Source organism: Smaragdicoccus niigatensis DSM 44881 = NBRC 103563 (genome assembly GCF_000380645.1).
GTDB classification, from domain to species: Bacteria; Actinomycetota; Actinomycetes; order Mycobacteriales; family Mycobacteriaceae; genus Smaragdicoccus; species Smaragdicoccus niigatensis.
The window spans coordinates 173,015-228,943 of sequence record NZ_AQXZ01000013.1; the positions used below are offsets into that span (position 1 = coordinate 173,015).

General features: G+C 65.2%; 61 protein-coding genes (1 of these 61 running past the window's edge). 19 read left to right on the plus strand and 42 right to left on the minus strand.

Annotation, left to right across the window (positions count from 1 at the left end; all coding sequences use genetic code 11):
* Nucleotides 1–68: 68 nt before the first annotated feature.
* Nucleotides 69–1,238, plus strand: coding sequence for a glycogen synthase (gene glgA, locus F600_RS0106355; RefSeq protein ID WP_026306230.1), 1,170 nt, complete (start codon nt 69–71; stop codon nt 1,236–1,238).
* On the opposite strand, the gene F600_RS0106360 is transcribed toward glgA, so the two are convergent.
* The 12 genes from F600_RS0106360 to dapE all read right to left on the minus strand — a co-directional run bounded on the left by F600_RS0106360 (nt 1,235) and on the right by dapE (nt 10,745).
* Nucleotides 1,235–2,527, minus strand: coding sequence for a serine hydrolase domain-containing protein (locus F600_RS0106360; protein ID WP_018159758.1), 1,293 nt, complete (start codon nt 2,525–2,527; stop codon nt 1,235–1,237). The genes glgA and F600_RS0106360 overlap by 4 nt on opposite strands.
* A 118-nt stretch (nt 2,528–2,645) precedes the next feature.
* On the minus strand, nt 2,646–3,464 hold the full coding sequence (locus F600_RS0106365) for a putative RNA methyltransferase (RefSeq protein WP_018159759.1): 819 nt from the start codon (nt 3,462–3,464) through the stop codon (nt 2,646–2,648).
* An 81-nt stretch (nt 3,465–3,545) separates the two neighbouring features.
* Nucleotides 3,546–3,713 carry a DUF3117 domain-containing protein gene (locus tag F600_RS31080; RefSeq protein ID WP_018159760.1) on the minus strand — a complete coding sequence of 56 codons (168 nt, stop codon included), beginning with the start codon at nt 3,711–3,713 and terminating at the stop codon, nt 3,546–3,548.
* 174 nt (nt 3,714–3,887) lie between these two features.
* Nucleotides 3,888–4,460 carry a DNA-3-methyladenine glycosylase I gene (locus F600_RS0106375; protein ID WP_018159761.1) on the minus strand — a complete coding sequence of 191 codons (573 nt, stop codon included), beginning with the start codon at nt 4,458–4,460 and terminating at the stop codon, nt 3,888–3,890.
* Nucleotides 4,457–4,771 (minus strand): DivIVA domain-containing protein, encoded by a 315-nt coding sequence (locus tag F600_RS0106380; protein WP_018159762.1) that lies wholly within the window; start codon nt 4,769–4,771, stop codon nt 4,457–4,459. Before F600_RS0106380 ends, F600_RS0106375 begins: the two co-directional genes overlap by 4 nt.
* A gap of 4 nt (nt 4,772–4,775) precedes the next feature.
* A complete protein-coding gene (locus F600_RS0106385; protein WP_040630712.1) occupies nt 4,776–5,951 on the minus strand; it encodes a low temperature requirement protein A in 1,176 nt (391 codons plus the stop codon).
* A gap of 27 nt (nt 5,952–5,978) precedes the next feature.
* The gene (locus F600_RS0106390) at nt 5,979–6,881 is read right to left on the minus strand and encodes a glucosyl-3-phosphoglycerate synthase (protein ID WP_018159764.1); all 903 of its coding nucleotides are present in this window, start codon (nt 6,879–6,881) and stop codon (nt 5,979–5,981) included.
* A gap of 35 nt (nt 6,882–6,916) precedes the next feature.
* Entirely contained in the window at nt 6,917–7,729 is an 813-nt protein-coding gene (gene folP, locus F600_RS0106395; RefSeq protein ID WP_081628748.1) for a dihydropteroate synthase, read from the minus strand.
* Nucleotides 7,730–7,773: 44 nt separating this feature from the next.
* Entirely contained in the window at nt 7,774–8,355 is a 582-nt protein-coding gene (locus F600_RS0106400) for an LOG family protein (RefSeq protein ID WP_018159766.1), read from the minus strand.
* Nucleotides 8,349–9,140 (minus strand): LOG family protein, encoded by a 792-nt coding sequence (locus F600_RS0106405; RefSeq protein WP_018159767.1) that lies wholly within the window; start codon nt 9,138–9,140, stop codon nt 8,349–8,351. Before F600_RS0106405 ends, F600_RS0106400 begins: the two co-directional genes overlap by 7 nt.
* Before the next feature lie 28 nt (nt 9,141–9,168).
* A complete protein-coding gene (locus F600_RS0106410; RefSeq protein ID WP_026306233.1) occupies nt 9,169–9,675 on the minus strand; it encodes an OsmC family protein in 507 nt (168 codons plus the stop codon).
* On the minus strand, nt 9,675–10,745 hold the full coding sequence (dapE, locus tag F600_RS0106415) for a succinyl-diaminopimelate desuccinylase (RefSeq protein WP_018159769.1): 1,071 nt from the start codon (nt 10,743–10,745) through the stop codon (nt 9,675–9,677). Before dapE ends, F600_RS0106410 begins: the two co-directional genes overlap by 1 nt.
* 114 nt (nt 10,746–10,859) lie before the next feature.
* On the opposite strand from dapE, the gene F600_RS0106420 reads away from it, so the two are divergent.
* The 3 genes from F600_RS0106420 (at nt 10,860) to F600_RS32100 (ending at nt 12,551) form a co-directional block, all read left to right on the plus strand.
* Nucleotides 10,860–11,078: a DUF4332 domain-containing protein gene (locus F600_RS0106420; protein WP_018159770.1), complete on the plus strand. Its 219-nt coding sequence runs from the start codon at nt 10,860–10,862 to the stop codon at nt 11,076–11,078.
* Nucleotides 11,079–11,138: 60 nt separating this feature from the next.
* Nucleotides 11,139–12,092, plus strand: coding sequence for a 2,3,4,5-tetrahydropyridine-2,6-dicarboxylate N-succinyltransferase (gene dapD, locus F600_RS0106425; RefSeq protein WP_018159771.1), 954 nt, complete (start codon nt 11,139–11,141; stop codon nt 12,090–12,092).
* Between the two features lie 78 nt (nt 12,093–12,170).
* Nucleotides 12,171–12,551: a hypothetical protein gene (locus F600_RS32100; RefSeq protein ID WP_018159772.1), complete on the plus strand. Its 381-nt coding sequence runs from the start codon at nt 12,171–12,173 to the stop codon at nt 12,549–12,551.
* An 18-nt stretch (nt 12,552–12,569) separates the two neighbouring features.
* Here the strand turns inward: F600_RS32100 and F600_RS0106435 are convergent, their stop codons facing one another.
* On the minus strand, nt 12,570–13,466 hold the full coding sequence (locus tag F600_RS0106435) for an NADP-dependent oxidoreductase (RefSeq protein ID WP_018159773.1): 897 nt from the start codon (nt 13,464–13,466) through the stop codon (nt 12,570–12,572).
* A gap of 164 nt (nt 13,467–13,630) precedes the next feature.
* Here F600_RS0106435 and F600_RS27190 point away from each other — a divergent pair, with 164 nt between their 5' ends.
* The 3 genes from F600_RS27190 to F600_RS0106450 all read left to right on the plus strand — a co-directional run bounded on the left by F600_RS27190 (nt 13,631) and on the right by F600_RS0106450 (nt 16,489).
* A complete protein-coding gene (locus tag F600_RS27190; protein WP_081628737.1) occupies nt 13,631–14,275 on the plus strand; it encodes a TetR/AcrR family transcriptional regulator in 645 nt (214 codons plus the stop codon).
* A 50-nt stretch (nt 14,276–14,325) separates the two neighbouring features.
* Nucleotides 14,326–15,924 (plus strand): flavin-containing monooxygenase, encoded by a 1,599-nt coding sequence (locus F600_RS0106445; RefSeq protein WP_018159775.1) that lies wholly within the window; start codon nt 14,326–14,328, stop codon nt 15,922–15,924.
* Nucleotides 15,925–16,030: 106 nt separating this feature from the next.
* Nucleotides 16,031–16,489, plus strand: a complete 459-nt coding sequence (locus F600_RS0106450; protein ID WP_018159776.1) for a peroxiredoxin — start codon at nt 16,031–16,033, stop codon at nt 16,487–16,489.
* On the opposite strand, the gene F600_RS0106455 is transcribed toward F600_RS0106450, so the two are convergent.
* The 4 genes from F600_RS0106455 to F600_RS0106470 form a co-directional block, all read right to left on the minus strand.
* A complete protein-coding gene (locus tag F600_RS0106455; RefSeq protein WP_018159777.1) occupies nt 16,490–17,410 on the minus strand; it encodes a proline dehydrogenase family protein in 921 nt (306 codons plus the stop codon). It abuts the gene before it with no gap.
* On the minus strand, nt 17,410–19,035 hold the full coding sequence (gene pruA / locus F600_RS0106460) for an L-glutamate gamma-semialdehyde dehydrogenase (RefSeq protein ID WP_018159778.1): 1,626 nt from the start codon (nt 19,033–19,035) through the stop codon (nt 17,410–17,412). Before pruA ends, F600_RS0106455 begins: the two co-directional genes overlap by 1 nt.
* A 68-nt stretch (nt 19,036–19,103) precedes the next feature.
* Nucleotides 19,104–19,727: a cysteine hydrolase family protein gene (locus tag F600_RS0106465; RefSeq protein ID WP_018159779.1), complete on the minus strand. Its 624-nt coding sequence runs from the start codon at nt 19,725–19,727 to the stop codon at nt 19,104–19,106.
* An 18-nt stretch (nt 19,728–19,745) separates the two neighbouring features.
* Entirely contained in the window at nt 19,746–21,521 is a 1,776-nt protein-coding gene (locus tag F600_RS0106470) for a GNAT family N-acetyltransferase (RefSeq protein ID WP_018159780.1), read from the minus strand.
* Between the two features lie 88 nt (nt 21,522–21,609).
* Here F600_RS0106470 and F600_RS0106475 point away from each other — a divergent pair, with 88 nt between their 5' ends.
* Complete coding sequence (locus tag F600_RS0106475; protein ID WP_018159781.1) at nt 21,610–22,389, plus strand: alpha/beta fold hydrolase; 780 nt, start codon at nt 21,610–21,612, stop codon at nt 22,387–22,389.
* On the opposite strand, the gene F600_RS0106480 is transcribed toward F600_RS0106475, so the two are convergent.
* A complete protein-coding gene (locus F600_RS0106480) occupies nt 22,386–22,946 on the minus strand; it encodes a winged helix-turn-helix transcriptional regulator (RefSeq protein WP_040630653.1) in 561 nt (186 codons plus the stop codon). The two genes, F600_RS0106475 and F600_RS0106480, sit on opposite strands and share 4 nt — an antisense overlap.
* Nucleotides 22,947–23,052: 106 nt before the next feature.
* Here F600_RS0106480 and F600_RS0106485 point away from each other — a divergent pair, with 106 nt between their 5' ends.
* Nucleotides 23,053–24,264, plus strand: coding sequence for a pyridoxal phosphate-dependent aminotransferase (locus tag F600_RS0106485; protein WP_026306234.1), 1,212 nt, complete (start codon nt 23,053–23,055; stop codon nt 24,262–24,264).
* Nucleotides 24,265–24,273: 9 nt separating this feature from the next.
* Here the strand turns inward: F600_RS0106485 and F600_RS31535 are convergent, their stop codons facing one another.
* Both F600_RS31535 and F600_RS30150 read right to left on the minus strand, forming a co-directional pair.
* Nucleotides 24,274–24,420, minus strand: a complete 147-nt coding sequence (locus F600_RS31535) for a hypothetical protein (protein WP_156024443.1) — start codon at nt 24,418–24,420, stop codon at nt 24,274–24,276.
* A gap of 131 nt (nt 24,421–24,551) precedes the next feature.
* Nucleotides 24,552–25,172: a TetR/AcrR family transcriptional regulator gene (locus F600_RS30150; protein ID WP_018159784.1), complete on the minus strand. Its 621-nt coding sequence runs from the start codon at nt 25,170–25,172 to the stop codon at nt 24,552–24,554.
* A 58-nt stretch (nt 25,173–25,230) separates the two neighbouring features.
* On the opposite strand from F600_RS30150, the gene F600_RS0106495 reads away from it, so the two are divergent.
* Both F600_RS0106495 and F600_RS27200 read left to right on the plus strand, forming a co-directional pair.
* Nucleotides 25,231–25,815: a hypothetical protein gene (locus F600_RS0106495; RefSeq protein ID WP_156024444.1), complete on the plus strand. Its 585-nt coding sequence runs from the start codon at nt 25,231–25,233 to the stop codon at nt 25,813–25,815.
* The gene (locus tag F600_RS27200; protein WP_018159786.1) at nt 25,805–27,718 is read left to right on the plus strand and encodes a linalool dehydratase/isomerase domain-containing protein; all 1,914 of its coding nucleotides are present in this window, start codon (nt 25,805–25,807) and stop codon (nt 27,716–27,718) included. Before F600_RS0106495 ends, F600_RS27200 begins: the two co-directional genes overlap by 11 nt.
* A 653-nt stretch (nt 27,719–28,371) precedes the next feature.
* On the opposite strand, the gene F600_RS0106505 is transcribed toward F600_RS27200, so the two are convergent.
* On the minus strand, nt 28,372–29,034 hold the full coding sequence (locus tag F600_RS0106505; RefSeq protein WP_040630654.1) for a pyridoxamine 5'-phosphate oxidase family protein: 663 nt from the start codon (nt 29,032–29,034) through the stop codon (nt 28,372–28,374).
* 69 nt (nt 29,035–29,103) lie between these two features.
* On the opposite strand from F600_RS0106505, the gene pdxR reads away from it, so the two are divergent.
* Entirely contained in the window at nt 29,104–30,441 is a 1,338-nt protein-coding gene (gene pdxR / locus F600_RS0106510) for a MocR-like pyridoxine biosynthesis transcription factor PdxR (RefSeq protein ID WP_018159788.1), read from the plus strand.
* Here pdxR and F600_RS27205 read toward each other — a convergent pair.
* The 9 genes from F600_RS27205 to F600_RS0106560 all read right to left on the minus strand — a co-directional run bounded on the left by F600_RS27205 (nt 30,404) and on the right by F600_RS0106560 (nt 38,523).
* Nucleotides 30,404–30,913 (minus strand): DUF1648 domain-containing protein, encoded by a 510-nt coding sequence (locus F600_RS27205; RefSeq protein ID WP_018159789.1) that lies wholly within the window; start codon nt 30,911–30,913, stop codon nt 30,404–30,406. The genes pdxR and F600_RS27205 overlap by 38 nt on opposite strands.
* Nucleotides 30,913–31,578 (minus strand): GOLPH3/VPS74 family protein, encoded by a 666-nt coding sequence (locus F600_RS0106520; protein ID WP_018159790.1) that lies wholly within the window; start codon nt 31,576–31,578, stop codon nt 30,913–30,915. Before F600_RS0106520 ends, F600_RS27205 begins: the two co-directional genes overlap by 1 nt.
* 64 nt (nt 31,579–31,642) lie before the next feature.
* Nucleotides 31,643–32,737, minus strand: coding sequence for a succinyldiaminopimelate transaminase (gene dapC / locus F600_RS0106525; protein ID WP_018159791.1), 1,095 nt, complete (start codon nt 32,735–32,737; stop codon nt 31,643–31,645).
* Nucleotides 32,738–32,742: 5 nt separating this feature from the next.
* The gene (gene fdxA / locus F600_RS0106530; RefSeq protein WP_018159792.1) at nt 32,743–33,066 is read right to left on the minus strand and encodes a ferredoxin; all 324 of its coding nucleotides are present in this window, start codon (nt 33,064–33,066) and stop codon (nt 32,743–32,745) included.
* A gap of 105 nt (nt 33,067–33,171) precedes the next feature.
* On the minus strand, nt 33,172–33,639 hold the full coding sequence (locus tag F600_RS32655) for a transglycosylase family protein (protein ID WP_018159793.1): 468 nt from the start codon (nt 33,637–33,639) through the stop codon (nt 33,172–33,174).
* A gap of 134 nt (nt 33,640–33,773) precedes the next feature.
* A complete protein-coding gene (locus F600_RS0106540; protein ID WP_026306235.1) occupies nt 33,774–36,296 on the minus strand; it encodes a bifunctional FO biosynthesis protein CofGH in 2,523 nt (840 codons plus the stop codon).
* Between the two features lie 269 nt (nt 36,297–36,565).
* Nucleotides 36,566–37,054 (minus strand): DUF4112 domain-containing protein, encoded by a 489-nt coding sequence (locus tag F600_RS0106550; RefSeq protein ID WP_018159796.1) that lies wholly within the window; start codon nt 37,052–37,054, stop codon nt 36,566–36,568.
* Between the two features lie 20 nt (nt 37,055–37,074).
* Entirely contained in the window at nt 37,075–37,530 is a 456-nt protein-coding gene (locus F600_RS0106555; RefSeq protein ID WP_018159797.1) for an SRPBCC family protein, read from the minus strand.
* Nucleotides 37,531–37,542: 12 nt separating this feature from the next.
* On the minus strand, nt 37,543–38,523 hold the full coding sequence (locus F600_RS0106560) for an MOSC domain-containing protein (RefSeq protein ID WP_018159798.1): 981 nt from the start codon (nt 38,521–38,523) through the stop codon (nt 37,543–37,545).
* A gap of 114 nt (nt 38,524–38,637) precedes the next feature.
* Between F600_RS0106560 and F600_RS0106565 the strand changes: the two genes are divergently transcribed.
* Genes F600_RS0106565 through F600_RS0106575 form a run of 3 tightly spaced genes read left to right on the plus strand, consistent with a single transcriptional unit; the run spans nt 38,638 to nt 40,282 of the window.
* Nucleotides 38,638–39,261, plus strand: coding sequence for a hypothetical protein (locus F600_RS0106565; protein WP_018159799.1), 624 nt, complete (start codon nt 38,638–38,640; stop codon nt 39,259–39,261).
* A 14-nt stretch (nt 39,262–39,275) separates the two neighbouring features.
* The gene (locus tag F600_RS0106570; RefSeq protein ID WP_018159800.1) at nt 39,276–39,575 is read left to right on the plus strand and encodes a hypothetical protein; all 300 of its coding nucleotides are present in this window, start codon (nt 39,276–39,278) and stop codon (nt 39,573–39,575) included.
* On the plus strand, nt 39,572–40,282 hold the full coding sequence (locus F600_RS0106575; protein WP_018159801.1) for a uracil-DNA glycosylase: 711 nt from the start codon (nt 39,572–39,574) through the stop codon (nt 40,280–40,282). Before F600_RS0106570 ends, F600_RS0106575 begins: the two co-directional genes overlap by 4 nt.
* Here the strand turns inward: F600_RS0106575 and F600_RS31540 are convergent.
* Genes F600_RS31540 through typA form a run of 4 tightly spaced genes read right to left on the minus strand, consistent with a single transcriptional unit; the run spans nt 40,194 to nt 45,055 of the window.
* Nucleotides 40,194–40,607: a hypothetical protein gene (locus F600_RS31540; protein ID WP_060934591.1), complete on the minus strand. Its 414-nt coding sequence runs from the start codon at nt 40,605–40,607 to the stop codon at nt 40,194–40,196. The two genes, F600_RS0106575 and F600_RS31540, sit on opposite strands and share 89 nt — an antisense overlap.
* Nucleotides 40,607–41,407 carry an N-acetyl-1-D-myo-inositol-2-amino-2-deoxy-alpha-D-glucopyranoside deacetylase gene (mshB, locus tag F600_RS0106585; RefSeq protein ID WP_018159803.1) on the minus strand — a complete coding sequence of 267 codons (801 nt, stop codon included), beginning with the start codon at nt 41,405–41,407 and terminating at the stop codon, nt 40,607–40,609. Before mshB ends, F600_RS31540 begins: the two co-directional genes overlap by 1 nt.
* A gap of 19 nt (nt 41,408–41,426) precedes the next feature.
* Nucleotides 41,427–43,145 carry an ABC transporter family substrate-binding protein gene (locus F600_RS0106590; protein WP_156024445.1) on the minus strand — a complete coding sequence of 573 codons (1,719 nt, stop codon included), beginning with the start codon at nt 43,143–43,145 and terminating at the stop codon, nt 41,427–41,429.
* A 29-nt stretch (nt 43,146–43,174) separates the two neighbouring features.
* Entirely contained in the window at nt 43,175–45,055 is a 1,881-nt protein-coding gene (gene typA / locus F600_RS0106595) for a translational GTPase TypA (RefSeq protein ID WP_018159805.1), read from the minus strand.
* A gap of 67 nt (nt 45,056–45,122) precedes the next feature.
* Here typA and F600_RS31980 point away from each other — a divergent pair, with 67 nt between their 5' ends.
* Nucleotides 45,123–45,293 (plus strand): hypothetical protein, encoded by a 171-nt coding sequence (locus tag F600_RS31980; protein ID WP_018159806.1) that lies wholly within the window; start codon nt 45,123–45,125, stop codon nt 45,291–45,293.
* On the opposite strand, the gene F600_RS0106605 is transcribed toward F600_RS31980, so the two are convergent.
* Nucleotides 45,271–45,678: a (deoxy)nucleoside triphosphate pyrophosphohydrolase gene (locus F600_RS0106605; RefSeq protein ID WP_018159807.1), complete on the minus strand. Its 408-nt coding sequence runs from the start codon at nt 45,676–45,678 to the stop codon at nt 45,271–45,273. The two genes, F600_RS31980 and F600_RS0106605, sit on opposite strands and share 23 nt — an antisense overlap.
* Before the next feature lie 8 nt (nt 45,679–45,686).
* Between F600_RS0106605 and F600_RS0106610 the strand changes: the two genes are divergently transcribed.
* Both F600_RS0106610 and F600_RS0106615 read left to right on the plus strand, forming a co-directional pair.
* Entirely contained in the window at nt 45,687–45,977 is a 291-nt protein-coding gene (locus F600_RS0106610) for a 4a-hydroxytetrahydrobiopterin dehydratase (RefSeq protein WP_018159808.1), read from the plus strand.
* A gap of 146 nt (nt 45,978–46,123) precedes the next feature.
* Nucleotides 46,124–46,897, plus strand: a complete 774-nt coding sequence (locus tag F600_RS0106615) for an Rv1157c family protein (RefSeq protein WP_026306239.1) — start codon at nt 46,124–46,126, stop codon at nt 46,895–46,897.
* 5 nt (nt 46,898–46,902) lie between these two features.
* Here the strand turns inward: F600_RS0106615 and F600_RS0106620 are convergent, their stop codons facing one another.
* The 7 genes from F600_RS0106620 to F600_RS0106650 all read right to left on the minus strand — a co-directional run bounded on the left by F600_RS0106620 (nt 46,903) and on the right by F600_RS0106650 (nt 55,037).
* A complete protein-coding gene (locus tag F600_RS0106620; protein ID WP_018159810.1) occupies nt 46,903–47,370 on the minus strand; it encodes a nitroreductase/quinone reductase family protein in 468 nt (155 codons plus the stop codon).
* Nucleotides 47,367–48,965 carry an amino acid ABC transporter ATP-binding/permease protein gene (locus F600_RS27215; RefSeq protein WP_018159811.1) on the minus strand — a complete coding sequence of 533 codons (1,599 nt, stop codon included), beginning with the start codon at nt 48,963–48,965 and terminating at the stop codon, nt 47,367–47,369. The genes F600_RS0106620 and F600_RS27215 overlap by 4 nt, the downstream gene beginning before the upstream one ends.
* Nucleotides 48,952–50,496, minus strand: coding sequence for an ABC transporter ATP-binding protein/permease (locus tag F600_RS0106630; RefSeq protein WP_018159812.1), 1,545 nt, complete (start codon nt 50,494–50,496; stop codon nt 48,952–48,954). The genes F600_RS27215 and F600_RS0106630 overlap by 14 nt, the downstream gene beginning before the upstream one ends.
* Nucleotides 50,493–51,512 carry a cytochrome d ubiquinol oxidase subunit II gene (gene cydB, locus F600_RS0106635; protein ID WP_026306240.1) on the minus strand — a complete coding sequence of 340 codons (1,020 nt, stop codon included), beginning with the start codon at nt 51,510–51,512 and terminating at the stop codon, nt 50,493–50,495. Before cydB ends, F600_RS0106630 begins: the two co-directional genes overlap by 4 nt.
* A gap of 9 nt (nt 51,513–51,521) precedes the next feature.
* Nucleotides 51,522–52,955 carry a cytochrome ubiquinol oxidase subunit I gene (locus F600_RS0106640; RefSeq protein WP_018159814.1) on the minus strand — a complete coding sequence of 478 codons (1,434 nt, stop codon included), beginning with the start codon at nt 52,953–52,955 and terminating at the stop codon, nt 51,522–51,524.
* A gap of 103 nt (nt 52,956–53,058) precedes the next feature.
* A complete protein-coding gene (locus F600_RS0106645; protein ID WP_018159815.1) occupies nt 53,059–54,486 on the minus strand; it encodes a WS/DGAT/MGAT family O-acyltransferase in 1,428 nt (475 codons plus the stop codon).
* Entirely contained in the window at nt 54,486–55,037 is a 552-nt protein-coding gene (locus F600_RS0106650; RefSeq protein WP_018159816.1) for a 2,4'-dihydroxyacetophenone dioxygenase family protein, read from the minus strand. The genes F600_RS0106645 and F600_RS0106650 overlap by 1 nt, the downstream gene beginning before the upstream one ends.
* Nucleotides 55,038–55,138: 101 nt before the next feature.
* Here F600_RS0106650 and F600_RS0106655 point away from each other — a divergent pair, with 101 nt between their 5' ends.
* Nucleotides 55,139–55,929: the 5' portion of an AraC family transcriptional regulator gene (locus F600_RS0106655; protein WP_018159817.1), read on the plus strand. The gene runs 226 nt beyond the window's last position; 791 of the gene's 1,017 nt are visible here — the first part of the coding sequence; its start codon is at nt 55,139–55,141; its stop codon lies off the right edge, out of view.

The following is a 55,929-nucleotide window of genomic DNA, read 5'->3' on the forward strand; positions in this document are numbered from 1 at the left end:
CCGCAAACCTATCCGTCGATCATGCGGTCCGCTAGCTGTACCAGTCTCTCGCGGCTACGTTTGGGATTGTGCGAGTAGCGATGTTGACGAGAGAGTATCCGCCACACATCTATGGCGGCGCCGGAGTGCATGTCGCCGAACTGGTTCGCCATCTCCACCCGCTGTGCGACGTCGACGTGCATTGCATCGGTGAACCGCGAGCCGGAGCCGTTTCGCATACACCGGACGCCGAGTTGCTCGCCGCGAACCCTGCGTTGCAGATGATGTCGGCGCAAGTCCGGATGGCCGCGGCGATCGGCACCGCGGAAGTCGCGCACTCCCACACGTGGTACGCCGGATTCGCCGGTCACCTCGCCAAGAATCTGTACGGAATCCCGCACGTCGTCACGGCTCATTCGCTCGAGCCGCGGCGGCCGTGGAAGGCCGAGCAGCTCGGCGGAGGCTACCGGCTGTCCAGTTGGTCCGAACACAACGCGATGGCCCACGCCGACGCCGTCATCGCGGTCAGCAGCGGCATGCGCAATGACGTCCTCGACGCCTACCCGGACATCGATCCGGATCGGGTTCACGTGGTGCGCAACGGCATCGACACGGCGCTCTGGAAGTACACCGCGGAACCGAGCGAAACGCTGAAGAACCTCGGCGTCGATCCAACGGCCCCGATCGTGGTCTTCGTCGGACGGATCACGCGGCAGAAGGGGCTCGCGCATCTCATCTCGGCGGCTCGTTGGTTTGACCCTGGTATCCAGCTCGTCCTCTGTGCCGGCGCGCCCGACACCCCGGAAATCGCGGCTGAGATCGAAGGCAGCTATTCCGCACTGTCCGCCTCACGCCCGGGTGTCTTCTGGATCCAGCAGATCCTGCCAGCCGACGAGATCCGGCGAATCCTCTCGGCAGCAACGGCTTTCGTGTGCCCGTCGGTGTACGAGCCGCTCGGCATCGTCAACCTCGAGGCGATGGCCTGCAACACCGCGGTCATCGCGTCGGACGTCGGCGGCATCCCCGAGGTCGTCGAGCACGGCGACACCGGACTCCTCGTCCACTACGACGCCGAGGACGCGGAGACCTACGAAAACCACCTCGCGATCGCGGTCAACCGCCTTTGTGGAAGTCCGGAACTCTCGAAGTTGATGGGCGACAGCGGCCGGCGACGGGTGGCGGAGAAGTTCGCGTGGACCGAGGTCGCGGCGGAGACGATGAAGATCTATTCGGACGTCATCGCCGCCAGTGGCTCTTAACGCTTCCCGATTCCGGCCGCGCAATTCGCGGTAGTCCTCGGCGCGAGCGCCTTGATCAGCGCTCCCCCGATACCGTCCGGTCCGACGGTGAATGGCTGGTCCGAGTTCGACAGAAGCGTGATGCCCCAGCACGCCTTCGGAATGATGAAGGTGTGCGAATGCGACCCCCACGTACCGCCATCCTTGTCCAAAACGGTCAACGGACTCAGCGCATGTGGATTGGTCGGCGGCGTGATCTGCCAGGCCAGGCCCTGGCATTTCGGGCAGTCCTGGCCGATCGCGACACCCTGCTGCGTCTGCAACAGCGCGGGCCAGATAGAGATGTTGCGCTGAAATCCCAGGCTGGCGGACACGAACTTCGCCATATCGTTGATATTGGACAGCACCCCTCCGGCGCCGGCAAACGCATTGTTGTTGGCCCACAGACAAGGCGGACCAAAGTCTTTCGGGCAGCTCGGCAGCGCCATTCCGGCTGCGGGTGACGTTCCGCCGATGACGGTTTGCGACATCCCCAAGGGACCCGTGACCAGATCCTTGATCAGCTTCGGGTAATTGGGCGTTCCCGTCGTCGTCCGGGTGTACTTGTCGGCGAGGACCGTGCCGAGGAGCGCAAACCCCCAGTTCGAGTAACTCCACGCCGTGCCTGGCGTGTGCTCCAACGCGTCGCAGGGCTGGGCAAGCCCCTGCGTGAATGAATTCCAGAGGTCGTCTCGCGTGTAGTTGGCATGACCTTGTGGGTGGTCCTTACCCCACGTCACATTCTTGGGATCGTCGATCAGGCCGGCGTTGTGCTCGGCGAGCTCGCCCAACGTGATATCCGCCGACGCCGTGCCGCTGCACTTTTTCGTGGGGGCCGTGATGCCGCTGGGCAGATACTGCTGAAGTTTGTCGTCGAGGCTCACCGTCCGGCGCCTCGCCAGCTGAGCGAGCGCGGTAGCCGTGAACAATTTCGTCTCGGACCCGATTTCGAATGGGGTGGTCGACGTGATCTGGTCGCCGCCGCCCAGCGTGGTGACGCCGCAATTGACGATCGCGATGTCGGGCTTCACCGGAATGCCGGGAGTCGGCGTCACGATGGCGATCGAAATACCCGAACTTTTCTCCTTCGGAGTGAAGCCGTCGTGTACCCCGAGATACTTCATGACCTCGGGTTCTACCGTCGACAGAATCTTCGCGCCCGCGGCATTTCCGGCCCGACACTCCGATGCGGGATCGGCGGCGGCTTCCGGTAAATGGCTGCTGAACCACTCGACCGGCGACAATACGGCTGCCGCGAGGGCGAAAGCCATTGAGAAACGGATCAATGTCGCATTTCGCGTGACCTTCACAAAATGTGAAAGTACGGGACAAAACGGTTCTGCTCGCGCTGCCACGCGCGTTCGGGGCCGTGCGCGGTGCCGGACGACGTCAGACAGCCCGATAGGTTCCGACGTTGACCGCTACGGTCACGTGCATCATCTCGGGCAGGCTCGACACGAGAGCACGGAGGGCCGAAACGTCGAGATGATGCCCGCTCGGTCCCATCGCCACGGCTTGCCCGGCCTCGGCGGCGGTCATCTCCGCAACGAATCGCACATCCTCGGCGGATTCCAACACGAACCGCCCCTCCAGCGTCTGCGCGAGACGCTGCGCCTTGTCCTGGTCAACGCGGACTCGATCGAGCAACTCGACGAGATGGTCGGACTGCGGCGTCACCACGACATAGGCACCGCCAGAAGCGAGCACGCGCGCGATCTCCGCCGCATTCCGCGGCGCGAACACCGACATCACGTGCGAGAAGGCGTCGTCCGCAAACGGCCAGTCGCGCCACGCATCGGCGACCACCGCAGCAGCGCGGGTATGTGCACGAGCGATGCGGCGAGCCGACGCCTTCGAGACGTCAAATCCGAGCCCGACCGCCGAGGGCTGAGCATCGAGGGCTTGTCCTAGGTAGTAGCCGGTCCCCGCGCCGATTTCGAGGATGCTCGTCGCGTCCGACATTGCGTGCGACACGGCGTCCGCAATCGGCTGATAATGGCCCGCGGCGAGGAAGTCCGCGCGGGCGGCAAGCATCGCCGGAGTATCACCGAAGACCTTCGTGCCGCCACCGCCAAGCAGTGTCACGTAACCGTCGCGCGCGATGTCGAAGCTGTGCCCCGACGCGCAGCGCACCGCGGCGCTTTCGACGGCCAGCGCCCCAGCGCATACCGGGCACCTCAGGCGATCAACGACGAGGTCGAGGCTCATCGCTCCAGAACCATCCAAAAAGCCCCGTTGCGGAGAATGCAACGGGGCCAGTGGCCGGTCCCAACAAGACCGTGATGGCTATTAGCTGGTGACAGCCGTCAGTTCCTTGCCAAGTGCGGCCGCTTCGTCCGGCGTGAGCTCGACAACCAGGCGCCCACCACCTTCGAGCGGTACACGCATGACGATTCCTCGCCCTTCCTTGGTTGCCTCGAGAGGACCGTCCCCCGTGCGGGGCTTCATGGCGGCCATCGGCTGCTCCCTCCAAATCCACGCATCGCGCGCACGTATGCTCTTCACCTGCGATCGCACCGATTCACGTCCCAACGCTGCGACGCGGCGGCGAAAACACCGGCTACCTCAACCATTGTTCCCTATCCGCGAATGGGGCGCGCAACCACCTTGCGTTTGGGTTATTCTTCCCGGTTAGCTCCGCGCCGGAACCCAGCATTCCTGCAGGTGATCATCAACCATCCCGGTGGCCTGCATCAATGCATAAGCCGTGGTAGGACCGATGAATTTGAAACCCCGACGCTTCAGTTCCTTCGCCATCGCCGTCGACTCGGGGGTCACCGCGGGCACCACCGAGGTGACGTGCGGCCGCGCGCGGGACACCGGCGCGAAGCGCCACACGAGTTCGTCGAGCGGTTCGTCCAACGCAGCGACCACTCGAGCGTTGTGCAGACACGCCTCGATCTTCGCGCGGTTGCGCACGATCCCGGCGTCGGTGAGCAGACGCGCAACGTCCGCATCGGTGAACGCCGCGACCGTCGCGATCTCAAAGCCGGCGAACGCCTTCCGGAATGCCTCGCGTTTGCGGAGGATCGTGATCCACGACAGCCCGGACTGGAACGCCTCCAGACACAGGCGCTCGAACATCGCGTCGACGCCGTGCAGGGGCTGACCCCATTCGGTGTCGTGATACTCGATGTACTCCGGCGCACCCAGCGACCACGGACAGCGCAGGCGGCCGTCGGGTCCGGGCTGCGGCTCGCTCATCGGGATTCCGCGTCGCTTCCGGCCGCGGCTTCCGTCGCCTCTCGCAGCTGTTCTCGCAGGAGGTCGATCTCGTCGGCGAGGATCTCGAGCGCCCAGTCGACCTCGCTCTGCTTGTAGCCACGCACGGCCTGCTGGAAGCGCAGCGCCCGAATGTCGGCTCCGGTGACCTCGTCGACCGGAAGTTGCGTCAGCGTCGTGCCCGGGGGTAAGGCGGGCAACTCCTCGCCGCGGCCGAAAACGGCGCTCGCGAGGAAGAACAACCCAGTCCCGACACAGGCGATGACGATGACATAGAACAGCGCTGTCAGCACGTGGTCAAGCCTCCACTACTCGATGCATCGCGAACAGTTTGACACCCAACGTAATGGCAAGCACGGCAGCGATCGCGAGCACGCTACCACCGAGTCCGATCCAGGCGGCCGTTGAGCCGGCGGCGAGCACCACCACGGCCGCGGCGATGACCAGCGGCGTGAAGCCGGTCGGCTCCCAGCCCGAGACGGCATGGAGCACCGCGAGAACGACCATGAACACGCAGGCGGACACGGCAATCGTCATGCTCGCGAGCAGTTCGGACGCGTGCCCGTGATGCGTGACGATGTCGACCGCAGCTCCGACTCCGGCACCGAGCGCGGCGACTGAACCGAACAAGAAATAGTGCCCGTAACCCCACGCAACCGCCGTCCTGAGGTCCTTCAGTTCGGGCTCGTCCCCCAGAAAGTAGAACCACCACAGGGCAAAAACGATGACCAGGGCCCCGCCACCGATCGCGATCAACTCACCGCGAACCGTTTCCCCTTCGATCGCCTCGCGCACCGTCAACAGAGTGCTGAGCAACACCTCGCCGAGCACGATGATCGTGAACAGTCCATAGCGTTCGGCGATGTGGCCGGGATGCCACGTCGTCCCGGTTCCGGCAGCCTCCGCGTACACCGGTCCCGCCAGTTCCGTGAGAATCAGGATCACAATCACAATGAGCGACAACGGCTTCGGGATGAACAACATCCCCACCCACGCGGCCTGGACCACCACGATTCCGATGGCATAACGCATGGTCGTCGCGCGGCTTTCGGGATGCTGACGCGCCGCTCGCAGCCACTGCCCGATCATCGCCACGCGCATGATCACGTAGCCGAGGACGATCACTCCCAAATTGCCGTTGAACGCGGCCGGGACACCGCCGGCGAGTACGAGGACGCCACCCATCTGCAGCAACGTCAGCACCCGATACAGGACGTCGTCGGTGTCGTACGCGCTCGCGAACCAGGTGAAATTCATCCACGCCCACCAAATGGCGAAGAACGCGACGAAGAAGTACGGCAGCGCGCTCAGCAGATGGTTCTCGGCGATCGCATGGTGCAACTCGGCCGCAACCTGCGACACCGCGACGACCAGCGTCAGGTCGAAGAGCAACTCGAGCGGAGTGGACGCGCGGTGCTGTTCGTCCGGGTCGCGGGCAGTCATCCGGCGGAGTAGGCCGGCACGCTCAGTCATGACCACTATCTTGGCCGATTCGGATCTCTAGCTGTGGACGCTTTGCATCGGCGGACGGTCCAACAGCGAGACCTCGGTATGCCGGGGCGAAAACACCCCGTCGACGAGGGGGAACTGCGTGAGGGCCGCACCCGAGTCCGGAATTCCGCAGCGCCGCAACATGGCTCCGACGATCTGGCGGCTCATGACGCCGAGATCGGCGAGCGACCGGTTGCGGTGACTGCGCACCCCGAGGTTGACCTGCGCGATCGCGCCGAGGCCGAACTTCGTATAGGTGTCGAGCAGCAGCCCGATCTCGACGCCGTAGCCCGGCGCGAACGGCACCGATTCGAGCAGTTCCCGCGAACCCGCGTATTCGCCACCGAGCGGCTGGATGACATCGCACAGCTCCGGTCGAAGCGCCGCGAGCATCGGACGAGCGACCAATTCCGTGACTCGGCCGCCGCCGTGGTGCTCGGTCTTTCCGTTCTGTTTCAGCGGTCGCTGGTAGTAGCCCTTGACGAGATGGATGCCGTCGACTGTCAGCAGGGGGCCCACGAGATTGGGTACGAAAGCCGGGTCGGGGTTGATGAGGTCGGAGTCGACGAAGGCAATGAGATCACCGGTTGTCGCGGCGAGCGAACGCCACAGCACCTCCCCCTTGCCGGGCACCGGCGGCAGGTCGGGAACGGCTTCCTCGCGGGTCACGACGCGTGCGCCGGCTTTCCGCGCACGCTTCGCGGTGCGGTCGGTACATCCGGAATCGAGCACGATCAGCTCATCGACGAGTGGGCCCAGCAGTGGCCGGATGCTCTTGACGACCGTCCCGACGGTCTTCTCCTCGTTCAACGCGGGCAGCACGACCGACAGCGTCCGGCCGCGCTTGGCTGCCACGAGTTCGTCGATGCTCCACTGTGGGCGATCCCACGTCGCGATGTCGCGCGCTGTCATGTCACCTCCGGCCTCCCCGCGGGTCCGGGAATCGATCAGGCCAGACCGCGAACAGTGCTGGCAGGCCGTCGAATTCCCATGATAGCGGCGACCATGTCGACCACCCGCCGCGTCTCCCCGACCTCGTGAACGCGGAACATCCGGCACCCGGCGGCGGCCGCGAGAGCGGTGGCCGCGAGCGTTCCGTCGACGCGTTCGGTGAGGCCGACGCCGAGGGTCTCCCCGATGAAGTCCTTGTTGCTCAGTGCCATGAGGACCGGCCAACCGGTCGCGACGAGCTCGTCGCAGCGCCGGAGCAATTCGAGCCCGTGATGGGTGTTCTTTCCGAAATCGTGGGTCGGATCGATGAGGATCGCATCTCGTGGAACGCCGAGTTCGACCGCCCGCTGCGCCGCCGTCGTGGTCTCGGCAATGACATCGGCAACGACGTCGGTGTAGCGCACCCGGTGCGGCCGAGTGCGGGGCACCGCCCCACCCGTGTGCGAGCACACGATCCCTTTCCGCAGCTCAGCGGCCACTTCGACGAGTGCGGGGTCGGCGCCTGCCCAGGTGTCGTTGATGAGGTCCGCGCCTTCGGCGATCGCCGCGCGCGCGACGTCGCTCCGCCAGGTGTCAACGCTGATGAGGATGTCCGGATAGCGATCGCGGATCGCCGCGACGAAGGGCACGACCCGGCGGTTTTCTTCGATCGCGTCGACGACATCGCCCGGCCCGGCCTTGACGCCGCCGATGTCGATGACGTCCGCCCCCTCAGCGACCGCCCGATCGACACGGGCCAAGGCCGCTTCGTCGCTGAACGTCGCCCCCTGGTCGTAGAACGAGTCCGGGGTGCGGTTCACGATTGCCATCACCAGGGCCCGATCGACCGGAACGGGCTTGCCGCAGAACGTGTTCACTTGACGCACGCAGCCAGCGCGTCGTCGACTGTCCGCGTCACGGTCAGAAGGTCCAGTGCGTAATCGGAGACGAACCGAGTCGCCGAGAGTGTCTTGAGCCAGTCGAGCAGTCCGTCGTAGTGCCCGTGCGGATCGAGCAGAACGACCGGCTTGTCATGCATCTGGAGCAGCGCTCCGGTCCAGATTTCGAACATCTCCTCGAGAGTGCCCAGACCACCCGGCAGGATCACGAACGCGTCGGCACGGTCCTCCATGATCTGTTTGCGCTCGCGCATCGTCTCGGTGACGATGAGCTCGTCTGATTCGGTGTCCGCGAGTTCGCGGTGCACGAGCGAATGCGGGATGACTCCCACCGTTCGGCCACCAGCCTCACGGGCGGCGTGAACCAGCATCCCCATCATCGAGACGTTGCCGCCCCCGGACACCAATTGCCAACCGCGCCTTCCGATTCCCGCACCGATGCGGCGCGCGACGGCCAGGCTGTCGGGGTCGGTGGTGCCGCTGCTGCAGTAGACGCAGACGGACAGTGGACTTTGGTCGCTCCGCAGGCTCCGCTCCCGGGGATCCGACGTCACCACTTGTCCTCATGTCCGGTCACACCATCGTCGATCTCGGGCTCCTGCCGGGAGCGCTCGATGACATCAATGACTTCCTGAACGCTGTCGGTGACGGTGATGAGTTCGACATCGGCCGGTGAGACCTTGCCGCCGTTGACCACCGACGTCCGGATCCACTCGACGAGTCCACCCCAGTATTCGGAGCCGAACAGCACGATCGGGAATCGCGTGATCTTCCGCGTCTGGACGAGCGTCAATGCTTCGAACATCTCGTCAAGCGTGCCGAATCCGCCGGGCATGCAGACGAACGCCTGCGAGTACTTGACGAACATCGTCTTGCGCGCGAAGAAGTACCGGAAGTTGATACCGAGGTCGACCCACTCGTTGAGCCCCTGCTCGAACGGCAGCTCGATGCCGAGTCCGATCGAGAACCCACCAGCTTCGCTGGCTCCCCGGTTGGCGGCCTCCATGACGCCGGGGCCGCCGCCGGTGATGACCGCATAACCGGCGGCGGCGAGTGCGGCACTCAGTTGCCGGGCAGCCTCGTATTCGGGATGGTCTTCCGGGGTGCGGGCCGAGCCGAACACCGTCACCGCGCGCGGCACCTCCGCGAGCGCACCGAAACCTTCGACGAACTCACTCTGAATCCGCAGGACGCGCCACGGGTCGGTGTGCAACCAATCGGCCGAGCCACGCTGATCCAGCAGCCGTTGGTCGGTTGTCGACGACTCGATCTTGCGGTTGCGCCGCAGCATGATCGGACCGCGGTACTTGGGTTTGCTCGCCGACGTCCCATCAGAGGTCATGATGCACAGGCTAACGGCGCACTGGGCTCTACCGCCTGACGGTCGCTTCAAGCGTTGGTGAATTCCGCAGCGTCTGCAGGACGACGCAGTAGCGCTCGGTCAGTTTCAGTAGCGTCGCGATCTCGTCATCGGTCGCATCGGTGTCGAGGTCGAAGGTGAGGCGGATGTCCTGGAATCCGACGCGAGCGGTCTTGTCGACGCCGAGGGTGCCGCGGAAGTCGAGGTCACCGTCGGCCCGCAGGTGAGCGCTGCGCAGTTCGATACCCAACGACGTCGCCACCGCGCGCATTGTCACGCCCGCGCACGCTACGAGCGCCTGCAGCAGCATGTCCCCGGAGCACGCAAGGCTGCCGTCGCCGCCGGTCGCGGGGTGCAGGCCGGCCGCTACGATCGCTCGGCCGGTCTCCACGTTGCAGGCGATCGACAGGTCGTCGAGGTCGCCATCGGCATGCAGCGTGATGAGCGCCGACGTGGGCTCGGCCCGGTACTGCTCCTTGAGCGGGCTCTGCAGTGCTCGTAACTCGTCTGCCTGCATCACTTCTCCAGGAATGCGCGGAGCACGGCGGTGACCTCGGTGATCTGGGTGGTTCGAACGTGTTCTTCACGCGTGTGCGCCAGGTTCGGATCGCCGGGCCCGAAGTTCACCGCCGGAATGCCCAGTGCGGCGAAGCGTGAGACGTCGGTCCAGCCGAACTTCGCCCGCACGACACCGCCCGCCGCCTGCACCAACGCGGCCGCCGCGGGAGCGTTGAGTCCTGGCAAAGCGCCCGGCGCCGAGTCGGTGATCGTCACCTCGACCGGAAGCCCGTCGAAGACCTCGCGAACGTGGTCGGCGGCCTGTTCCTGGCTACGGTCCGGCGCGAACCGGAAATTCACGTCGAGAGTGGCGACATCGGGAATGACGTTGCCGGCCACTCCCCCTTCGATGCGCACCGCAGACAGGCCCTCCCGGTATTCGCAGCCGTCGATGTCGACAACCCGGGCTGAATAGGCCGACAACCGCTCCAACGCCGCGCCGAGTTTGTGAATCGCGTTGTCGCCCAGCCACGATCGAGCCGAGTGTGCGCGGCGGCCGGAGGCGCTGATCCGAGCGCGCATCGTCCCCTGGCAGCCGGCCTCGATGAGACCGTCGGTCGGCTCACCCAGAATCGCGAGATCCGCGTCGAGCCAGTCGCGGTGCTCACGTTCGATGCGACCGAGGCCGTTGAACTCCGCAGCGATTTCCTCGGCGTCGTACATGATGACGGTGAGGTCGTGCGCGAGGTTGTCGATCGATGCCGCCAAGTGGAGGAAAACCGCGTCGCCGGACTTCATATCGACAGTTCCGCAGCCGTGCATAATTCCCGCGGTCCGAGAACTGGGGACATTATTCGCAATCGGGACGGTGTCCAGATGCCCGGCCAGCATCACGCGGGTTGGGAGTCCCAGATTCGTCCGTGCCAGAACGGCATTGCCGTTGCGGATGACTTCCAACCGTGGTGCCTGCGCGCGAATCGCCTGCTCAACTGCATCGGCAATTTGAGTTTCGTTGAGCGAAACACTGGGAATGTCCACCAGCGCGGCAGTGAGATCAACCGGATCGCAAAGCAGGTCCAAAGTCGGCATTTAGTCAGGTTAATAGCCAGATTAATTTCCGGCTAACACGACGACGAACTGCGGCGACCACCGGAAAAGTGAACATCGCACCTCAACGTAAGCCAACGGAAAGGCAGTAAGTCCATGGGCGTCGCCAACGACCTCGCAGACATCAACGGCATCGGGCCGAAGTACGCCGAGATCCTGAAGGAAGTCGGTGTCGACTCGATCAAGGAACTCCAGCATCGCAAGGCGGACAACCTGCTCGAGACGATCGAGACCAAGCACGGAAAGGTCGTCGCTCTCTCCGCCGAGAAGGTCCAGGACTGGATCGACCAGGCCAAGGCCGTCTACAACAAGTAGCCCTGCTCGCGGGACGAGGTCATCGACAAAGGATGGCCTCATCCCAGTAGGCTTTCCTTCGTGAGTGCACAGGGAGCATCTGCCGTCGGAATCGCCAACATCACTGCCGAGGGGACCGTCCTCGACACGTGGTTCCCCGCGCCGGAACTCGGCGAGTTCACCGAGACCAGCACGCTGCTGCTGACCGGCGACAACATCCCCACCGAGTTGCAGCCGCTCGTCGGCCCGGACGCCGCCCGCGGCGTCGAGGTCATCGCGGTGCGGACGACGATCGCCGACCTCTCCGCACCTCCCATCAACGCGCACGATGTGTACCTGCGGCTGCACCTTCTTTCGCACCGTCTTGTCGCGCCGCACGGCCTCAGCCTGGACGGTCAGTTCGGGCACCTCGCCAATGTCGTGTGGACCAACTTCGGACCCTGCCCGGTCGACGGCTTCGAGACCGCTCGCGCTCGCCTCAAGATCCGCGGTGGGGTGACTGTCTACGGCGTCGACAAGTTCCCCCGCATGGTCGACTACGTCCTCCCGAGCGGCGTCCGCATCGCCGATGCCGATCGCGTCCGGCTCGGTGCGCACCTCGCTTCCGGCACGACCGTCATGCATGAGGGCTTCGTCAACTTCAACGCCGGCACGCTGGGCACGTCGATGGTTGAAGGCCGCATTTCCGCAGGTGTCGTCGTCGGCGACGGCTCGGACGTCGGCGGTGGCGCCTCGATCATGGGAACGCTTTCCGGCGGTGGCAAGGAAGTCATCAGCGTCGGTCAGCGCAGCCTTCTCGGCGCGAACTCCGGCGTCGGCATCTCGCTCGGTGACGACTGCGTCGTCGAGGCGGGCCTGTATGTCACCGGCGGCACCAAGGTGACGCTGCCGGACGGCTCCACGGTCAAGGCCAAGGAACTCAGCGGCAAGAACAACCTGCTGTTCCGCCGTAACTCGGTGTCGGGCGCGGTCGAGGTCGTCTCGAAGACCGGCACGGGCATCGAGCTCAACGCGGCGCTGCACGCGAACGACTGATCCGTCGAGGTCTTTGAGTTATCCACAGGACGCGACGACATGCTTTCGCGGACTGCGAACGACTCGTAGCCTGATTGAGTGCCCGACGACGACAGCCTCGAACACAACATCCGCCGTGCCCGCGAAGATGCCGCGGCTGCACGAGTTCTCGCGGCCGGCGCCGACCGCGACGTTCACGATGTCCGGACCGAGTTTCGTGAATATCGCCGGCTGAACCAGCAGCTTCACAACGCAACCCGAGCGGACCTCGCCGACCTGCGTGAACGGGTTGCCGAGGGATTCGCCTCCGTCGACGAGCGGTTCGCCTCGGTCGAAGCGCGGTGCACGGCGATCGATGGCGAGTTCGCCAAGATGAACCACGGCTTCGCCGAGATGCGCGCGAAACTCGACGCCACGGCCGCCGGTCACCAGCAGATCGTCGGGCTACTCACGACAGTGATTGACCGACTCGAGTCCTGACCGACGGCCGATTAACGGCTACGGCACCAGCACGATCTTTCCGACACCCGTTCCAGCTTCCCCCGCGGCCTGCGCTTGCGCCGCTTGGGCGAGCGGAAACTCCCGCGCCGGAAGCATTCTCATCTTGCCGGTCGCGACGAGGTCAGCGATCTCGCCGATGAGCTCGGCCGGGTTGGGCGAACCGGTTGTCGTGAAGATTCCGCCGACCTCCGCCGCCTTGGGGTCGACGAGGGACACGAGACGAATCGGGGCCGCGAGCAGCTCGAGCGACACATCCACCGCGCCATGACCAGCCGCGTCGAGTACGGCATCGACGTGGGGTGCCACCGCGCGAACACGTTCCACGAGCCCGTCTCCGAAGGCGACTCCGATTCCGCCTCGGTCGGCGACGATCTGCTCGTCGCCGGGCGCCGATGTGCCCACGACGGTCACGCCCCGACTGGCCGCGAGCTGGACCGCGAAGCCGCCCACGTTTCCGGAACCACCGTGGACGAGGAGGGTTTCCCCCGCTTTGAGGTCGAGAAGCCCGAGAGCACGCGTCGCGGCTTCACCCGGAATCGGGATCGCCACCGCATCCGCCCAGCTCAATCCCTCGGGCTTACGAGCGAGTTTCCAGCCGAGCGCGTACTCCGCGTATCCGCCAGTCGAGGACCAGCCGAAGACCTCCTCGCCCACGGCGAACTCGGCATCGGGGCCCGCCGCCTCGACGACGCCGGCGATCTCCGAGCCCGGCGTCGAGGGGAACTTCGACGGCAGTCCCGGAATCGCGCCGGCACGGACCTTGAAGTCGAAGGGGTTGACACCGGCCGCACGCACGCGGACGAGGACTTCCTTGCCGCTGGGCTCGGGAGTGGGGACCTCGGTGAGCTCGAGAACGTCAGGGCCGCCATGTTCGTGGTAGGTGATTGCACGCATGGTCTTGGTTTACCACCCGCTCGAACGCAGAGGATGTCGAGTCCGTGACGTCAGGCGAATCACACACCCGATGGGACGACTTGACCCAATCACGGTGAAATGCAAGTCTGATCTAGGTTCATTCTGAACACGGTTCAGAATCAGATGTTCGTTCCGGAGGGTCAATGGCGACCAGGTGGGGTGATCGTGACGCCCGGCGCCGAGACATACTCGCCGCCGGGCGTGAACTCATTACGCGCCAAGGGTATTCAGCGCTCCAGATGCGTGACGTCGCACGCGGTGCAGGCATCAGTCCCGGAACGGTGTACACGTATTACCCAACCAAGGAAGCGCTGTTCGCGGCGCTCTACGCCGACCGCACCGACCGGTTCGCAGACACCTTGGAAGCAGCGCTGAACACCTGCTCCGATCTTGAAGAGTTGCTCGTCTCGATCGCGGACGACTACGTCGAGCTGTACCGGATCTTCGGCAAGAACCTCGACGTCGTCGAAGTCATGTCGAGCCCGTTGCGTAAAGACCCGGAGGTCGGCGGCCGTCTCGTCCAATCGACCGGGCGCGCGATCGCACTGCTGCGCGCGGCCGTCGAGGCGCACGTTCCACCAGAGGTCAACAGCGACCAAGCGGCGGCCCTCATGTGGGCAACGATGAACGGCCTCGCCGAACAGTTCACGTCGAGCCGACGGGTGATGCATGCCAATTCCCTCGAAGATCTCGTTCGTTTCGCAGCACGCACGTTGATCGGCGGTCTGGCCAGCACCAACAAGCACGCAGGAAGCCGGACCTTCCTTGCGGAACCGACCCACATGTGACCCACAACACAACTAGCGTGAACATCGATGCTCAATCTCAGGAGGATGCCGTGGGCGATAAGGGCACAAAGCATTTCGACGTTCTGATTCTCGGAGCCGGTCTCTCGGGCATTGGAATGGCGTGCCGCCTTATCAAGGAAGAGACTGGCCTGTCGTACGCCATCATCGAGCGCCGCGAGCGCGTCGGCGGCACGTGGGACCTCTTCAAATACCCCGGCATTCGCTCCGACTCCGACATGTACACCTTCGGGTTCGGGTTCCGCCCGTGGACCGGAACCCACATGCTGGCCCCTGGCGCGGCCATCCGGCAGTACGTCGAAGACACCGCCAACGAGTACGGCGTGTTGGACAACGTCCACTTCGGACTGAAGTTCACCAAGGCATCCTGGTCGAGCGCCGACGAGTTGTGGACCGTGGAAGTGGTCAACGAGGCCACCGGCGCGAAGGACACGTACACGAGTCGCTTCATCGCCGGTTGTACCGGCTACTACAACTACGACAAGGGCTACCGCCCGAGTTGGCCCGGCGAGGAGGACTTCAAGGGGCAGTGGGTGCACCCGCAGTTCTGGCCGGAAGACCTCGATTACGCGGGTAAGAAGGTCGTCGTGATTGGATCCGGCGCGACTGCGGTCACGCTGATTCCGAACATGGTCGACAAGGTCGGGCACGTCACGATGCTGCAGCGCTCCCCGACCTACATCATGCCGATTCCCGGCAAGGACCCCATTGCGGTCGGTATCGAAAACCTTCCGGGCATCGACGTCATACCGGGGACCGACAAGATCGCGTACATCCTTGGACGCCCCCGCCAGGTCGTGCTGCAGACGGCGATGTACAACATCGCGCGCCGCGCACCGCGGGTGATGAAGAGCGCCATCCGGCTGATGAACCAGGTATCACTCGGTGACAAGGTCGACATCAAGCACTTCACGCCGACCTACGAGCCGTGGGACCAGCGCATCTGCTTCGTCCCGGACAACGACCTGTTCAAGGCCCTCAAGAGCGGCAAGGCAGACATCGTCACCGATCACATCGAGAAGTTCGTCGAAGACGGAATCATCACCAAGAGCGGCGAGAAGATCGAGGCAGACATCGTCGTGACGGCGACCGGTCTCGACATCCAGCTTCTCGGCGGCGGCGAGGTGTTCGTCGACGGCGAGAAGGTCGGGTTCGGGGATCGCCTCCTCTACAAGGGCGCCCTCGCGGAGAGCATCCCCAATGCGGTGATCGTCATCGGCTACATCAACATGTCGTGGACACTCAAGTCCGACTTGGTCGCCGTCTACTTCTGCCGCCTCGCAAACTACATGCGGGACAACGGATTCACGACATTCATTGCGCACGGACGCCCGGAGGACCGGACGGACGCGACGGTCATGGGCGCCAAGCTGAAGTCCGGCTACATCGCGCGCGCGGCGTCCGAGATGCCGAAGCAGGGCAAGGGCCGGCCATGGGAGGCGTTGCAGGACTACATCCGTGACAACGTCGCGTTGCGCTACAACCCGCTTGAAGACGGTGTTCTCGAATTCCGCGGACACGACGCCGACGGCGATCGGATTGTCATCGGCGGGTTCAAGCTCCCCGGCGTCGCGAACCAGCTCGCGAACAAGGCGGGAGCACCAGGCCGATGGCTGTCGCGTCACGTCTAATTGACTCGTCCCAACTAATTGACTCGGAGACAAATGTGATCGGGAACGCGCGGCAACAGTGCTCCCAGTCACTGCATTTCTGTCAGCTTCCTGCCAATTTGGTTCTATGCGCATAGGTGACCTGGCACCCGACTTCGAACTCGCTGACCAGGACGGCGAGCTTCGCAAGCTGTCGGATCTGTTGACCAACGGACCGGTGGCTTTGTTCTTTTACCCCGCAGCATTCACGGCCGGCTGTACGAAGGAAGCCTGCCACTTCCGCGACCTTGCCGGCGAATTCACCGAAGCCGGCGTTCAGCGCGTCGGAATCAGTCGCGACGATGTGCAAAAGCAGTCGGACTGGACGGCCAAGCACCGCCTCGACTACCCCCTCCTCGCGGATGTCGACGGGGCAGTTGCGCGCGCTTACGGCGCAAGTCGTGGCGGGCTCTTCGGCGCGCTCGGTCTGCCGCCCAAGCGCATGACCTTCGCGATCGCACAGGACGGCACGATCGCCGACATCATCGCGTCTGAGATCGACATGAACGTGCACGCCGACCGTGCGCTGAAGGCGCTCGGGAAGTAGTCACTGCCCGGCGAGGGCTCGCAGGAAGAACGTGAGATTCGCCGGTCGTTCGGCAAGGCGCCGCATGAAGTACGCGTACCACTGCTTGCCGTAGGGCACGTAGACGCGAACCGACCGACCAGCGGCAACCAGGCGGAGTTGCTCGTCGTTCCGAATGCCGAACAACATCTGATGCTCGAACGCGCGGGTCGAGTTCTGCATGGCAGCAATGATTTTCGGGTCGTGCGAGGCGATCATCGGATAGCCGTCACCACGCATGAGGATGTCCGCGCAACGCAGATACGAGCCGGTCACCTGATCACGTTCCTGATATGCGACGGACGGCGGTTCCCGGTAGGCACCCTTGCAGAGCCGAACCCGCGAACCGCGCCCCGCGAATCGCGCGCAGTCAGCTTCACACCGCCGCAGGTAGGCCTGCAGGACGATTCCCAGCCATGGAAACTCCCGGCGAATGCTGTGCACGATTCGATGCGTCGAATCGGTCCTGTCGTGGCCTTCGGCGTCGACCGTGACCAGCACCTTCGATTTCTCGGCGGCCCGGCACACTGCAGTGAGGTTCTCGGTCGCCACTCGCTCCCCCACCCGCTCGAGTGACTGTCCGAGTGCAGACAGCTTCACCGACACCTCAAGCGCGCCGTCCGAAGCGGGCAACCGCGCCAGATCGCGGATGAGTTCGACGTATTCGGCCGCAGTCGAGTTCGCACCGCGCTCAGTCGTCACGTTCTCCCCGAGGAAATCCACGGAGATCCGGCGTCCGGACGCCAACAGCGAATCGCAGGCCCGCAGGACATCCGGCCGCGTCTCCCCCGCGACGAATCGCTCGACCACCGACTTCGTCAGCGGGGTGTGCGTCGCGACCTGCTTGAGCAATCCGGACTTCGAGGCGGCGAGGAGAGCGGGCCGTAACGGGTTGAGCTCCATCACTGTGCCTGCATGTGCGGGTATCGGTGATCGGTCGGCGGGACCAACGTCTCCTTGATCGTCCGAGGCGAGACCCACCGCAGCAGGTTGAACGGCGAGCCGGCCTTGTCGTTGGTGCCCGAGGCTCGCGAACCGCCGAACGGCTGCTGCCCCACGACCGCACCCGTCGGCTTGTCGTTGATGTAGAAGTTGCCCGCCGTGTACCGCAGCGCTTGCGCGGCCTGCTCTACGGCCGCCCGATCCTGCGCGAAGATCGAGCCGGTCAGCGCGTAAGGCGCGGTCCGATCGACGAGGGCCAGGATGTCCGCGAACGGTTCGTCGTAGACGTAGACGGACAGGATCGGGCCGAAGTACTCGGTGGAGAAGCACTCGTTGTCGGCATCCTCGGACACGAGGATCGTGGGCCAGACGAAGAAACCGTCCGAGTCGTCGTATCTGCCGCCGTGGACGAGAACAGCAGGCGACGACTCAGCCCGGTCTAGCGCGGCGACGTTCTTGTCGAAGCCGCGCTGGTCAATGAGCGCCCCGCCGAAATGACGTAGGTCGCTGACGTCGCCATAGGAGATCGACTCCGTCTCCGCGAGCAGCGAATCCCGCATGCGATGCCACAGCGAGCGTGGAATGTAGGCGCGCGACGCCGCCGAGCACTTCTGACCTTGGTATTCGAACGCACCGCGGATGAGCGCGGTCTGCAAGGCCGCCGGGTCGGCCGACTCGTGCGCGACGATGAAGTCCTTACCGCCGGTCTCGCCGACGATCCGGGGGTAGTCGCGATAGTTCGGGAGGTTGTTGCCGACCTCCTGCCACAAGTGGCGGAACGTCTTGGTCGAACCGGTGAAATGGATTCCCGCGAGATCGCGGTCGTTGAGGAGGACCTCGGAAAGGTCCTGCCCATCACCGGTCACGAGGTTCAGCACACCCGGCGGCAGTCCCGCTTCCTCCAGTAGCCGCATCGTGAGGAACGCCGAAAGCGATTGTGTCGGAGAGGGTTTCCAGACGACGGTATTTCCCATGAGCAGCGGGGCGGTCGGTAGGTTCGCGGCGATCGCGGTGAAGTTGAACGGCGAGATCGCGTAGACGAAGCCTTCGAGCGGTCGGTAGTCGAGACGGTTCCAGAAGCCCGGCGCCGACTCCGGCTGCTGCGCGAGAATCTCGCGACCGAACGCGACGTTGAACCGCCAGAAGTCGACGAGTTCGCACGGCGCATCGATCTCGGCCTGGAACACACTCTTCGACTGCCCGAGCATCGTCGCGGCAACCAGCGTCTCGCGCCACGGACCGGAGGCGAGGTCAGCGGCACGAAGGAGGATGGCCGCGCGGGCGTCATAGGGCAGCCGACGCCAGTCTGGTGCCGCGTCCTTCGCGAAGTGTGCGGCCGCCGTCGCATCAGCGTGGGTCCCGTTGGTGATCGTGCCGAGAACATGCCGGTGATCATGCGGCTGGACCACGGAAATCCGCTGGCCCGCTCCGTGCACTTGCTTGCCGCCGATGATCATCGGCAGATCCATGGGATTCGCTTTGAGTTCCGCGAGCTTGGACATCAGCCGGGACCGTTCGGGACTTCCCGGCGCGTACGAATTCGGCGGCTCATTGCGCGGGGCCGGAACCTGCGTGATCGAGTCCATGGTCGCCTCCTGAAGGGAGAACCAGCCTGCTCAATTGCCAGAGTAGCGCCGCAGACCGGACCGGTCATTCAGAGTTCGGCAGCAATGTCCTTGGCAGCCATGAGTTTCACGCCGATCCGCGCGAGATCGCCGAGCCGTTCGGCGGTCACCTGGGACACGGCGTCAGTCGCGAGCACCGCTCGAAAGTCGCGCTCGCTCGCGTCGAACAAGGTCGCCCGTGGACAGTTGGGCAGGTTGCACCCGGCGACGACGACCGTGTCGCAGCCGTTCTGTTCGAGCCATTCCTGCAGGTGGGTGCGATGAAACGCACTCCAGCGGGGCTTGAACATGATGATTTCGCGTGGCCCGACCTGTTGCAGTTCTCCGCGAAGGAGAGCCTCGGTGTCGAGCGGAACGTCGAGCAACTCCACGGGCAACTCGGCCCCTGCCGACCCGGGCGCCGCGATGTGCGCGCCGCCTTCGATCTGTGCCCGACGCAGCAAGTCGACGTCGGAACCGCCGGGCACATACAAACGCACGACGTGGCAGATCGGGAGGCTGGCGGCACGGAACGCCGTCACCAGCCGAGCGAGTTCGGGAAGAACACCCGACGTTCCGGCGACCGGCATGACGCCGTCGTCGAGAAAGTCCCGCTGCACATCGATGATGACGAGTGCGGCCGATTGCCAGTGCGGCTCGGTGTAATCCGGCATGTGCCGACCGTATCGCGCCTACAGGCGGCGTTTGAGCCCAACCTGGCCGGTCTCATATCCGTGTTTGCGGTAGAAGGCCCGCGCCCGTTCGCGGACTTCGTCCGTGGTCACCTGCGCCAACTGCGCACCGTGCGCCCGCCCGTAGTCGTGCGCCCACTCGAGCATTGCCGTGCCGAGGCCGCGCGAGCGCTCCGCGGCCGCCACGCGTAGCCCTTCGATCTGAAGCCGGGTCGAGCCACCCCGAGTGAGACCTGGAATGACCGTCAACTGCATCGTCGCCACGATCCGGTCGGCACCGTTGAGGACGACTCCGAGGTAGTTGGACTCGTTGCGCACCACGACGTCATAGGCCGCTTCATAGCGTTCGAGCTCGGCGGTCTCGCGAATCGGGCCGAACTCATCGTCGGACAGCAGTGCGGCGATCGCCGCAACGTCGTCGCGCCTGGCCCGTTCCACGCGGAAGGTTCGGCCGGACACTCGCAGCAGTCCGCGAACCGAGGAGCGCGCATTCGACTGCAGTCGGGCGACGAGCAGGTCGAGCCACGTGCCGACGTTGCGTCGAGCTTCGACCGTGTCCGGATATCGACATCTCAGATGCAGCCCGGATTCATCCAAGATGAACCACAGCATGACGCCATCGGTCTTGATCGTGGCGCTCACGGTGTGGGCGCGGAGTCCAGCGGCGTCGATTCGCACGGGCAGCCTTCGCAGGTCCAGCCAGGAAATCGCGAACATCCCCGGCGCCACGGGCATGCCACCCCACGGCGCCAGGACATCCGCGAGCGGCCACGAGCCCAGCTGAACAGCCTCCTTGACGGCGGCCGCGGCAGCACGCGGCTCGGCGACCGCCGACTCGAGCACCGAGTTGGTGATGAACCAGCCGACCGAATCGTGCCAATTGTGGTCGAAGCGGCTGTGCACGGGAAAGACCGCGCGCAGCGGGGTGCCGGCCAACTCGCGAGTCACGGCGGTCATTGCGACGACGGCCAGAGCCAGTGTCGAGACACCGTCATCGCGAGCCTGCGCGGCGAAGGCCGCACCGTCGTCGAGGTCGAACACGTCACGCACCTCGACGCGCTCGGGCTGCGGTTCCGGTGCGCCGAGTGGCAGCGGGAACCTCGGCATGACCCCGCCGCTGTCGTTGATGATGTCGGCCCACCGGTGACGCACGTGGTCGGGCACCCCGCCAACATCCAATAGCTCGATGAGGGCCTGCGTGTGCTCAACGAACGCCGGCGCCCGTCCCGCTTCGAGTGGTTGTCCGTCTTTCGCTTTGGTGAGCATCGACAGCAGGTCGCGCGCCAGCACGAGCAGCGACCACATGTCCACATGGGAGTGGTCGGCGGCGATCACGACCGTGAGCCCGGCGGCAGTCTCCAACACACACAGCCGGTGTGAGGGCCGACGATAGGGCGAACAGTAGGAGTCGAGCACGACTCGTAGCGCATCGTTGACCGCCTGCCCGGCGGCGATCTCGTGTTCGGCCCACGCGCCAGGCCCGATGTCGATCTCGTAGAGCTCTGGATCGCCATCCGGACCGGGGACGAACGCCGTTCGCAAGGTGCCATGACGCGCGATGACGGCGAGCCAGGCGTCGGCCAGCACTTCGCGGGCCACCGGCATCGGCAGCCGAATCGATAGCGCCATCCAGGATCCGGGTCGGTCTCCCCGACCGACATGAAGACGTTGGTCGAAGGACACCGAAAGGCGGCGACCGAGGGCAGACGCAGTGACGTCGTAGCCCCACAGTCGACCGAACGGAAGCCGCAGATGCGTGACGTTTGTCAGCCGCATGGCAGTAGATTAGCGCCCCCGCTAGCCTAAAAGGTCTTGCGCCACGGTCGCGCGAGGTGACTCGATCGATGACGAAAGGAGGAGCCTCATGGCCACTTTCGCGGTTCCGGGAGCCGAGCTCGCGGTTTCCCTCAGCGATGAGGGCGGCCACCCCGTCGTTCAGTTGCATGGCCTCACGTCGAGCCGCGCGCGCGATCGCCTCCTCAACCTCGATCTCGGCCGCGGTCTCCATGGAACTCGGCTACTGCGCTACGACGCTCGCGGCCACGGTAAGTCGACGGGCCGGAAGGTCCCTAGCGACTATCGATGGACCGTCCTCGCGGACGACCTGCTGCGACTTCTCGAAAAATGGTTCCCCGGCGAACAGGTCCACGGCGTTGGCCCGTCGATGGGTACCGCCACGCTGCTGCACGCCGCGGCCCGCGAACCAGAGCGATTCGCGGGGCTCACGTTGATGGTCCCGGCGACCGCGTGGGAGACCCGTCCGGCACAGGCGGCGCACTATCGGGCCGCGGCTGACCTCATCGAGTCAGAGGGCGTCGACGCATTGATCGCCGCCTCGCGCTTGATCGCGCCGCCGCCCGCACAGGTCGGCGTGCCCGAGACGGTCCCTGACGTTCCCGACGCTCTGCTCCCGTCCTTGTTTCGCGGTGCGGCACTCAGTGACCTGCCCGCGCCCGAAGCCATCACTCGTATCGACGCACCGACGACGATCCTGGCGTGGATCGACGATCCGGGACACCCGCTGTCCACCGCGGAATCCCTGGCCGCGCTACTTCCGAACGCGACTCTGACCGTGGCGTCGACGCCGGATGACGTCGAGACGTGGCCCCAGATTCTGAGCGAGGACGTCGCCCGCCGGGGCTAGCTCGTCAGTTGCATCCGTCCGCGCAGCACCTCGATGACCTGGTCGACCTCGAGTTGGAGTTCGAGGTCGGGATGGTCCGCGGGCCCCTCGCGATAGACGACCTCGTCGTTGACCAAATAGTGCATCGTCGCATCGGCGACCCGGACGGTCACCGAACCGCCATCCGGAACGAGCTTGGCCACATGCGGTCCCAATGGGATCGCGAACCAGTGCGCACGGATGGCATCCGTCGGCCGCCGGTCCCCCAGGTGATCGACACCCCAGGCCGACAGTGCCTCGAGAACCGGACGAAGTGCCTGCCCGGCCTCGGTCAATTCGTACTGAGCCGTCGTCGCACGGGGTCCGACTTTCGAGCGGGTCAGGATGCCATCGCGTTCGAGATCCTTGAGTCGCGCGGCCAGCATGTCCGTGCTGATGCCGGGCAGATCGGCGAACAGGTCGCTGTACCGCCGCGGGCCAGCACACAATTCCCGCACAACGAGCAGGCTCCACCGATCGCCGACGAGATCGAGGGCGCGGCTCACCGTGCAGTAATGGTCATAGCTCCGACGTGACACACAACCCACTCTAACCAATTACTTGGAAAATCAAAGTGCAAACTTGGGATTTCCAAGTAAGGTGGTCAACGTTGCCCGCCGAGGGTGCCGTGAGGAAGGAATGTCGATGCAGGTCAAGCAGTCGAGCAAGCTCGCCGGGGTGTCTTACGAGATCCGTGGACCGGTGGCCGAGCACGCGGCGCGACTCGAAGCCGAGGGACACCACGTGGTGAAACTCAACACCGGCAACCCGCTCCCCTTCGGATTCGAGGCGCCGGCGGAAATCCTGCGCGACATGGTTCGAACTCTGCCCGCGTCGAGCGGATACTCCTCCTCAAAGGGACTGCTTTCGGCTCGCCGGGCGGTCGCACAGTATTACGAGACGCTCGGCCTCTTCCATGTCGACGTCGAGAATGTGTTCATCGGCAACGGCGTCTCCGAGCTGATCATGATGGCGATGACTGCGCTGCTCGAGAACGGCGATGAGGTACTCGTCCCCGCTCCCGACTTTCCGCTGTGGACCGCAGCGACCAACCTCAACGGCGGCCGGGCCGTTCACTACATCTGCGACGAGCAGGCCGACTGGAACCCGGACGTCGCCGACATCGAGTCGAAGGTCACCGACCGCACCCGCGCGATCGTGCTCATCAACCCGAACAACCCGACCGGCGCGGTTTACTCCCCCGAGGTCGTTCGCCAGATCCTCGACGTCGCCCGCCGCCACAACCTGATCGTCTTCTCGGACGAGATCTACGACAAGATCTACTACGACGGACTGACGCACACCGCGACCGCGACGCTCGCGCCGGACGTCCTCGTCATGACGTTCTCGGGCCTGTCCAAGAACTACCGCGCCGCTGGTTTCCGCTCGGGCTGGCTCGTCATCACGGGACCGACCCACAACGCCGAGAACTACATCGAGGGCCTCACCATGCTGGCCGGCCTTCGCCTGTGCGCGAACGTTCCTGCGCAGCAGGCGATTCAGGCCGCACTTGGTGGACACCAGAGCATCTTCGATCTCACGGCACAGGGCGGTCGCCTCTGCGAGCAGCGCGACCGCACGTGGGAGGCACTCAACGCCATCCCCGGCATCTCGTGCGTCAAGGCAAAGGGTGCGCTGTACGCATTCCCGAAGATCGACCTGAACGTGTACCCGATCCACAGCGACGAGCAGTTCGTCCTCGATCTGCTTCTGCAGGAGAAGATCCACATCGTGCAGGGCACTGGCTTCAACTGGCACAAGCCGGATCACTTCCGGATCGTCACGTTGCCGCACGCCGACGACCTCGAGGCGATCATCGAGCGGATCGGTCGCTTCCTGGCGACGTACAAGCAGTAAGCGGGCGCGTCACCCGCTGTACGAAATCGACCCCGTCGGGCACGTTCCCCACGAGCCATAGGACGCGGAGCGTCCGCTGTGGGTGTCGTTGGTCAGAGCCCGCAAGGACTCGCGGCGCAGTGCCAGGCGGGAGGCGGGTGCAGTGGTGGTAGTCATCGAAGTGGTTCCTATCTGAGTGTGTGTTTCTTTGACCCACTCACTGTCGCGCGTGAGCACCACCCGCCAGATCCCCGCAATGGGCCCTCAGCCAGGGGAAACAACCCTCCGCCGATCGGTGGAGAGTGCGTTTATCGAAGCAACCCGCCGGCTCGCAGTGTCGCGATCGACGACGAGTTGCAGAAGTCGACGAAGGCATCGCCATCGGGCATTCCGCTGGCGATCCATTCGTCGAAAAGCCGGAACAGCGCGCCGATGAGGTAGGTCGTCGTCCACTCGCGCCGACGCGGTTCAGCGACGTCAGATTCCGGCAGAGATCCCACGAGTCCGCCGAAGAACTCCCGCAGGGCGCGCTCGGCATGCACGCGAACCGCATCGTCGGTCTGCGCCTCCCGAAACATGATTCGGCCGATCCGCGGATCTCGCTCGATCACGGTCACAACCGCACGGAACGAGGCATGGAGTCGATCCTCGACAGTCCCGAACCCACCCGCATCCTCGGCGATGCCGGCCAGCATTGCGGCATAACAGGCCTGGTACGCCGCACCCGCCAATTCATCACGGTCAGTGAAGGTTTCGTAGAAGTACCGCTGACTGAGCCCCGCCTCGCGGCACGCCGCCCGCATGGTCAGCTGACCGCCCTCGACTCCGCCAAGCAGATCGATGGCCGCATCGATGAGCCGTTTGCGCCGCGAATCGACGCGCTCCTGGGGCGATTCGCCCTTCCAGGTCCGAACGAGGTCCGAGGTCACACTTGACAGCTTAGCTCAAATTAGGAAGCATCTGGTTTAAGAAGCACATGGTTCCTAATTGGAATTGTTCACAATGCTCTGCTGCGCGGCACTGCTGTTCGTGCTCGGCATCGTCCGAGAGGTGTGGTTCCGGCTGCCCTTCACCACCCGGAAGCCCGAACCCGGATTCGCTCCGGTCGCGCATCGACCTGCTCCAGGCACGGCACCCGTCGTCGCCACAGTCGCTCCCCCGGCGCCGATTCGCCGCGGCGCGATGTTCGCCCCAGCCTTGGTGGGATTCGCGGTGAACTCCCTGTTGTACGTCGTTTTCGTCGTTGGGCTCATCGACACCGGGGTTGCCATCGGCAACGACGGGCCGTGGGCGTTACGCACGGCAGGTTTCGTCATCGCTGCCCTGATCGCGCTTTTTCTTGCCGCCCGCACGGCAGACGCAACCCATCGCCACCCAGCCGTGTGGCTCATCGGCGCCGGAGCCGCGTGGTGGCTTCTCGGTCTCGTCGACATGCATGCCTTCGGACTGTTCGACATTCGTGGCGGCATTCCCGCCGATCTGGCTTTCCACGGAAGTGGAGCCGTTCTCATCGTCGTCGGCGCCATCGCCTTCGTCCGTACCTCCCAGAAGGAGTTCGTCCATGTCCGTTGACGTCCAGGCGCCGGAGTTCGTCCAGGTGCCGCTCATCCCGGACTTCGCCGGTCCACACGGCCCGACGACCCGATGGCTGCTGCGCCGAACCCTCCTCGGGTTGTCCGCGATGTGGGGCAGCGCCCTATTCCTCGTGGCTGCCGACATTTCCGCTCGATCGACCGTGTTCGGCCTTGGCCTGCTGCTTCCCGGTGGCGGTCAGTTTGCGACCGGCCATCCCGTGTGGGGCGCCGCGGCGATCGGACTCCTTGTTCTTGCCCTGTTCCTGTGGTGGCTGTGCGGCAACGTCCTGCTGCTCCCGGCCGCGTGGCTGACACCGGCGATCCTGGCCGCGGCGACCGGTTCCGCAGCGATCAGCTGGACTCGGTGGGCGATTCCGGCCGCGCTCGCCGGCTTCGTCGTCGCTTCGATCGCGTACCCGCAGTGGCGATTCCGGCGCGAGCGTGAACTCGGCCGCCAGTACAACGAGCGCTTGGCCAGCGAGGGACCGGTGTTCCCTAGTTCACCGCCCGCCGCGACCGCCACCGAAGCCACCGCCGACGACGTCAAAACCCTGCGCTACCTGATGGACCTGGCACTGCAACCGGAAGACAGCTGGGACGGCTTCTTCTTCGTCCCGGTCGACCAATTCCGCGAAGGCGCCGTCCGATACCAGCTGAACTTCGTCTCCTATGCGTCTGCGATGTACCAGTACACGCGCACGCCGGCGTTCTCCGGCTACCTCGCCGAAGCGCAGCGCAACATGATCACGAAAATGACCCACCGCAAGGTCTGGAGCTACTGGTCGCTCGAGAACCTGTGGGGCAATCTGCGCTGGAACCCGGACCCGATCGTCGACGACAACGTCATGTACTCGGGATACCTGGGACTGATGCTCGGCCTCTACGAGACGACCACCGGCGACACCCGCTACCGCGAGCCCGGTTCGCTGCAGCTTCGGTGGAGCGACCGGAAGGTCTTCGAGCACGACTCCACGACGATCGCGGCGGCATTGGCAGACAACTTCGCACGTGCGCGCAGCAAGCAATTCCCGTGCGAGCCGAACTGGATCTACCCGATGTGCAACACCTTCGGTATCAACAGCTTGATCGTCGAAGACCGACTTCGCGGCACCAACCGGTCGGACGCGGTCGTCGCGCAGGTGCGGGAGAGCTACGAGAATGGCGACTTCTGCGAGCCGGACGGACGCCTCACCACTGCCCGCTCGGAGTACTTCGGCTTCCGGCACCCGATGGTCGGGAACATGGGCGACGGAATCACCATGTACTTCCTCAACTCGATCGTGCCGGACATCGCCCGCCGGACCTGGTGGCTCAACGACGCGTACCACCTGCGCAATTCAGCCGGCATCGCCGACCCGAAGAACCGGTCGTGGAACCTCATCGACCCGGGTAACTACGGCGTCTTCACCGATCGGTTCACCCGCGCCGTGCTGGCAGCGAACGCACGCGAATTCGGCTACCACGTTGCCGCCGATTCGCTCGTCGACTCGATGCGCGGACGAGTGACCGAGCAGGACGGTGCCGTCCGCTACAAGGGACTGTCGGTCTGGGGCAACCTCTATCTCGCGATGACGCAGTTCGGGCGCGAGGACGCCTTCCGCGGACTGGTCACGGACGGATTCCCGGCCGAATGGCGCACGGGCCCGCGCCTGTGCGAGGTCGCCTACCCCGACGTGATCGTCACGTATGCGGTCACCGATGGTGAATCGCTGGACCTCGTCCTCGTTCCGGGCGACGGTCCGCGCCACACGACCATTGCGTTCGACCGGCTTCGGCCGGGCCGGACGTACCGGGTTACCGGCGCCATGACGAACACCCTCACCGCGGATCGCGACGGCAAAGCGCTCGTCGAGATCAATCTCGACGAGCGCCTGGAAGTTCGGCTGACACCAGCGAGCTAAGCAGAGGTGTAGGAAATCGACCACGATCCGTAGGAGGCGCCGCGACCCGGGGCCGATTGGCGGTGGTCGTTCGTCAGCTCTCGCAAGCTCTGACGGCGCAGGGTGAGTCGGTTGGTGGCGGAAGGCGTGGTGGTGGTCATTGAAGTGGTTCCTGTCTTGATTGTTTGGTTGACCCACTTACTGTCTCGCTTGGAAGCCGCGCACGGTGTCCGCTGGGTGGCCCGTTGGCCGGTGGTGGCTGCCGTCCCCCGATCGGTGGATGGGGAGCGGCGCTGACTTCGGACGCAAAGGTTCGCTGAACGGGCGTTGCAGAGTGGCGGCTGGACGAACGTCCGCCGGAAATTTTCCGGTGAGTTGAACGACAGAAGAATGCATCGTTTGCCGGTTCAAGCATCGAATACCGAGGTCAGGTGCATAGCCTGCCGTCTAAAGCACCTGATCAGGCGCTCTAGACGGCACTGGATGCACAGTACTGTGGATCGTCCACATGGTGAGCCTCAGATGCCACATGTTGGTATGCCATCCGGCTCGATGCGGTTGTCGGAGGTCTGCGGCGGGAAGATTTCCGGTTGCCGAGGAGTGATCGAACAAATTTGCAACACCCACTGAGCGGAAGGTTGCGTCCAAAATCAGGCGCTTGTGCGGGCACCCTTCTAACGCAGAGCAGTCCATCGGTCGACCACATCGGCGGGCACCTCACCGTGCCCGTCGGTGATCGGCTCCCCCGCAACCCGACGCAGCGGGATGTGTCCGCCCCACACGCCGGCCTCGATGTCCTCGGGGTCGTCGACAGGGCCGCCCGACCGCTCCTTCATCGACGCTTCGGCAAGCGGAAGTGCGAGTACCGCGGTCGCGGCGAGCTCCTTCCGGGTGTTCGGTCGCAACGTCGACCACCGCCCCGGGATCATGTGGTCGACGACCGTTGCCAAGGCGCGCTCGCGCTCAGCCGGGTCGTCGACGAGACGGGCCCGACCGATGATCACCGCACTGCGATAGTTCATCGAGTGGTGGAACGCGCTCCGCGCAGCGACGAGTCCGTCGAGTTCGGTGATCGTGACGCAGACATCGCTCTCGATCGCTCGCCGGAGCCACCCAGCCGCGACCGATCCGTGCAGGTAGAGCGTGCCACCGTCGTCGGGTCCATCCAGGTCCACTCCGTACGCGGTGGGTAACACGACGGGGTGACCACCGGCGACGACGCCAAGGTGCGCCAGTAGCGCTTCCCCGAGGAACGCGTGGAGCTTGCGACGATCGAGGACGGCCCGCTTACCCAGTCGGGTCATCGTGGTTCGAGTTGTCGGTGAAAGCGTCTCCATAGCTCTATCGTGAAAGAAGAGTGGCCTGCCGTCACGGTCCACTTCTTGCCGACTTTGACAGGACACTTTGTGCCAACGCTTCCCGTCCGCATCGATCGCGCCGCGGCGACTCCGTTGCCCGCGCAACTGTCGGCACAGGTGCGTGCACTCATCCTCAACGGCACGCTCACGCTCGACGAGCGTCTCCCGTCGAGCCGGGCACTCGCCGCAGATCTCCAGGTATCTCGGTCGGTCACCGAGACCGCCTACGAACAACTCCTCGCCGAGGGATGGCTCGCCACCCGGCACGGCTCCGGGACATTCGTGGCGTCGCGCGGACTCGACAGCAGCACCCGCCGCGCTACGCCGACAAACATGTCAGCAAACAAGCTCGTCCGCCTGGACTCGGGCACTCCGTTCGTCGACCCGCGGTATCGCGCCGGATGGCGCCGAGCGTGGCGCGAGGTCTCCGCTACGACTCCTCCGCCGGGATACGACGATCCGCGCGGACTACTGGAGCTGCGGATCGCGCTGGTCGAACGGTTGGCGCGCACGCGCGGACTCGACGTCGATCCCGACGACATCCTCATCACCGCGGGCACGACAGACGGGTTTCGACAGCTGCTCGCCGAGCTTCCGGCCGGAGCCATCGGCGTCGAGGATCCGGGTTACCGCGCGGCCGCCGCAACCGTGCGATCCGTCGGGCGGAAACTCGTCGATATCCCTGCTGCTCAACCCATTACACAACTGGCCGGAGTGGTCGCTGCTTACGTGACGCCAGCCCACCAGCACCCGCTCGGCCCGGTGATGTCGGCGAGTGACAGGCTCTCGCTACTCAACGCAGCCCGCGCCGCCCACGCGCTCATCATCGAAGACGACTACGACTCCGAGTTCCGCTACGACGTCGCGCCCATCCCCGCGCTCACCAGCCTCGACCGCGATCGGGTCGTCTACCTGGGCACAGCGTCAAAGAGCGTCTACCCGACGTTGCGGGTCGGCTGGATGGTTGCTCCTCCGGCCCTCCGCGACGCGATCTACGAACGGCGCCTGACCACTCATGCCGGAGCTTCCTGGCCGTCGCAGAAGGCTCTCGTCACTCTCCTTCGCGACGGCTGGGTCGACAAGGTCGTCCGGTCAGCCAGACGTCTGTACGCCGAACGCGCAGTACTGGTCGCCGACGCCATGACGCCACATGCGACCGCGGTCGGCCCGCTCGCCGGCATGTATTCGGCGTGGCTCCTGCCCGAGGATCGGGCCGTCCGGGCGCGAGACGCAGCGCGGAAAGCCGGCTTTGACATCAACCTTCTGAGTGCCTATTGCCGGTCGAGCGAACTGACCGGGCTCGTCGTCGGATTCGGTGGAATCTCCGACTCCGAACTCAGTGGGGCACTCACCGCTCTGACGGGGGCACTCGAGTCTTGCGCATGAGCGGGATCACGCAGGCCATCATCGCTGCCAGGAAAGTGGCCGTCACGAGCCAGAAGATCCACGCTGGAATGGTGGCTCCGAGTCCCGCCACACCCGAAATCAGCACGATGACGGTGAGCAGGAGAAGGACGAAGGCGCCGATCGTCTCCATCGCCGACGCCATGATGGCGTTGAACTCGTCGCGATGCGCGGGACTCGTCCAGTACGCGTGAGCCTTCTTGCCCGGCACGTTGATCACGCTGCCGGGCAACGTCGGCAGCCACCACCGGGCGGCACCGAACAGCACGGCCATGACGACTCCGATGCCCGCCATCGCGGCCACGAAGACACCCTTGTCGTCGTAGCGATTGACCTCGCCGGAGAGACCGAAATGGCCCGGCACTCGATCGGGCATCGCGACCGCGAACCAGACGAGTAGAAGAGTGAGCGCCACGCCCGAGGCGAGGAGCGCGCGCAGAGACCAGCGAGCCATCAGCTTGCCGCCGCCGCAGCAGCGGCGGCAATCACCGTCGCCGTCGCCGCTTGAGCAGCCGCGACCGCGTCCTTCACCGCCTTGGCGGCCCACTCGCCTGCCGCGATGCCCTTGGCACGCTGGCGGATCACCTTCTTGTCGGCTTCCGGGAACAGGTTCGGCACGGCGTTGATCGAACTCAGAATCGCGATCAAAGCGGACTCTCGCTGATCGGGTTCACGCCCGTCGATGAGGACCGCCGCCAGCTGCGATCGCAGCGCCGCACGGTTCGACCGATCGGTCGGGTACCAGCGTCGGCGCGGAAAGACGCCGAGCACGCGGTCGCGCTCCTCCCGAATGCGGAAGTCGCGGCGCAGTTCAGCAAAGATCCTGTCGCCGAGCCCGTGGGACAGCTTCATCACCGCATTCGGTGGATTCGTCGGACGGCCCTTCCGCAGAGTCGCGAGGGCGCCCGACACCAACGGATCCGGGTGTGCGATCGCGGTCGGAACAACCCGACCCTTCCGAACTGCCTCTCCCGGGCCACTGATGCGGATCGAATCGCTCATTGCGAGTTCGAGCAGCTGAGCGCCACCGAGGCCGTACAGAACCGAGGTGTGCGCCACGATCGGCTTGCCCTTCTGCGGATCGAGCAGAAGAAGCATCACATCGGTCGCGAGTGCCATGGTTACCTCCTGACTCGAAGGTACAAACACCGCTCGGCCCGCAACTCCCCCTCGCGGTGGAGATTTACACGATCCGCGTCACAGCGGCAGTGATGCGCTCGTCCGTCGCAGTCAGCGCGCAGCGAACGAATTTCGCACCCTGAGGGCCATAGAACTCGCCCGGTGCGACGAGAATTCCGCGGTCGGCGAACCAGTTCACGGTGTCCCAGCAGGACTCTCCCCGCGTGGCCCAGATGTAGAGACCGGCTTCGGAGTGCTCGATGTGGAACTCGGCGCCGCGCAGACCGGCCTGGAGTACCGCACGACGGCTCCGGTAGATCTCGCGCTGCGCGTTCTCGTGGCTGTCGTCGGTGAGCGCCTCGATCATCGCCGCTTGGATCGGGTACGGCATCATCAGGCCGGCATGGCGACGGACCTCGAGCAATTCGGCGACGAGGTTGTGGTCACCGGTGATGAACCCGGTGCGGTACGACGCGAGGTTGGACGTCTTCGACAACGAGTGGACGGCGATCAGACCGGTGAAGTCTCCACCGCACACGCGCTCGTCGAGAACCGACACGGGCTGCGCATCCCAGCCCAGCCCGAGGTAGCACTCGTCCGACACGACGATCGCGCCCGCGGAACGAGCGACAGCGACCAGATCGCGCAGTTCCTCGACGCCGATGACACGACCGGTCGGGTTCGACGGCGAGTTGAGGAACACCAGTGACGGCGTCGCTCCCCCGACGATCGTGTCCGAACGCTGCATCTTCGAACCCGCGAGCAGTGCACTGATCTCGTACGTCGGGTAGGCCAGCTCCGGGAACACCACGAGATCAGCGGAACCGAATCCGAGATCGCGCGTGATCGACGCGATGAGTTCCTTCGTGCCGATCACCGGAAGGACGGCATTGGGTGAGATTCCCGTGACACCGAAACGCCGGGCCATCGCGGCGACGGCGGCAGCGCGAAGCTCAGGGGTGCCGTGAGTGACCGGGTAGCCCGGAACATCGGCGACAGACGACAGCGCAGCCTGGATGTTGATGGCCACCGGATCGACCGGAGTGCCGACCGAAAGGTCGACGATGCCACCAGGATGTGCCGCTGCCCGCCGTTTGGCCTCGTTCAGGGAGTCCCACGGGAAATCAGGCAGCCGCGATGCGACTGACCGCCGTAACAAAGTTGCTAGTCCTCGCCCATTGGCGGGAGCGCAGCGATGAGCGGCGCGTCGTATTCGACCTTGCCGACCTTCGCGGCACCACCAGGCGAGCCAAGATCATTGAAGAAATCGACGTTGGCGCTGACATATCCGGCCCACTGGTCCGGGACATCGTCCTCGTAGAAGATTGCCTCGACCGGGCAGACCGGCTCACATGCACCGCAGTCCACGCACTCATCCGGGTGGATGTAAAGCATGCGCTCGCCTTCGTAGATGCAGTCGACAGGGCATTCCTCGATGCAAGCCTTGTCCATGACATCCACGCACGGCTCTGCAATCGTGTACGTCACTGCTGCCCACTCCTGCCTACGAAACCCTAGTCCTCGAACCCACATCGTAGCGGCAGCGTCGCGGGCAGTCCCAATCGGGCAGCTAGGGCGTGTGCCACACGCGGCCTACGGCGCGGACTTTGGTGGCACCGCCGGCGGGACGAATGTTCCCGGAGCAGCCGGTCGCTTCCACGCGACCCCCGAGAAGACCGAACACGACGGCCACGCACCCCAACCCTGGGTTCCGAGCACCTTGTTCGCCACTTCCATCTGCTGGAGGTTCGTGGCGAGATCGGCCGTCGGCGCAAAACTGCCGCCGCCGTAATTCGTCCAGGTGCCCGCGTCGAACTGCAATCCGCCATAAAAACCGTTGCCGGTGTTCGCGGCCCAGTCGCCGGTCGCCTCGCAGGAGGCCATCGCCTCCCAGTCGGCGATGGCGACGATGTCCGGCGGCGGAGGGGGCGGCGGTGGCGGCGCAGGTGGCGGCGGGGGCGGCGGCGGAGGGGGTTCGGACCCACAGGCAACCAGGGCGAGACCGAGGACAACAGCGGCAGTGACACGCTGAATTGTCGCCCGGGAGACGAGTGCCGACATTGAACACCCTATTCGTGAGATTTAAACCAAATCCCACGCTAGGGCGACACAAGATCACTTACTCGAAAATGCCTTCAATCAGGCAATTCCGGGGCAATTCAATTAATGGATCGACGAAATTCACGCCTCTTTTATTAAGCGTTAGGCACTGCATAAACGGTGGTCCGCTGGCGCGCGGGCCGCCCGATGCCCTCGGCAATGGACCGCAATTCGGCCACGGTCTTGGCCGAACCGTGTTCGGAACCCGCCATGCGCGAGATCGTCTCCTCCATGAGCGTGCCGCCGAGGTCGTTCGCACCGCCCTGCAGCATCGCCTGCGTTCCGGCCACTCCGAGCTTGACCCAGCTCGTCTGAATGTTGTCGATGCGGCCGTGCAGCATGATCCGGCCGAGCGCGTGAACGGCGCGGTTGTCGCGCATCGTGGGCCCCGGGCGGGCGGCGCCCGCGAGGTACAGCGGAGCGCTGTGGTGCACGAACGGCAGCGGCACGAATTCGGTGAATCCGCCCGTCCGGTCCTGGATTCCACGAATCACCCGAAGGTGCTGGACCCAGTGGCCGGGGTGATCGACGTGGCCGTACATCATCGTCGAACTCGAGCGCAGGCCTACTTCATGGGCGGTCGTCACGACCTCGACCCAGGCCGAGGTCGGCAGCTTGCCCTTCGTGAGAACCCAACGCACGTCGTCGTCGAGGATCTCGGCCGCCGTGCCGGGGATGGTGTCGAGGCCGGCCTCGCGCAACTGCAGAAGCCAGTCACGAATGCTGATGCCCCCGCGCGAAGCCCCGTTGACCACCTCCATCGGGCTGAACGCGTGCACATGCATCTCGGGCACGCGAGCTTTCACCGCGCGCACGAGATCGGCGTAGCCGGTGGCCGGTAAATCAGGGTCGATTCCGCCCTGCATGCAGACTTCGGTGGCGCCATCGAGCCACGCCTCATGCGCCCGTTCGCCGACCTCCGCGGTCGACAGTGTGAACGCGTCGGCATCGCCCTTACGCTGTGCAAATGCACAGAATCTGCAGCCCGTGTAACAGATATTCGTGAAGTTGATGTTCCGGTTGACGACGTACGTGACGTCCTCGCCGACGACATCCCGACGCAGCTGATCGGCCAGCCCCACCACGGCTTCGAGGCCCACACCTTCGGCCTGCGCGAGCGCCAGATAGTGCGCATCCGTGCATCCGGCGGGGTCGCGTTCCGCGGAACGCAAAGCCTCCATCAGGTCCGAGCCGATCCGCTCGGGCATCGCCACCGCGCGGGCCCGCTCCCGGATCGCGTCCCAGTCCCCGAACGCGCTGCCGATGTCCGACCGGGTATCGGTATTGCGGCCCGTCGCGTCGATGTCGCTGTTCAGATCGGTACGACCGTGCGAGTCCCACGACTCGTCCGGTTCCTGCCACGGGAGTCCGGCCGGAATCACGTCGCGGGCCAGACCGTTGGCCCCGGCGAGAGCGTCGACGTGCGGGCGAACACGTGGGTCGATCCAGGCCGGGCCGCCGAGCACGTACTTCGGGTGCGCGGTCAGCCGCTCGGTGAGGCGGTAGCCCGCGCCGGCCGTGATCGCCGCCAGATCGTCGAGGTTCGGCCACGGCCGTTCCGGGTTCACATGGTCCGGAGTCAGCGGCGAAACGCCGCCCCAGTCGTCGATACCGGCCCCGATGAGTGCGCGGCACTCCTCGGGGGACACGAGGTTCGGCGGTGCCTGGACCCGCATCGAGGGCCCGAGGACCAGCCGCGTGACGGCGATCGTGGCGACGAACTGATCGATCGCGGCGTTCGGTGCATCGCGCATCGCAGTGTCCGGCTTGGCCAGGAAGTTCTGCACGATGACTTCCTGAATGTGCCCGAACTCCTTGTGCACCTTACGGATTGCGAAGATCGAGTCGGCCCGCTCGCCGAGCGTCTCGCCGATGCCGACGAGAATTCCCGTCGTGAACGGAATGCTCAGCCGGCCCGCATCGGACAGGACTCGTAAGCGCACGTCGGGGTCCTTGTCGGGACTGCCGAAGTGGCACTCCCCCTTGTCCTCAAAGAGTCGCTTCGACGTCGTTTCGAGCATCATTCCCATCGACGGCGCGACGGGCTTGAGCCGGTTCAGTTCCGGCCAGCTCATGACGCCCGGGTTCAGATGCGGGAGCAGGCCCGTCTCTTCCAGGACCTTGATCGCGACCGCGCGCAGGTAGTCGAGCGTCGAGTCGTAGCCGCGCTGATCGAGCCACTCGCGCGCCTCCGGCCACCGTTCCTCCGGTCGGTCTCCAAGCGTGAAGAGCGCCTCTTTGCAGCCGAGCGCCGCTCCCTTGCGCGCAATGTCGAGCACTTCATCGACCTCGAGGAACATCCCCTGGCCGTCGGCGCGGAGCTTGCCCGGCACCGTGACGAACGTGCAGTAGTGGCACTTGTCGCGGCACAACCGCGTCAGTGGAATGAAGACCTTGCGCGAATACGTGATCGGCAGCGGCGCTTCATGCCCCTCCGAAATACGCCCGGCATCGCGTACATGAGCGGCGATCGAACACAATTCCGCGAGGTCAGCGCCCTGCGCATGCAGCAGGACGGTCGCCTCGTCGACGTTGAGCGTCACGCCGTCGCGGGCTCGCCGCAACGCCCGGCGCATGGCGGACTGACTCGGGATGACCTGGATAGGTATCGGCGTCACCCCTCGATCATGCCGTGGCACGCAAGGGCACTGCAGCGCGGCCGCGACTTCTTTCTCTCAGCAGAATCCCGGCAGCCATAGCGGACACAGCGCCCACCCCGAATACCGCCCGAATTCCGAGGGTCTCGATGACCGTCGCGGCGTGGCGTTGGGCGGCCCGATATGGCCATCGCACTTCGCGACGAAGCCGGGTGCCGACTACTCGCGGAGTCGCGGCCGAACGACCCGAATCGATCTGACGCGCTGGTATCTCGAGACGAAAGACCAGCTCAGCTAGTCAGCCAACTGATCAGCCAGATCGTCGCGATGACCAGCAGGATCAGCAGGATCAGCGTCACCACGGCAACGACGACAAGCGACCAGAAGACCGTGCTCCGGATCTTGTTGTTTGTTCGATACGGGTCTTCAACATGATGGTCCAGCAGATTCACGTTGCGGTTGTTGGCCTTGTACACCACGTCGAACACGGTCCCGAGGATCGGAATGCTGCCAATCGTCGCGTCGAGGAACAGGTTGACCAGCATCAGGGTGAGCGTCCAGCGGCGTGCCCCGTAATGCACGGCCTGGACGACGATTCCGACGCTGAGAAGGAAGCCCGCGATTCCGCCGGCACCGGGAATCAGACCCACGATCGGGTCGATGCCGAACGTCTGCTGCGTCCCGGGAATACGGAACTTCGAGTCCATGAGGTCGGCATAGCGGCGGATGTTGGCACGCCGGTGCGCGATGACTTCGGCCGATACCTGTTCGATCGTCACGGGGTTAGTTTCGCTGAAATCTAATTCCGTTCGGCCGCTTTGGCGATCGCGGCGAGATCGGCGGCGATCATCTTCTTCGTGACGGCGACACCGACCGGCATGAGCACACGCTCGACCAGACCGCGGAGGAGGCCCGAGCCCTGCGAGACGGCGGAGAACGTCAGCGTGAGGGCCGTGGCGTCGCCCTCAGAAGCGAGCAGGAACTCGGTGCGGTAGTCAGTTCCGTCCGACGACGCGACCACGACGGTCCGCGTCGGCGCCTCGACCTCGGCGACCGTCATCTCCTCGGTGTTCTCGCGGCCGAAGAGCTTGCGGGTCTCGCGCCAGACCGTGCCCACTGCGTAGCCGTCGCCGGTAACGCGCTCGATCTTGGTGGCACCGGGAAGTTGGCGACCCGTGCCCTCCAGGTCGGTGATGACCTCCCACACGCGGTCCACCGGTGCCTCGATCGTGCGTTGAACGACGATGACGTGCATTTATCTCCTCATTCAGCCGGGTAAAACACGGTTTCCCGCGCGTACCGCGTTGCGCTTGATGCGGCCGGCAAGTCGACCGATCGAACCGCCGACGATACCCGGTTGTCCGGTTGGTACGAATTCGACCGCATCGCCGACCGAAACGCTTCCGACGGTGGTCACGTCGGCGTAGACGCCGAGGCACCGGTCGTTGTGCCGCGAAATCGTCTTCACCACCGCGGGATCCGGCTCGAGGCCCGGCTGCGGACGCAGCGGGACCGAACAACGGACAGTTGGAACCTCGACTCGAATACCGACCGTCCCGGTACGCAGTGTGCCGCCGATCCAGTCCTGTTCTACGAGTCCCTCCCCCGTCGTTTCGACGAGGATGTTCGGCCGGAAACGTCGAACATCGAAGTCACCACCGATGGCAGCCATCGCCTTCAGGCTCGAGGTCGTCAGGATGTGGACTGGGTACGCGTCCGCGAAGATTCCGACCGGAGTCGCGAAAATTGCCAACTCCGCGAGCTTGCGGAGCGGGAACATCGAGAAGTCCGGCAGCGGGTCGCCATCTGCCACCTGGAACTGCTGGCGGATGTCCTTCTTCGAGAACATCACGCCACGGTAGGCGGCCTTGTCGGTGACCGGCGGCAGCGAGACCAGCGCGACCGACTTACCCGTCAGATCGCTGAGCGCCCGGTTCATGCGGTCGCGATCGGTGCTGACGATCTCGGATCCATCCGGGAACGTGACGACCACATGAGCGACATCGCCGGGACCGACTCCGATCGCGGGCTCCTCGACGTATCGAGCCGAGCAGCCGAGCAGCATCGGAAGCCGACGCGCGGTGGTGACCGCCTTCAGCTCGAGATCCCGCACCGCCCACATCCGGTCGGCGTGCAGAGCCCGTCGGTCGATGACCGACGATGAAATCTGCTCGCCCTGCATGGACTTCACCGGATAACGCCACAGCGCCACGACGGTTCCGACATTGCCGCTGATCACCGATGACATGGCTCGACGGTACGCCCGAGCGACCCTTGCGATACGGCGCAAACACGAGAATCGTGGATGTATCCGGCAGCGCTCTCGGGGGGCGTCGCCCCTCACGCGAACAGGAGAAATGAAGTGTTCGCACGTTCCACCAGAATTCAAGCCGAGCCATCTTCGATCGACGAGGGAATCGACTACATCCGCAAATCCGTCATGCCGGCACTTCTCCGCATGAATGGCTGCGCGGGACTGTCCCTTCTCGTCGACCGCAACACTGGCGCATGTATCGCGACCAGCTCCTGGGTAACCGAACGAGAAATGCTCGCGAGCGAAATGCGCGCCCGCGACATGCGTGAGAACGCGACGGAATCGTTCGGCGGAAACATCACCGATGTCGAGAACTGGGAAATCGCCGTTATTCACCGCGAGCACCGAACGAACAATTCGACGAGCACGCGCTGCACCTGGTTGCACTGCAGCCCGTCCGTGCTCGATCGCGCAGTGGACATCTTCCGCTTCGGCGTTCTGCCGGAATGCGAACGGATGGAAGGGTTCTGCAGCGCAAGTATGTTCATCGACCGCATCAACGGTCGCTGCGTAACCGCAACGGCATGGGACAGTCGTGAAACGATGGAGGCGAGCCGCACGACCGCAAACAGCCTCCGCAGTTCGGCTGCGCGCGACATCGGCGCAGAAATCGTCGAGGTAGCGGAATTCGACCTCGTATTGGCTCACCTGCGCGTACCGGAATTGGCCTGACCGAGGATTGACATATGCAGCGCGGCGAGGTTTGGACTTACGAGTCCACCACACGCTCGGCGCGCGTACTTGTGGTGTCCACGGAGATCCTGAACATCTCCGGCATTCACGTCATCGTCGACGTCACCGAAGTTCCGCCATCGTTTACCTCGGTCGGACTTCTGACCGTCTCGCTCGGTGACGGACTGGGTTATGCGCGATGCATGGCCCTGTCGATCGGTGAGTCGCAGCGGTTCGAGCAGCGGATCGCGATCCTCTCCCCGGATGTGATGGACCGCGTCGGGATGGCGCTCAGCGCGGTTCTCGACCTGTGAACGAGTTGGCCGCGCTCGAAGCAGCTCTAGTCGACTGCCGTCGCTGCCCTCGCCTGGTCGCCTGGCGGGAAGAGGTGGCCCGCGTGAAGCGTGCCGCCTTCCGCGATGAAACCTATTGGGGCCGGCCGGTTCCCGGTTTCGGTCCAGCGGACGCCCGGCTGCTCATCGTCGGCCTGGCACCGGCCGCGCACGGCGCGAACCGGACCGGGCGGATGTTCACCGGCGACCGCAGCGGTGACGTGCTCTATGCCGCCCTGCACGCGGTGGGCCTCGCAAGCCAGCCGACGTCGACGCACATCGGTGACGGGCTCGAACTCTTCGGCACCCGCATCACGGCGCCGGTGCACTGCGCTCCACCGGACAACAAGCCGACACCGACCGAACGGATCACCTGCGGCACGTGGTTGGACAGGGAGTTCGACGTGCTCACCGAGGTCCGGTCCGTCGTCGTGCTCGGCGCCTTCGGCTGGAACGCGCTTCTCGCGGTGCTGTCTCGGTCCGGCTGGTCCGTACTAAAGCCCCGGCCTGCGTTCGGTCATGGCGCCCGCCTGGCGCTGACGAAGTCAGGACGAGAAATCGAACTGTTTGGCTGCTACCACGTGAGCCAACAGAACACGTTCACCGGCCGCCTGACGCCCGCGATGCTGGAGTCGGTGCTGGTGAACGCGGCACAGGCCGCTGCTCTGGAATCGGGCGCAACGCACTGAACACCAGCGTCGGGAGCAAGCCACCGATGCAGAACGCAATCGTCTGCCAACCGGCCCACAGGATGAAGTCGCCGCCCGGACCACCCGCGAGCATGATCACCATCGCGAACGCCCACGCGATCAGCGGCAGGAATGAGACGACCGGCCGCGGGTTCACCTTAGAGGCCGCCCACATGAGAACGATGTTCCCGGCTGCGGCGAAAAGAACGCTGATCGGGAAGGGAATCGCGCCGATGTAGAGCGGCAAGTAGAGCGCCTCGATCACGCAGCTGACGAATCCGTCGATCGTCAGGAACGCCAAGGTCAGCGGACCGATCCAGCGCATCACAGCTCCGACTCCACGCCGTCGGCGGAACCGCTCACCAGGACGAAGAATTCAGAGGTCAGGATCGGCTGGGCAACGTTGTTCGACAGCGCGAACATGCCGTCCGTCACCATCACTTGCGTGGCATGCGCAGCCAGTGCCGCCCGCTTCGCGTCCAGTACGGGCGTGATGTCGACTTCGGTCGTGATGAGCTTCGAATCCATCGCGGCCAACTCCCCCGGCCGAGGCATCTTCCAGCCGTCCGGTAACTCGCCCATCGCGGCAACGCCGGCGTCCACCGCGTCCCGCGAAGCGACCGCCCAGTAGAACCTGGAGACGCGCCAGGTCGCCGCCTCGACGGCCGCGGTCGTCACCGCATGGACCTGAATGTGGTCCGGGTGGCCGTAGCCGCCGTCCGGGTCGTAACCGACGACGACGTCGGGCCGGAACTCGTTGATCACCCGAACCAACTCGCTGACGACCTCCGGGCGCTCAGCGTTGATGAAGGCACGCGGGTGCTCCGCCGACGGCGTCCCGGCCATCCCGGAATCCCGCCAACGACCGGCCCCGCCGAGAAATCGAGGTTCGGAAACGCCAAGCGCAGCAAGTGCTTTCGACAGCTCCGAAATTCGGTACCCGCCGAGTTGGTCCGCGGCACCGGCGACGAGGCCGGCCCACGTCGAGCCGATGACCTCGCCTTCCTCGCCCAAGGTGCACGTCACCACGAGCACCTCGTCACCGCGGGAGGTGTGCAGCGCGATCGTGCCGCCGGTCAGAATCGACTCGTCATCGGGGTGGGCGTGGACAAAGAGAAGCTTCATGCTCACGAGATCTGATCACTCACGGAGTTGCTTTGGCCCACTTCTCGGCGTCGGCGAAGATGCCGACCGGGAGCGCACCGTTGAGGGTCGCTCCGGTCACGCCCGGTCCGATGACCGCCATTGTCTGGTCCTGCACGATCGGCAGTACCGCGGAGAGCGCCCACAGTTTCGGCTCGAGCGCGGCCAGGACTGAGCCGATGGCGGGGTCGCCGTCGAGTGCACCCGCGATCTCGTCCTGCATGTCCTTGTCGCAGATTCCGCTGAGGTTCGTCGCGACCGCGGTCGTCGACTCCTGCGACTCTTTGGTCGTGGTCGGCGTCGTGGGCTTGGTGCTGGTCGTGGCGGTGGACGGTGCGGGGCACGCGAAGCGAGATGCCAGCGTCGTCGCGGCATCGGTGCCCGCATGTTCCCAGCCCACGATGATGTCGACTTCGCCGTTCAGCAGGCTCGTTCCGTACAGTTCTCGCCCGGCGATGCTGTCGACGGTGACCTGAAGTCCTGCCGCCCGCAGCTGATCGGCAGCGGTCGATGCCACCGCGAAGGCAACCGTGTCGTTCTCTGGGACTCCGATGCGCAGAGCCAACGGCTTCGACTTCGGGAAACCTCCGGCCGCGAGCATCCCGATGGCATCGCCGTTCGACATCGGCGGTGGCGCGGTCGGTGCGTAACCAGGGTCCGAGGGCGACAGGATCTGGGCACGAGCCGGTTCGACGAAGGCACCCGTGTCCATCGCGACGGTGGCGAGCAGACCCGGATCGAGCAGTCCCAGAACACCGGCCCGGACCCGCACATCGGCGAGCTTCGGGACCCGGCCGTTCAGGACGAGTTGCAGTCGGCGAGGCTGGTAGATCTGCTTCGCGCTGACGCCTTCGATCGCCTGAAGCTGCGCCTGCACCGCGTTGCTGACGTGGACAAGCGCCATCTGGGCGTCGTCCGAGCGCATCGACTCCGCGAGTTGCGGCGCGTTGCCCGACCGTCGAATGAGGATCTGGTCCGGCGTCGCCGGCTTGTCCCAGAAGCGATCATTGCGCTCGAGGAGGATCTCGCCGCGACCGCGATCGACCGACTTGATGTGGAACAGTCCGCCCGAGACCGGGATCGTCGACGCGAGGCCTTCCTCGAATCCGCCCGGCGAATCCTTCACCAGGTGCGATGGCAACAGGCTCGTGAAGAGCTCACGCCAGGCCGGGTACTCCGACTTCATGACGACGTTGACCGTCTTGCCGCCGCCCGCTGACACGACCTTGTCGATCAGTTGGTAGCCCGCGGGGTCGACCGCACCGGGCTGCGTTGTCATTTGCTGCCACAGGTACTGGAAGTCCTCGGCGGCGATCGGAGCACCGTCCGACCACTGCGCCTCGTCGCGGATCTTGTACGTGATCGTGAACGGCTCGGTGCTCGTGACCTCGGCCGACACCATCATGTTCTTGTCGAGGACCCATGCGGTGCGGCCGGGCGCATCCCCCGGCACCGCCCGGAACGGGCTTGGCAGGACGAGCGATGCCACGGCGGCGTTCGCCGGCGATTGGTCCGACAGCAGGTGCGGGTTCATCCCCGTGCCGATGTCATCGACCGCGACGACGATCCGGTTCTTGTTCTCCGCGGACGGAGCGGTCGTCGACGTCGAGGGTTCGGCCTGAATCGGCGGCGGCGGGTTAGCCGTGCAGGAGGCCAGCGCCAGTGCGCTGGCCGTCACCATGGCCGCGGCGATCAATCTCCGAGAGTGGAACACGCGCATGCGCACACCCCCTCCCGTAGACGCCAGACTTACCCTCGTGCCTTCGCGCGCGAACGCTCGCGTCCGCGCTCAGTGGCATCGAGAATCACCTTACGCACCCGAATGACGTCCGGGCCCACCTCGACACACTCGTCTTCCGCGCAAAACTCGAGCGCGCCTTCGAGGCCCAGAGTGATCGGCCGGGACAGCGTCTCGAGGACATCGCTCGTCGACGATCGCATGTTGGTGAGCTTCTTCTCACGCGTCACATTGACGTCGAGATCCTCAGCGCGCGGGTTGATTCCGACCACCATGCCCTCGTAGGTCGGCGAGCCCGGCTCGACGAAGAACGTGCCGCGGTCCTGGAGCTGAATCATGGCGTACGGCGTGATGGAACCGGCGCGGTCGGACACGAGCGAGCCCGTGTGCCGCGCGCGAATCTCGCCGGCCCACGGCTCATAGCCGCTCGCGATGGCGTTGCTGATACCCGTTCCGCGGGTGTCGGTGAGGAAGTCGGTCCGGAAGCCGATGAGCCCACGCGACGGGACGATGAACTCCATGCGCACCCAACCGGAGCCGTGGTTGTTCATCCCCACCATGCGGCCCTTGCGGTTCGCGAGCAGCTGCGTGATCGCACCGAGGTATTCCTCCGGGACGTCGACCTGCAGGTCTTCGAACGGCTCGTGAATCTTGCCGTCGACGGTCCGGGTGACGACCTGCGGCTTACCGACGGTGAGCTCGAAGCCTTCGCGGCGCATCTGCTCCACCAGGATCGCCAGTGCGAGCTCACCACGGCCTTGCACCTCCCAGGTGTCCGGGCGCTCGGTCGGCAGAACGCGAATCGATACGTTACCGATGAGCTCCTGGTCGAGGCGGGCCTTGACCAGGCGAGCGGTCACCTTGGTGCCGCCATTGCGGCCGGCCAGCGGCGACGTGTTGATACCGATGGTGACCGAGATGGCCGGCTCGTCGACCGTGATACGGGTCAGCGCGACCGGATTGTCGAGGCTGGCGAGAGTGTCACCGATCATGATGTCCGGGAAGCCAGCCACGGCCACGATGTCTCCGGCGACTGCCTCTTCGGCGGGCTGACGCTCGACACCGAACGTCTTCAGAAGCTCAGTGATCTTGACGTTCTTGGTGCCCTCTGCGGTCATCCACGCGACGGTCTGACCCTTGCGCAGGGTGCCGTTGTGGATGCGGACGAGCGCAAGACGGCCCAGGAACGGCGACGCGTCGAGGTTCGTGACGAGCGCTTGCAGCGGTGCGCTGGCATCACCCTTCGGCGCCGGGATGTAGCTCAGGAGGACGTCGAAAAGCGCGTCGAGGTTCTCCGCATCCGGGGCCTCACCGTTTGCCGGCTGGTGCTTGGAGGCCTTGCCCTCGCGGCCCGAGGCATAGAGAACCGGCAGCTCGAGCGCGAGCTCGGCGGCGTGCGCGGCTTCGTCGTCGAGGTCCGACGCGAGGTCCAGGAGCAGGTCGTGGCTTTCCTCGACGACCTCGGCGATGCGGGCGTCCGGACGGTCGGTCTTATTGACGACCAGGATCACCGGCAGCGACGCGGCGAGCGCCTTGCGGAGCACGAAGCGGGTCTGCGGAAGCGGGCCCTCGGAGGCGTCGACGAGCAGGACGACACCGTCGACCATCGACAGACCGCGCTCGACCTCACCACCGAAGTCGGCGTGGCCGGGGGTGTCGATGACGTTGATGACGGTCTCGGAGCCGTCCGCGTTGATGTGATGCACCGCGGTGTTCTTGGCGAGGATCGTGATGCCCTTTTCACGCTCCAGGTCACCGGAGTCCATGACTCGGTCGACGAGCGCAGCACGCTCGGCGAAGGCGCCGGACTGGCGCAGCATGGCGTCGACGAGGGTGGTCTTGCCGTGGTCGACGTGGGCGACGATGGCGACGTTGCGAAAAGAAACAGACACGAGTTACCAGCTTACCTGGGATTTCTTGCCATGTTTCCACCGAAGAAGAGAGGGTAGGCTAACCACCGTGAGCAAGGTGGAGAAGGTTGCGCACTTCAAGCCCAAGAAGAAGTGCTGCAAGAGCGACAAGCGATGCCTCAAATGCCCCTTCGTTGTTCACAAGATGAAGAAAGCTGTTCATCAAGGTCTCACCGGTAAGGAACTCAAGCAGGCGCTCAAGAAGGCTCGAGCAGCCTGATCAGGTCCGGAACCCACTTCTCATCGTTCGGAACGAGCGGATAGCTCGCCAATTCGTCGGCCCGCACCCACGCGACAGCGCTGTGTTCGTGCGGAATCGGTTCCCCGACAAGCAATTCGGCGCGGTAAGCGCGTAAGACGAGATGCTCGGTAAGCCAGACGTCGACCCCGACGCGCTCATGGACTCGAACATCGACACCGAGTTCTTCTTGCAATTCGCGCGCGAGTGCGGAACCGGGCGACTCCCCCAACTCGACCTTGCCACCCGGCAACTCCCACATGCCCGCAAACTCCGGAGGCGAAACTCGCTGCGCGAGGAGAAGGCGCCCGTCCCGGACGATCGCCCCCGCGACGACCTCTCGCGCACTAACGCTCATGAGGTACATGATGGGGTATGGCCAACCTACTCACCGAGACCGAAGTCACACAATTTCTCACGGCAGAACCGGAATGGTCCCTCGTCGAAAACGAGATCAGCCGGACTTTCACCTGTTCTACTTTTCCGGCAGCCATTGCCTTGGTGAATCGCGTCGCCGAGGCCGCCGAGGCCGCACAGCACCACCCGGACATCGATATCCGTTGGCGCAAAGTCACATTCACGCTGAGCACGCACTCCGCGGGTGGCTTGACGGCCTCCGACACCGCCTTCGCCCAGACAATTAACCAAATCGCGGCCGATCAGTAGTAATTAATCTGGGGGCGATTGCGTCCCCGCATCGGACGTTAAACAATTCAGTCACTCACCCCTTTCTCAGCACGCGTCACCAGGGATTTCCGGAATACAGTCCGGCAAACGAATTCCTGTACCCAACGCAGAGTGAGGAAGAGACAGTGCCACGCTCGGGAGTGAAACGCGCCGCGCTATCGGTTCTCGCCTGCTCCACCGTTGTGCTCGCCCTGCCTGGCCAGGCGGAGGCCGCACCCGGCGGAATCGACTTGAGTGCCGTACCAGCCAACCTCGGATCCATGATTTCTCCGGATGCGATCGCATCGCTGGCGCCCGCCGTCATCGGACTTCTCACGACGCCCACCTCGGGCACCGATGCTCAGGCGTCGCTGCTCGAGCAGGCGAAGGCGAGCGCAGCCGCTTTGCCACCGCAGATCGGGAACATCCTGACGTCCGTCGTGAAGTTCATCGACGGAAGCGGCGGAGGTGGCCCGAAGATCCCGAACGCTGACGGCGTCGTCATCTCGCAGTTCCTCTACCCCAGCGTTGGACCGAAGTGCATCAGCGAGACCGGCCACTCGGTCGGCACTGCACTCGCGGTTCCGGGACCGGCAAAGCTGCCACTCCCCGGCCCGAAGCCGGGACAGACGGCCTTCGTGTTCACTGCACTCGGAACTCCGCTGCCGACCGCCCACCAGTCGAGCCCGATGGAAGTGACCTGGGTGAACATCAGCACCGGGAAAACTGGGACGACCAAGCTGACTGATGACGCGAAGATCAACCACCCGAGCGGCCCGGCGACGCTCAGCGGTACGGCCAACACCGGCAGTGGACGGGTGATTGCCATCATCTCCGGTTCGCTGACCACCCAGGCTGCCGGCCAGAAGTCGCATAGCTGCAGCTTCCTGCCGACGATTGGGACGGTCGAGGTTCCGTAAGGGGCCTAGCGCAGGGTCAGGCGATACGCCGGGCCGCCCTGTTCCCACGCAGCACGCAGATCTGCCGGGTCAGTATCCCCTGCGGCATCCCGGCGAATGTTGTTGAACTTCGCGAACTGCTTGTTCACTCGGCAGAGGATCGCGTAGTCGGCCATGGTGTCGTCGACATCAGAGCGCACCTCGACATCGGCGACTCGCAGTTTGCCCATGTAATGGACTTCGACGGGTTCACCGGTGCGCATGTTCCGGGCCCAAGCGAAGGGCGTACCGACCACGAGCGCATCGCCGTCACGCGCGTACGCCACCGGCACGTCGAAATGACGACCGGTCTTTCGTCCGACGACATGCAGCAGAACAAGCGCCTGACCGGGGCCCTTTGCCAACGGAGACCTCAGGATCGCAGTCGTGATCTTGTTGACGACGCTCTGGTACCGCATGGTCCGCGCCTCGCCGGCCGGACGCTCTGCGCTCATTTGACCCACGTCGGCGAGGTTACTCGCGGACCCCCTGGTCCGCCGCGTTGAAACGATTCGGTGCTCCCCTGGGTCCGCCAACTACATATTTCGATGACGCCGCCAGGAGACCACCGAATCGTTGGCGACGGGACCGGGGCGTGCGTCGCAACGACGACGCTGCGGCCGGGAACCAGCAGGTCGGACGCCGGGTCGAGGAGCCACTCCAGCAAGTGCCGCGCGCTCACGTCGTCGAGGTTCTCCGTCGGCTCGTCGAGAAGCAGCACCTGGGCGGGCGAAACCAGCGCCCGGGCTAGAAGGAGGCGTCGCCGTTGGCCGGCGGAGAGGCTGCGTTCACCGGAACGCAGGACGAAGTCGATGCCGACCTCGTGCACCCACTCGTCCAGGCCGACCAAACGCAGCGCCTGCCAGGCTTCTTCAGTGGTCAGCGCACCATTGGAAACCCGGAGGTTCTCGAAGATCGAGGTGCGGAAGAGGTGGGCGTCCTCGGAGAAGTACGCCGCCGACGGATCCTGCGCCGCCAACTTCAGCAACAAGGTCGTCTTGCCGGAACCACTCGGGCCGGTGACAGCGAGCCGCCCACCCGGTGGCACGTCGACCTCCGGTACGTCGACCCGCGCTCTCCCCTCTGCGCTCGCAGATTCCGCACGGTCGAGGAGGTCCATGAGCCGCACAGCCGCCCGCCGAGCCTGCCCAAGCTCGATCGCCGCAGCAGGCAATGCGCTCGCGATCTCGGTCACCGCCAGCGGGACAAGGACGAGGACGGCAAGGCTCGTCGGCGGAAGGTCGGTCGATCCGATCGCTGCGAGCAGCGCTGCGATGACTGCAATGCCCGCGGCGACGGGGATGGACGCCGACGACAGCGCGGCATGCCACGCCGTCCGATCGCTTGCGCGGCGGGCTTGCTCAGCAGCCCTTCGTGCCTCGCCCAGCATCTGATCGAGTCGACCGGTCACCCGCAGCTCTGCAGAGTGTTCGAGAACCGTCGACGCGTAGGCCGCGAACTCGGTGCGCAGGTCAGCGGTTCGCGACTGCTGAAGTCGGGCACCGCGGCTGGCAAGCCATGGCGCACCCACAACCGCGACCAGCAACGCGATCGCCAGGGCCGCCGAAGCGGGAACCGAGATCAGCCCGACGATCACGACCGCGGCAATCGACATGACCCCGGCAACGGTCGCCGGAACGATCGCGCGCACGAGAACCTGGGAGATGCGGTCGACGTCCGCGCCCGTTCGCATAAGCAATTCGCCTCGCCGGGTGCGGCTCAGAACCTGCGGGTTGCCGACGGACAGTTGGCGATAGATCGACACGCGCGCATTGGTGGTTCCGTCGAGCGCGGCGTCATGCGTCGACAACCGTTCGAGATACCGCAGCACCCCGCGCGAGATGCCGAGCGCGCGCACGCTGACGACCGCCACCGACAACATCAGAACCGGCGGCATCTCCCAGGCCCGGGCGATGAGCCAGGCCGACGTGGCACTCAGCGCGAGGGCGCTTCCGGAGGCGGCGACACCAAGCGCGATCGCGAACAGGATCTTGCGCCGCGCGGGAGTCGCGAGGTGGAGAGCACGCCACAGCGGGTCATTCGCCAGCATGGACTTCAACGATCGAGTCAGCGGCGGCAATGAGCGCCGGGCGGTGGGCTACGACTACGACCGTGTCCCCGCGGTGGGCGCGTTCTCGGATCGCCGAAATGACGCGCTGTTCGGCTGCGTCGTCAAGGTGGGCAGTCGGCTCGTCGAGTAGGAGAACGCTGCGCGGGCTGGCCAGCACTCGCGTGAGTGCCAGACGTTGTTGCTGACCGCGCGAAAGCCCCTCCCCGCGGACGCCGATGTGGGTGTCCCATCCGTCCGGAAGCGTCGCGAGGACGTCGTCGAATCCGGTTGCGGCACAAGCACGAAGGACCTGCTCATCGACACTGCTGAGGCCGGAGAGCCGGAGATTCTCGCGGAGGGTTCCGGGCACGATCGCCGGGTGCTGCGGCAACCACGCCACCTGCTGCCAGTCGGTGGCGCCGTCGATGGTGATGTTTCCCGAGGTCGGCTCGACGAGGCCGAGCATCGTCAGCAACGCCGTCGACTTTCCGCTGCCGTTGGGTCCCACCAGGGCCGTGATCTGACCAGCCCGAATGGTCGCGGTCAGGTTGGTGGGCACCGTGACGACGGGCTCGGATTCCAGCAGGGCGCGCGCCCGCTCCAACGCGGCGACTCCGTCTTCAGCCGCGTGGAACTTCGCCCCGACAGACCGGATGGGGCCGTAAACATGCGGCGCGAGGATCAGCGCGATGACTCCCGCAGCGAGCGGCATATCGCCGAACACGAGACGCAAACCGATACTCACGGCGACGAGCGCCACGCTCAGCGTCGCGATGAACTCCAGCACGAGCGACGACAGGAAGGCGACCCGCAGCGCCCCGAGCGCGGTATGCCGATACCGATCGCCGGTTCGGCGCAGCTGCTTTTCAAGACCCCGCTCGCGCCCGAGTGCCCGCAGCGTCGGCAGACCTTCGAGCACGTCGAGCATCTCGGCGGACTGCCGGGTGAGTGTGGCGAGCGTGGCAACCGCACGATCCTTGCTCAGCAGGCCGATGAGGACCATGAACAGCGGGACGAACGGAATCGTCACGACCACGATGACGGCAGAGGTGAGATCGAAATACGCGATCACGGCCAGGACGATCGGGGGCACGGTCAGCGCCGCACCGAGCGCCGGGACGTACTCACCGAGGTATACGCGCAGGTCAGTCAACGTGCGCGTGACCAGTACGAACGCGTCGTGCGCGAGGTCGTCGTCCGGCCTGCCCCGACGCTTCGCCACGGACGCCAGCACGTCCATCTCCAGACCCGTGACGATCTCGTCGGCAGCGCGATGCCCGTACCGTTCGCGCAGCCACGTGCACATCGCATCGCCGAGGACCGCGACAGCGAGTCCACCAAGCGCCCACGGCGAGAAACCCTCGCCGGTGGTGACGCCCGCGAGCACTGTCCCGATGCACACCGCACCGGCGACGATCGCGACCGCCGAACCCGTGGTCAGCGCGATCGTCGCCGCGATGTGTCGCCTGGTCCGCGCGGATTCGCGCACCAGTCCGAGGTCAATCGGACCGCGGGTCGTGGTGGTGCTCATCGTCGGAGACTGAGCCCGATGGACGGCGGAATGTGTTCGACCGCAATGCGTTTGCGGAAAACCCAGTACGTCCATCCCTGGTACAGCAGAACGATCGGGCCGAAGATGAGTGCCAGCCATCCGACGATCTTGAGCGTGTAGTGACTCGACGCCGCATTGGCGATCGTCAGCGTGAACTCGGGGTCGATGGTCGACGGGAGGACGTTCGGGAACAGCGATCCGAACAGCAGAACTCCGAGGCCGGCGACGCTGAGGGTCGTGAAGGCGAACGCCCAACCGTCGCGTTCGATCGCGGCGAGAACCCACGCTGCCAGGAGAGCCCCGACGACGCCCCCTGCGACGATCAACGTCCACGACTTACCGAACTCGATCTGCGTCCACACCGAGAACGCGGCGACGAACGCGACCGGCAGCACCCCGAACCGCCGCACAAGCAAACGGGCGTCGATACTCACGTCACCAGCAGACTTGAGCGCCACGAACACAGTTCCATGCAGGAGGAACAGCGCAAGAGTCGTCAGTCCGCCGAGCACCGCATAGGCGTTGAACAGGTCCGAGAATCCCGACGTCACATACCCGGTCTTGTCGATCGCGAGACCCGCCACGATGTTGCTGAAGATCACGCCCCACAGGAACGACGGGACGAACGACCCGGTCATGATTCCGGCGTCGCACAGTCGGCGCCAAGCCGGGTCGTTGATCTTGCCGCGCCACTCGATGGACACGACGCGCACGATGAGCGACACCAGGATCAGCAGCATGAGCAGGTAGAACCCGGAGAACATCGTGGCGTACCAGGCCGGGAACGCCGCGAACATCGCGCCGACCGCGGTGATGAGCCACACCTCGTTCCCGTCCCACACGGGCCCGATGGTGTTGAGCAGCACGCGTCGCCGATTGTCGGTCCGGCCGAGCACCGGGAACAGCATGCCGACGCCGAAGTCGAAGCCCTCGAGCACGAAATAGCCGGTGAACAACACCGCGACGGCGATGAACCACAGTTCAGGGAGAGTCATCATGTCCTCCTAGTACGCGAACGAGAGGAGTTCGTGGTCGTCCTCATGCACGTTCGGTTTCTCCCGCGCTCCCTCGATCACGTAGCGGCGCATCAGGCCCGCCCACAGGACGGCGAGAACCGCGTAGAGCAGCGTGAACGTCACCAGCGACACGACAACGGTCGTCGTCGGGTGGCCGGAAACCGCGTCTTGCACCATGAGCCGGATGCGTGGATCGCCATCCGGATTCGGTGCGACAACCCAGGGCTGGCGACCCATCTCGGTGAAGACCCAGCCGGCGATGTTGCCGAGGAACGGCGCCGGGATCGCGGCGAGCGACAGCCACGCGAACCACTTCTGATCCGGATTTCGTCCGCCGCGCGTGAGCCACAACCCCGCGAGCGAGAGGGCCGCCGACAGTGCGGCCATACCCATCATCACGCGGAACGACCAGTAGGTGACGAAGAGATTCGGGCGGTAGTCGCCGGGGCCGAACTTGAGCTGATACTTGTCCTGCAGGTCGACGACTCCGCCGAGTTCGACGCCGGAGAACTGGCCCTCGGCCAGCCACGACAGCACGCCCGGCACCTCGACGAGGTGGGTGACGCTGTCGCAGTTGTTGTGCGTTCCGATGGTCAGGACCGAAAAGTCGGGGTCGAGGCCACCGTGGCACAGCGATTCAGCAGAGGCCATCTTCATGGGCTGCTGCTTGAACATCAGCTTGCCCTGGATGTCACCGGTGAGGACCAGCGCGATTCCCGACACTGCGATGACCACCATTCCGATACGGGATGCCTTGCGCCACAACCCAAGATCTTCCGTCTGACCGCTGCGTGCGGTCTTGACCAGCCACCAACCGGCGATACCGGCGATGAACGTGCCAGCCGTGAAGAACGCACCGGCGACCGCGTGCGGGAACGCGGCAAGTGCCGTGTTGTTCGTGAGCAGCGCCCAGATGTCGGTGAGCACCGGACGCCCGCGCTCCGGGTCGAACGTCGCGCCGACGGGATGCTGCATGAACGAGTTCGCCGCGATGATGAAGAACGCTGAGGCGTTGACGCCGATCGCGACCATCCAGATCGTGCCCAGGTGAACAAGCTTCGGCAGGCGATCCCAACCGAAGATCCACAGTCCGAGGAACGTCGATTCGAGGAAGAACGCGACGATTCCCTCGAGTGCGAGCGGCGCACCGAAGACGTCACCGATGAACTTCGAGTACTCGCTCCAGTTCATCCCGAACTGGAATTCCTGCACGATTCCGGTCGCGACGCCAATCGCGAAGTTGATGAGCAGCAGCTTGCCGAAGAACTTTGTGAGCCGGTACCACCGTTCGTTGCCGGTGATGACCCAGGCAGTCTGGAAGGACGCGACGAGCGGCGCGAGGCCGATCGTCAGCGGCACGAAGATGAAGTGATAGACGGTCGTGATGCCGAATTGCCACCGGGCGACGTCGAGTGAAGTCACGCGACCCCTCCTTCACCGTTGAAGGTCGTCGGTCGACGGGCTTAAGCACCCGCCTCTATACGACACAGCGTAGTAGGAACGGGCCCGGCGTCAATGTGACGATTCACATGGTGGGTACCAGGCGGGCGAGTTCCGGCAACGCATCCTGGATGGCGCCGAGCAGGGGCCAAGCGTCGTCGAGCTGGCCGCGGTCGGCAACGATCCCGATCCCGAGGGCATCGCGATAGCTGAACACCGTGATATTCAGACCGATCCCATGCATGACACCGGAGATCGGGTATTGCGTCCGTTGTTCGGCGCCGGCACAGAACAGCGTCGTGGGAGAGCCGGGAACGTTGGAAATCGCGACGTTGACAGCCGGCTGGAGCAGTGGAGACGCACCGAACCGCAGGGCCGCGCCAGCCGTCCGGGCGAACAAGGCCGGCGGCACGAGGTCGTTCGCATCCTGCATGAGCGACGGCGGAAGCGTCTTGTGGTGCAGCTTGGCCGCGCTGAGCTCCGCCTTGACCCGCTTCAAACGAACGGCGGCGTCCGCCTCGTCGGTCGGCAATTCCGCCATCATGACCGATACCCGATTGCCGAACGTCCCAGCCTGCTCCTTGGTGCGCACCGAAACCGGGACGAAGGACACCAGCGGTCGGTCAGGCAACTCCCCGTTCGCGTCGAGCCACGAACGCAGCCCTGCCGAACACATCGCGATGACAACGTCGTTGACGCTGCAGCCGAAGTGCTCCTTGACGGCCTTGACGTCATTGAGCGAGACAGATCCGAATGCCACGCTGCGCTCGCCGGACACCGGCGCCTGGAATCGGGTGCGCGGTGCCGACATGGCGGACGCTTCGGTCCGTCGCCCGCGCCGACCCGAACGCGCCAGCGCCTTGATCCCTGGGAGCGCACTGAGCGTGGGCACCTGGTCGAGATGCGGCAGCGCGCGGGCTGCGACCTCGAGGGCACGCACGGGGTGCCGGCAGGCGTTGAGCAGGCCGCGGCCAAACAGTTCGAAATCCGACTGGCGTCTGCCCGTGGGCACCGCGACGGGCACATCGCGCCCGTCGGGGGTCTGGTCGAGCAGGGCGGACAAGATCTCGGCGCCGGATACCCCGTCGACGGCCGCGTGGTGCATCTTCATCAGCACCCCAACCGAGCCGTCGGCCAGCCCGTTGATCACGTGGATCTCCCACAGCGGGCGCGAGCGGTCCAGTGGCTGAGCGATGATCTGGGCAACGTGCTCAGCCAACTCGCGGTCGTCTCCGGCCGGAAGCGTCGACGTGTGCACGTGGGCCGCCACGTCGACGTCGTCACTGTCCTCCCAGTAGGGGTGATCGACGTCGAAGGGGACCCGAGCGAGGCGCCACCGGAACGGCGGCAACAGCGGCAGCCGTTCGGTGACGAGTTCGATGATCACCTCAGCGCTCAGGGAACGGCCGTCCGCGGTCATCGGGGCGTAGGTGCCCAGGACACTGACGTGTCCATGCGTCCGGCCGTCCTCGAAAGCGAGGAACTGCGCGTCGAGGCTGGTGAGCTGTCGCATCAGGACTTCACGACGCCAGCGGCGCCGCCTCCGATGTAGGAGAGGCTGGTGCCCTGGGCCGCGGAGACGGCTTCGGCGAGGTACTGCAGCGAGACGGTGTCGAGCACGGAGTGAAAGGTGCCGTCCTCGTTGAAGTTGACATTCGCGCCGCTGACCCAGATGAGCGCGACGGTGTCCTCGGTGTTGTCCGCGGGCGTCATGAACGTGTGCACCGAGCCGCCCGGCTCGTACAGGTAGGAACCTGCGGTCTGCGGCTGGTCCGGGTACTCGACGTACATCCATCGGCCGGCCAGCGTGTACACCTGCGCCGGACCCGTGTGGTAGTGGATCTGCAGGCCGACGCCCGGAGCCATCCGGGCAAGGATGACGTACTCACTGCGTTCGGTGTCGAGGCGCAGCGGGTGGAAGCTCAGGCCGGGGCCGAGGGCGTTCTTGAGAAGCGGGATGTCGGCGAGGCTGACGGTCAGCAATTCGCCCTGCGGAAGTGCGACGACAGGAAGCGGTACGCCGGCGCGGGTGGTGACCATCTCGGGGGATGCGGTGGCGGTCATGATCGGTGGCCTTTCGGTTGGTGGGGTTGATAAGGAAAATTCTGCTCGCGAACCACCGCCGGGTCTTGACAGCAGGAGACAACCTTTTAACACTTCGAGACATGTCGTTCATTCGCGGAACCTCGCTCCTCGGCTTTCGGGAACTCGTCCACGACCTCGGCGCTGACCCCGATCGACTGCTCCGCACGGCGCACGTGCCAGTCGAGGCCGTCGGAGATCAGGACTGCTTCATCGGATCTCGGGCGGTGATGGCGGTCCTCGAAGCGGCGGCATCGGCGACAAAGACACCCGACTTCGGCCGGCAGTTGGCGTTGCGACAGGGCATCGAAGTCCTCGGACCGGTGGGCGTCGCTGCGCGCACCGCTGCCACTGTCGGCACCGCATTGGCGGCGATCGAGCAGTACATGTCCGTGTACAGCGGATCGGTGTCGGTCACGATCGATCCGCAGGCCACGACCCGGAACGCACTGCTCGAATGGCGCATCGTGGAGCAACGTGTGCCACCGCACGCGCAGTCAGCCGAGTTGAGCATCGGCCTCGCGCTGCGAACCCTCCGCCTGTTCGCCGGGGCCGAGTTCACGCTCACCGAAGTCCAGTTCCGGCACCAGCCGCTTGGGCCGATACGAGACTATGAGCGATATTTCGACTGCCCGGTTTCGTTCGGCAAGCCCGGCCACGGGCTCCTGTTCCCCCGCGTCCTGCTGTCCCGCCCGTTGGCTGCCGATGCCGCGGTCCACGACGTCGTGCGCGAGTACCTGAACACGATCGCGAGGCCCGCCGGCGCCAGCGCGGTCGAGCCGATCCGGCAACTCATCCGACGCACCCTGCCGACGGGGCGGCTCACCCGCGATCTGGTCGCGGCCCACCTCGCGCTACACCCACGAACCCTGCA

Excerpts from the sequence above, each read along its gene's own strand:
- F600_RS0106360 (WP_018159758.1), bottom strand. The coding sequence starts at position 2,527 with ATGGCTTTCGCCCTCGCGGCAGCCGTATTGTCGCCGGTCGAGTGGTTC.
- F600_RS0106365 (WP_018159759.1), bottom strand. The coding sequence starts at position 3,464 with ATGAGCCTCGACCTCGTCGTTGATCGCCTGAGGTGCCCGGTATGCGCT.
- F600_RS31080 (WP_018159760.1), bottom strand. The coding sequence starts at position 3,713 with ATGGCCGCCATGAAGCCCCGCACGGGGGACGGTCCTCTCGAGGCAACC.
- F600_RS0106375 (WP_018159761.1), bottom strand. The coding sequence starts at position 4,460 with ATGAGCGAGCCGCAGCCCGGACCCGACGGCCGCCTGCGCTGTCCGTGG.
- F600_RS0106385 (WP_040630712.1), bottom strand. The coding sequence starts at position 5,951 with ATGACTGAGCGTGCCGGCCTACTCCGCCGGATGACTGCCCGCGACCCG.
- F600_RS0106390 (WP_018159764.1), bottom strand. The coding sequence starts at position 6,881 with ATGACAGCGCGCGACATCGCGACGTGGGATCGCCCACAGTGGAGCATC.
- folP (WP_081628748.1), bottom strand. The coding sequence starts at position 7,729 with ATGGCAATCGTGAACCGCACCCCGGACTCGTTCTACGACCAGGGGGCG.
- F600_RS0106405 (WP_018159767.1), bottom strand. The coding sequence starts at position 9,140 with ATGACCTCTGATGGGACGTCGGCGAGCAAACCCAAGTACCGCGGTCCG.
- F600_RS0106410 (WP_026306233.1), bottom strand. The coding sequence starts at position 9,675 with ATGCAGGCAGACGAGTTACGAGCACTGCAGAGCCCGCTCAAGGAGCAG.
- dapE (WP_018159769.1), bottom strand. The coding sequence starts at position 10,745 with ATGCCGACTTTGGACCTGCTTTGCGATCCGGTTGATCTCACTGCCGCG.
- F600_RS0106420 (WP_018159770.1), top strand. The coding sequence starts at position 10,860 with ATGGGCGTCGCCAACGACCTCGCAGACATCAACGGCATCGGGCCGAAG.
- F600_RS0106435 (WP_018159773.1), bottom strand. The coding sequence starts at position 13,466 with ATGCGTGCAATCACCTACCACGAACATGGCGGCCCTGACGTTCTCGAG.
- F600_RS27190 (WP_081628737.1), top strand. The coding sequence starts at position 13,631 with ATGGCGACCAGGTGGGGTGATCGTGACGCCCGGCGCCGAGACATACTC.
- F600_RS0106450 (WP_018159776.1), top strand. The coding sequence starts at position 16,031 with ATGCGCATAGGTGACCTGGCACCCGACTTCGAACTCGCTGACCAGGAC.
- F600_RS0106455 (WP_018159777.1), bottom strand. The coding sequence starts at position 17,410 with ATGGAGCTCAACCCGTTACGGCCCGCTCTCCTCGCCGCCTCGAAGTCC.
- pruA (WP_018159778.1), bottom strand. The coding sequence starts at position 19,035 with ATGGACTCGATCACGCAGGTTCCGGCCCCGCGCAATGAGCCGCCGAAT.
- F600_RS0106465 (WP_018159779.1), bottom strand. The coding sequence starts at position 19,727 with ATGCCGGATTACACCGAGCCGCACTGGCAATCGGCCGCACTCGTCATC.
- F600_RS0106470 (WP_018159780.1), bottom strand. The coding sequence starts at position 21,521 with ATGCGGCTGACAAACGTCACGCATCTGCGGCTTCCGTTCGGTCGACTG.
- F600_RS0106475 (WP_018159781.1), top strand. The coding sequence starts at position 21,610 with ATGGCCACTTTCGCGGTTCCGGGAGCCGAGCTCGCGGTTTCCCTCAGC.
- F600_RS0106485 (WP_026306234.1), top strand. The coding sequence starts at position 23,053 with ATGCAGGTCAAGCAGTCGAGCAAGCTCGCCGGGGTGTCTTACGAGATC.
- F600_RS31535 (WP_156024443.1), bottom strand. The coding sequence starts at position 24,420 with ATGACTACCACCACTGCACCCGCCTCCCGCCTGGCACTGCGCCGCGAG.
- F600_RS27200 (WP_018159786.1), top strand. The coding sequence starts at position 25,805 with ATGTCCGTTGACGTCCAGGCGCCGGAGTTCGTCCAGGTGCCGCTCATC.
- F600_RS0106505 (WP_040630654.1), bottom strand. The coding sequence starts at position 29,034 with ATGGAGACGCTTTCACCGACAACTCGAACCACGATGACCCGACTGGGT.
- F600_RS27205 (WP_018159789.1), bottom strand. The coding sequence starts at position 30,913 with ATGGCTCGCTGGTCTCTGCGCGCGCTCCTCGCCTCGGGCGTGGCGCTC.
- F600_RS0106520 (WP_018159790.1), bottom strand. The coding sequence starts at position 31,578 with ATGGCACTCGCGACCGATGTGATGCTTCTTCTGCTCGATCCGCAGAAG.
- F600_RS32655 (WP_018159793.1), bottom strand. The coding sequence starts at position 33,639 with ATGTCGGCACTCGTCTCCCGGGCGACAATTCAGCGTGTCACTGCCGCT.
- F600_RS0106555 (WP_018159797.1), bottom strand. The coding sequence starts at position 37,530 with ATGCACGTCATCGTCGTTCAACGCACGATCGAGGCACCGGTGGACCGC.
- F600_RS0106560 (WP_018159798.1), bottom strand. The coding sequence starts at position 38,523 with ATGTCATCGGTGATCAGCGGCAATGTCGGAACCGTCGTGGCGCTGTGG.
- F600_RS0106570 (WP_018159800.1), top strand. The coding sequence starts at position 39,276 with ATGCAGCGCGGCGAGGTTTGGACTTACGAGTCCACCACACGCTCGGCG.
- F600_RS31540 (WP_060934591.1), bottom strand. The coding sequence starts at position 40,607 with ATGCGCTGGATCGGTCCGCTGACCTTGGCGTTCCTGACGATCGACGGA.
- mshB (WP_018159803.1), bottom strand. The coding sequence starts at position 41,407 with ATGAAGCTTCTCTTTGTCCACGCCCACCCCGATGACGAGTCGATTCTG.
- F600_RS0106590 (WP_156024445.1), bottom strand. The coding sequence starts at position 43,145 with ATGCGCGTGTTCCACTCTCGGAGATTGATCGCCGCGGCCATGGTGACG.
- F600_RS0106605 (WP_018159807.1), bottom strand. The coding sequence starts at position 45,678 with ATGTACCTCATGAGCGTTAGTGCGCGAGAGGTCGTCGCGGGGGCGATC.
- F600_RS0106610 (WP_018159808.1), top strand. The coding sequence starts at position 45,687 with ATGGCCAACCTACTCACCGAGACCGAAGTCACACAATTTCTCACGGCA.
- F600_RS0106620 (WP_018159810.1), bottom strand. The coding sequence starts at position 47,370 with ATGAGCGCAGAGCGTCCGGCCGGCGAGGCGCGGACCATGCGGTACCAG.
- F600_RS27215 (WP_018159811.1), bottom strand. The coding sequence starts at position 48,965 with ATGCTGGCGAATGACCCGCTGTGGCGTGCTCTCCACCTCGCGACTCCC.
- F600_RS0106630 (WP_018159812.1), bottom strand. The coding sequence starts at position 50,496 with ATGAGCACCACCACGACCCGCGGTCCGATTGACCTCGGACTGGTGCGC.
- cydB (WP_026306240.1), bottom strand. The coding sequence starts at position 51,512 with ATGACTCTCCCTGAACTGTGGTTCATCGCCGTCGCGGTGTTGTTCACC.
- F600_RS0106645 (WP_018159815.1), bottom strand. The coding sequence starts at position 54,486 with ATGCGACAGCTCACCAGCCTCGACGCGCAGTTCCTCGCTTTCGAGGAC.
- F600_RS0106650 (WP_018159816.1), bottom strand. The coding sequence starts at position 55,037 with ATGACCGCCACCGCATCCCCCGAGATGGTCACCACCCGCGCCGGCGTA.